The sequence below is a fragment of the Clostridium sp. DJ247 genome, assembly GCF_014231265.1.
Window position 1 is genome coordinate 1 of record NZ_JABAIW010000028.1, and the last position, 57,671, is coordinate 57,671.

The window sequence follows — 57,671 nt, forward strand, 5'->3', positions numbered from 1 at the left end:
CGAACACGACGGTTAAGCTTCACAGTGCCGATGGTACTGCAGGGGAGGCCCTGTGGGAGAGTAGGTCGCTGCTAGGTAATTAATAAATCGCTAAGCAAATTATTTGCTTAGCGATTTTTATTTTTTGCATATTAGGGCATCACCAACATTTCCGACTTATCTATACTTCGCTTCATAAAAGTGGCTTAAATAGCAAGCTTCCCCGTTGTTAACATATAAACAACGGGGAAGCTTGGTTTTGGATAAAATTTTGGTATTGAAAAATATAAAAATTAGAACTGAAAAAGAATATGACTTCTTCAGTTCTAAAAACCACCGTTTATGGAACTTTAATGGAAAATAAAAACAAGAGTATTAAACTCTTGTTGATGGATATATAAGTTAATATAAACCTTAGTTTATACTCATTTTATGCGTTTAATTGATATAGCAGCAGTTGCAGACATTAATAAAGATATTGATACTATTATGGCAGAAAAAGCTAGAAAATTTCCAGCAAAAAAATTAATTCCATACCATTGACCTAAAAGTAAAATTACAAAAGGAATTGCCCAATTAGCTGAAGCTCCTGTAACATTAATATATCCAGTTAATATAGCTAGAAATAACGTTATAATCCAAAATATAGAACAATACTTAATAACTTTACGATTTCTACTTTTTATACTAATTGTTAGAACAAGAATCCAACCAACTATGTATGCAAATGTGACAATTAGATTTTTCACAGTTGCGGGGCTTCCCAAGAAGAACTCTCGAAAATTCAAAAACATACAACCAAGCACAGTTATAATTGATAGAACTATTAACGTTATTGTTTTATTCACCATTTCTAACCCATCCCTTATGATACGTTTCCGTTTATTGAACATATAGCAATTATATCATAAATATATAACATATGTAGCTTTGTCTAATAGCATTTTGTTAATTATTATAATAAGGAAATATCATTATTGGCCTAATTAACCAATATTCCTAGTCTGTAAATAATTCTTTATATATTAAACAATAAATCAATATTTTTCAAGGACAGCTATAATCATATATTTTTAGTAATAACAACCTTAGCAAAGATGCCGGGGGTGAATTATAAATAATTCATCCATTTTATTCCTTAGCGTGGGTTTTTCCGACAAAACCCATGCTACATACTAATATGGAAATGAATAAAGGAGGAGAATTTTGATCTCCTCCTTTATTCATTAAGCTCCTTCACTGAGAAACTTGTACTGCGACATATAAAGATTGTAATAAAGTCCTTTTAAATTCATTAGCTCATCATGAGTTCCTGTTTCAGCTATGTTACCATGGTTAATCACCATTATTTTGCTGCAATCTCTAATGGTTGAAAGTCTGTGAGCTATAACAAAGGAGGTTCTTCCATGAAGCAACTTCTGAATACCTTTTTGAACAAGCTTCTCAGTTTGTGTGTCAATATTTGAGGTAGCTTCATCAAGTATTAGTATTCTTGGATTTGCAAGAAGTGCTCTTGCAAAGGATATAAGCTGTCTTTGACCAACTGACAGTCTGGAGCCTCTTTCCTTTACTTCTGTGTCATAGCCATTTTCAAGGTTCATTATAAAATCATGTGCATTAACAGCTTTTGCAGCGGCTATAACCTCTTCGTCTGCAGCATCAAGCTTACCATATCTTATATTTTCCTTGATGGTTGTGGAGAAAAGGAAAGTATCCTGAAGCATTATACCCATCTGACTTCTTAAGGACTCAAGTTCTACGTTTTTAATATTCTTTCCATCTATTAAAACTTCTCCTCTTTCAGTGTCGTAGAATCGGCTTATGAGATTAACAATAGTAGTTTTTCCGGAACCTGTTGCGCCAACTAATGCTACGGTTTCACCAGGATTAACTTGAAAACTTATATTATCTAAAACCACAGTACCATCTTCATAGCCAAAGGTAACATTTTTAAACTCCACATGTCCTTTAATTTTAGGCATTAACATCGCACTATTTACTTCTATAATATCTGGCTTTACATCCATTATTTCAAATATTCTTTCAGCAGCTGAGAAATTCATTATTAGAGTGTTGTAAAAGTTACTTATTTCAAGGATAGGTCTCCAGAACATACCTATATACATGGTGAAGGCTATAATAGTACCCATAGTTACATTATTAGCACCTATTAGTTTAGCACTATACCAGTAAAGTACTACCATACCAAACCCCCAAGAAGTATCCACTAAAGGCCAAAATAAATCGCTAAGCCTTAAAGCACGCATAAAGGCATCCATCATGTCTTTAACTAGACCAGAAAACGTAATAGAGGTTTTATTTTCATTAGCAAAGGACTGAACTACCTTTATACCTGAAAAATCCTCGTGAGTGTAGGCATTAAAAGTGGAACGCTTCCTTCTAAAATTCTGCCATCTTTTTCCGGCTAGTGCCTGTACAACAAACATACTAACAGTCAGTACAGGAAGCAGTATCATAGAAGCCAGGGCTAGTTTTACATTTAAATAAAACATCATAACTCCAACACAAATAATAGTTAAAAGCTGAGGTATAAAGTTGGTTACACTGTTATTGAATAAATCCTGAAGAGAGTTAACATCTCCTATAACTCTAGCTAATATCTTACCTACAGGTCTATTATCAAAGAAGGAAAAGGACAGCTTTTGAATATGAGTATAAAGCTCATGTCTTATATTTAAAAGTATGTTATTCGTAACAGAAGCCATTTTTGTTGTTCTTAAATTCGAAGCAACCATAGCTAAAAAATTTAACACAATCATAAATGCTCCAATTATTAAAAGACCTTTCAAGTCATGGTTTTTAACATTTTTATCTATAGCCACTTTTAAAAGATAAGGATTCATAAGGTTAACAACCATTACAAATATTAAAAGCAGAAGTACAATAAATACTTTTAGTTTATAGGATTTTAGATATCTAAGTAATCTTCTAATTACTTCAGTATTAGATAGCATTTTTAAATCCTCGTCCTGTTTAACCGTATTTCTAGCCATTGAATGCCACCTCCTCACTTGAATTTAAGTTATGAAAATCTTTAAATTGTTCGGAGTATATTTCGTAATATCTTCCTTTTTTCTGTAAAAGCTCCTGGTGAGTTCCGCTTTCTACAATATTACCATTTTCAACATAAAGTATTATATCAGCATTTTTAACTGCTGAGATTCTGTGTGCTATTATAAAGGTTGTAGCTTTTTTATGCTTTTCATTTAAATTTTTAAGAAGTTTATATTCAGTTTCCATATCTAGTGCAGAGGTAGCGTCGTCGAGTATTAAAATGCTTGACTCCCTTATAAGTGCTCTGGCAATAGAAAGTCTCTGCTTTTGGCCACCTGAAAGACCAATGCCTCTTTCACCAATTACTGTTTCGTATTTTTCATCCAGTTCTTCAATAAATCTATCTGCACAAGCTAATTTGCAAGCTTCCTTTATTTGGTCTAAAGTAGAGTCTTCTTTACCAAAGCGTATATTCTCTTCAATACTAGCTGAGAATAGAAAAGTATCCTGAGGAACCACAGACATTTTACTTCTTAAATCCTTAAGTTTTATGTCTTTAACATTATGACCGTCTACATACACTACTCCACTTGTTACATCATAGTATCGTCCAATAAGATTTATAATAGAAGATTTACCTGAACCTGTAGTCCCCATTACGGCAACGGTACTTCCGGCCTTTACCTTTATATTTATATTGTTTAATACATATTTATCCTTATATTTAAAGGATACATTCTTAAATTCTATATCTCCTTTTATTTCAGGAAGTCTAAGGGAGATTTCATTATCTTTAATTTCAGGTTCAATATTCATGATATTCATTATCTTTTCAGCAGAGGCTTTGGCCTGTGCTATTATATTTGTAAGCCAGCCAAGCATTCTCATAGGCCAGATTAGCATCCATATATATCCGCTAAAAGCCACTAGGGTACCTATAGACATAGTATCCTGCATTACAAATACTCCACCTAATACCACTAAGAATACCATAGAGATATTAGTTAAAAATTCAATAGGAGGAAAATAGGTGGCCATGATTTTATTTTGTTCCATACTAAGGTTAAAGTTTTCCTGATTTAGTTTTAAAAATTTTAGTATTTCATATTTTTCTCTTGCAAAGGCCTTAACTAACCTAACTCCAGCAATATTTTCTTGAGCAGCGGTGTTTAGTAATACACCTTGATCGCTTAGCTTACCGTAGGATTCTCCTATTTTCTTTTCAAACTTAAGAGCTAGATAGGCTATAGGAGGCATAACTACAAGACATACAAGGGTAAGCTTCCAATCTAAAAAGAATAATATTACAGAAGCAGTTATGAAATAAATCATATTTTCAATAAATAATCTTACTCCAAAAGATATACTTCTCCAAACATTATCCACATCTTCACCTATTCTTGACATAAGTTCTCCAGTATTCATGTTGTCAAAATAACTAAAGGGCAGGCTTTGAATATGGTCGAATAAATCCTTTTTTATATCTATACTAATTTTTACTGATAGTACGTCAAAGAGATACTCTTTTGCATAACCCAGTAGAGCTCTACCAACTGTAATTCCAATAAAGCCCCAAAGTATAGGCCATAGTAATTCCTGCTCTCCGCCTATAAACACTTTATCGGTTATTGCTTTTTGTAGGTATGGATTGAACATATCAAGTAGTATAGCAAGGGTCATTGCTATAGAAGGAATTGTAACCAACCATTTATGGTTCCAGACGTATTTAAAAATTTTTTTCATTATATGGTCCCCCTTTCCCAGGAATTGATTTTTTACAATGAAAAAATCATGGGTATACCATGATTCAAAAATCATAAACTAATGATGAAAAATTTCCCTTATTATTTATATGCAAAAGGTCGCGGTTTTTAACTCAATTTAAGAGTACAGTCTTTTATAACTGTTGTCAATAAGTTTTATTTTATTAGATAAGGAAGAAAATTACCTTATTTAAGTTATACATAGTGATTTGTACATACTGTTTTCTAAATAGTCAAAAAATTATTTGACAATAAATGAATGATCGTTTATTATATATATAACAGGGGTGAATAAATGAGAAAAAGAGATGATGAAAAACAGAAAAATATAAAAGAAGCGGTAATTAAATTGATATTAGAACAAGGTTTTCATGGTGCATCTATTTCCAAGATAGCTAAGGAAGCAGGGGTTTCTCCAGCTACAGTCTATATATATTATGAAAATAAAGAGATTATGTTACATGAAATTTATCGTGAATACTCTGAAGAAATCTTTAATCATTTACTCAGCAAGGTTCGTCAAAAGATGAATGGAAAAGAGCTTATAGAAATATTTGTTCGAAGTTATTATACCTACATACAAGAGCATGAAGAAATATTTAGATTTGTAGATCAGTTTTCTAGTTGTCCAGCTTTAGCCAATGGCTGTGGAGAGAATGAAGGTATTAAGGATTTAAATAGGTTGTTAGATGAAATGAAAAAAAATAATATTATCAAAGATTTTAACAACCATAACCTAATTGCTATAATTTTTTCTCCAATAAAATCTATAGCTGTTAACCATTGTATAAGAGAAGAAGAAAAATCAAAATTGCTTAAAGAAATAATTAGGATTATGCAGGATGCATTACTTTTATAATTATTCGTAAGGTGAAACTTGAATAAGCTGGGGTATTAGTGGACGTTGGCTATAGGATAAAAGCGAGACTCCCTTTTGTGAAACAGAGCATCACAAAAGGATCTCGCTGTAACTTGAAATATAATTAAATGAACATTCATTTAAAATATCGATAAAGGAAGGATAAATATTATGATAAATATTGAAAATAAAAATAAAGAAGGAATGGTAGTTCCTGTTTCAGAAGTTGTTTTATTTCCTAATATGGAATATACTCTTAAGTTTAATCGCTTTAGCGAAGAAGAGCTAAATTATTTAGCACAGGAAGATAAGGTGAATATTGCTTTACCTTTAAAGAAAAACTTTAATCAAGAAGAATTAAAGGAAGAAGATTTTCATAAAATAGGAGTGCTATTTCAGGTAAATCATATAGAAAAAATAAAAACAGGGTACCAAATTAAAATCAAAGCACTAGATCGCATTGAAGTTAAAGAACTTACAATTAAAAATAACTTTATTCATGGTAAATATGAAATAGCTTCAGATATTATTGATTTAGATGAAAATAATATAGAAAAAATTCTTGGATACATGAAAAGAATTACCCATGAGATCAGTGAAAATTTCACAGGATCACAACCTTTTATAAAGTCAGTTGATGAAATAAAGGACCTAAATAAACTAATGGGATATCTTTCTCAATTTTTGCCGATTTCTAGTGATAAAAAGTATGAATTAATTAGTATTCAATCCTTGAAGGAAAGAAGCTCAAAGTTTTTAGACTACCTTTTAAAACAAAATGAATCTCTTAAGTTCCAAGTTGAGCTGGTAGAAAAGTTTTCAGAAAAAGCTAATAAAAGTTATAGAGAATCTGTATTAAGAGAACAATTAAAAGTTATTCAACAGGAATTGAATGAAGGTAAAGACAATGGTTCAACAAAGGGGAAAGACTATCTTAAAAAAATTGAAGAGGCTCACATGCCAGAGGATATTAAAAATATTGCTTTAGAGGAATTAAATAAATTAGAAAGCCAAAATCCTAGCAGTTCTGACTATAATATTATACGAAACTATCTGGATTTATTAGTACAACTTCCTTGGAAAAAGGCAGAGGTAAAAGATATTGATTTAGCAGAAGCAAGACGTATTTTAGAGAATGAACACTATGGTCTTGAAAAGGTGAAGGAGAGAATATTACAACACTTAGCTGTTATGAAACTTAAAAAAGATAAAAAAGGTTCTATTTTATTACTTGTTGGTCCTCCAGGAACAGGGAAAACAAGCCTCGGAAAAAGTATTGCAGAAGCTCTTCAGAGAAAATATATTCGTTTGAGTTTGGGTGGTATCAAGGATGAAGCAGAAATTAGAGGGCACCGCAGAACTTATGTAGGAGCTATGCCAGGTAGAATCATCCAAAGCATCAAGAAGGCAGGAGAAAAAAATCCAGTTATGATTTTAGATGAAGTGGATAAAATGATGAGTGGCTATAATGGTGATCCAGCTAGTGCCTTATTAGAAGTTCTTGATCCAGAACAAAACCATAGCTTCGCAGATCATTATTTAGATGTTCCTTATGATTTATCAGAAGTATTCTTTATTGCTACAGCTAATTCTCTTCATAGTATACCTGGTCCTCTTTTAGATAGAATGGAAGTTATTCAAATATCTAGTTATACAGCTAATGAAAAATTTCATATTGGAAAAAATCATTTAATACCTTCTATTCTTGAAGAACATGGACTTACAGCGGAACAGTTAGAGATAGAAGATGAAGCGTTAAAGAAAATAATTAGTGAATATACTTTAGAAGCTGGTGTTAGAGGACTTAAAAAGAAATTAGCTGCGGTTGCAAGGGTAACAACAGAGAAAATTGTATCTAATAAAGTAGACATACCTTTTAGAGTTACAGTTGATCAATTAGAGGATTTACTTGGTAGACAAGTTTCAAGACACAATAAGGCTCAAAAGGATAATCCACCAGGAGTTGTAACAGGACTTGCTTGGACAGCTGTTGGAGGAGAAATACTGTTTATTGAAGCTACAGATATGTCAGGAAATGGACAAGTTATTTTAACTGGTAAGCTAGGAGAGGTAATGAAAGAATCAGCTAGAATTTCATTAAGTCTATTAAAGTCAAGATTGCCAGTGAACAGCTTTAACTTTAAAGAAAAAGACCTGCATATTCACGTGCCTTCTGGCGCAGTTCCAAAGGACGGTCCATCCGCTGGTATTGCCTTATTTACTGCACTTGCTTCACTTGCAACAGGCATGAAGGTGGATTCGAAACTTGCGATGACTGGAGAAATAACTTTAAGAGGAGCTGTATTAGCCATTGGTGGATTGAAAGAAAAGTTATTAGCTGCTGAAAGAGCTGGAATAAAAAAAGTATTAATTCCAAAAGACAATGTAATAGATCTTAAAGATGTACCTGAAGAAGTAAAAAATCAATTAAACATTATACCGGTTGAAACAATTGAGGATGTTCTTAAAGAAACTTTAGGAATATCTCTACCTAGACTAGAGCAGGTAGTAAATCCAAAGATATTAATTGAAGAATCCTTTAATTCAAATCAAATATAAGACAAAGGTGGCAGGGGAATGTTTCCCTTACCACCTTTATTTATTTAAAAGGAATTGGATTGGGACAATATAAAGCAGGTTATATACGCATTTATATTGTTTTCCTTAAACAGCATAAAATGAAAGGTTACTTGATGGAACAGAAAGCAATGCATAATTGAATAGCATAAGAAAGAGCCGGTTGTGGTGGTAATAAGTCACCTTCACCGGCTTTAGTATTTTAAAAGAAAATATATGTTAAACGTATAACAAATCTATTTTATTTAGAGTAAATTTCATTTATTAACATTAGGTAGTAAATATACATGTTAAGTATAAATAACGAAAAATTAACAAATTTTTGATTAAAATACCTATAAAGTATTATATTATGTATTTTGAGAAGAAAGTATATAGATCTTATTCAAAATTAGTCAAAATATTCATTTTAAAATATATAGTTTACAAAAAAAGTATTTATTAGATTGTATTACACACTTATGCAAATACACATAATTATATTGTTTTTCTATATATTCAATTTTAGTATCATCAATATTATCTTATGACATTATTAAAACTGCGTATATAGATTGACATATATATATATTGGTAGTGTCAAAAAAATACAAAAAATATTCTGATTAATCATCATCTTAAAGAATTATAAATCGAATCTTAAATTGCTGTAAAGGTTGAAATGAACAGCCTTTCAGCCAATTTTAGATTCGATTTTAGAGGTCATTAGGAGGATGAAAGTATAAATCTAACACTAATTTAAGTGGTGTTATGGGGGGAGGTACATATTTACATAAATAAATATTTATAATACTAATGTTAGAATGATTTTTATAGTATTATTTTTGACAATACCTACAAATTTAAGGGGGATGGTATGTTGAAAAATATTAAAAAATCAAAAAAATTCATGTCATTAGCTTTAGCATCAGCAATGACTTTAAGTTTAATTGGTCCTGTATCAGTTAAAGCTGAAACAAACTCAACAACAGGACAAGCTATATCAGTTGAAGCTGGAACAGATTCAACAACAGGACAAGCTATTAATTTAACTGGAGACACTAACGCCGTAGTTTCAAATTCTGATGAATATAAAACTATAGACATAGTTTCTTTTAATGATTTTCACGGTAATTTAGCAGAAGATCCTGGTTCAACAGGTAAAAATCCAGGTATGGCAAAATTAGTTGCAGCTATAAATGAGCACAAAGAAGCAAATCCTAATACGGTAGTAGTTTCTGCTGGAGATAACTATCAAGGAAGTGCAATGTCAAACTTAACTTATGGAGCACCTGTTTCAGCAATGATGAAACAGCTTGGTGTTGTGGCATCATCCGTAGGAAACCACGAATTTGACTGGGGTGTGGACAGAATTAATCAGTGGACAAAGGATGGTAATTTTGATTACTTAGCTTCAAACATATATGATAAGACTACAGGAGAACCTGTAACCTGGGCAAAGCCTTATAAAATGGTTACAGTAGATGGTTTAAAAATAGGCTTTGTAGGACTTACTACTCCGGAAACTGCTTATAAAACTAAACCAGATAACGTAGCTACATTGGAATTTAGAGATCCTGCTGCTTCAGCCGAGGTTTGGGCAGATAAGCTTAAATCAGGTAAGCTTCCAGAAGGAAAAGCAGACGTAGTTATAGCTCTTACGCATATGGGTACTGCACAGGATAGTAATGGAAATATAACTGGAGAAGTAGTTGATTCAGGATTGTGTAATGTTGATAGTATAGATGCAGTAATATCTGCACACACTCATAATACAGTTTCCGGAACTGTAAACAATAAACCGGTTGTACAAGCGTGGTATGCAGGTAGAGCTTTAGGATATCTTTCTATTACTGTAGATAAGACTACAGGAATAGTTCAAAGTATAGTTCCAAATGTTGATAATATATCTAAGAGAAAATCCCAATTAGTTCCTGATAGTATCGCTGAAGAGACTTATAATGATTTTAACACTGAGGTTAAACCGATACTTGATGATGTTAAAGGCTTTACAGATACAGATTTAACTCATGACAGATTTTCAGAAGGCACATCATTACTTGGACAATGGACTACAGATGTTATGAGAAAAGCAGTGGGAGTTCAAATTGGAATAACAAACGGTGGAGGATTAAGAGTTCCTATACCAGCTGGATCTATTACTATGGGAACTCTTTATACAGTTATGCCTTTTGATAATACACTTGTAAAAATGGATCTTAAAGGTTCCGACCTTAAGAGAGTAATTGAAAATGGTATAGCAAACGGTAGTGTTGGCTGGGTTCAGGTTTCAGGTGTTAAAGTTTATTATGACAAGTCAGCACCTAAGGGAAATAGAATTACAGCTATGTTCCTTGAAGATGGTACGCCTATTGATATGAATAAGAGTTACTCAGTAGTAACAAATGACTTTATGTATACGGGTGGAGATAAATATGATTTTACTGGAGCAACAAATGTGCTTGATACTGGAATTCCAATAAGAGATAGTCTGGCAAGTGCTCTTGAAGCAATGGATGGAAAACATTTATCAGTAAAGGATGCAATGCCTCTTGTAAATGGACCAGCTCCTGTAACAACACTTCCAAAAACAGGTTCAGTTGTGAGTACAAGTGTTCTTATAGAAATTGGAGCAGCAGCTATAATGTTAGGCTTTATACTGTTTATTGCTGGTAGAAAGAAAAAAGAAGAACAGGATGCCGCTTAAGCTTCTAAAATAATATTTATAAATGTTAAGTAAAGCTCGTGAATATTCTTCACGAGCTTTTTAAAGAAAACATATGTTTTAAGGAATACATAAAAAGAGGTGAAGCCATGAAAAAATATACTTTTTTGTCGTGCATTACAGTAATAATTATATTGTTCTTGTCCTTTGGAAAAGTTTTTGCAAATACACAAATAGAAGGTTCAAAATCAGTGCCTGATATAACTGTAAAAGCTCGGGTTTTAAAAATAACCTATGATGATACTAATGAGCCTTTAAAGAAAGATAAAAGCAATATTTCTCACAGGCAGGAGTTTAGACTTGTAATTGAAGAAGGAAAACATAAGGGAGAAAAGTATACGTTAAAAAATATTGTTGAAGCTGTAGATGTTTATAATATAAAGGTTAAAGAAAATCAATACATACTTGTGAATATAACGGAAGATAATAACGGCAAGATAACTGGTATGCACCTTTTTGATCTATACAGGGAAGGGACGATTTATAAACTTTTAGCTATATTTTTTATTGCTATCATTTTAATTGGGGGCTTAAAAGGGCTTAAATCTGTGTTAACTTTAGTACTTACGGGAATAATAGTTATAAAGGTGCTTTTACCTTTAATTTTAAAAGGATATAATCCTATTCTTATAACTATTATATGTTCTATTGTAATTGTGTGTATTTCTATGATAGGACTCAATGGAATAAATAAGAAAACTTTTTCTTCAATTATAGGAACTATTTTAGGTGTGTTTTCAGCAGGTGTAATTGCTTTAATAGCAGGAAATTACGCTAATGTAACAGGTCTTGCGAATGATGATGCACAAATGTTAGCATACCTTCCGCAAAGTGTACATTTAGATTTTAAAGGGATACTGTTTGCGGGTATTATAATAGGTGCACTTGGAGCAGTTATGGACGTAAGTATTTCTATTGCTTCATCTATGAAGGAAATTATGGAAATAAAGCCAAATATAACTATAAATGAATATATTAAATCTGGTATGAATATAGGAAAAGACATTATGGGAACAATGGCAAATACTCTTATTTTAGCTTATGCTGGTGGTACAATACAGCTTATGCTCTTATTTATGGCAGCTAATACTTCTTTAAAGCAAATACTTAATTTAGACGTAATTGTCTCTGAAATAATAAAAGCTTTGGCAGGAAGTATAGGTCTAGTTTTTACAATACCATTAACCGTAATGGTATGTGCATTTCTAAACTTACGAAAAGAATGGACAGAGAATAATCTAAAGGTAGGTAAATAATATGAAGACCCTTTTATTTTCTATGTGGACAAATAAAAGGGTCATTAATTTTTAATTCTAATGAGATGATTTTAGTAAAAATAGTTTACTTTTATAATAAACGCTGAATGCAATTACCTTATAAATTTCGTAATATAAAGTAAAGAAGTATATTTTGATACATAAACAAATAAAAGGGTGTATTAATCTTTGATTCTATTGTTTTTTAGTAATGTTTTGTTGTTGAGTCTGACCTATATTTTGTCCTGCAGTTTGCCCTATATTTTGCTGTTGATTACCTTGAGTAAAACTTGTTAGCACTTCAGGTAATTTATTAATTACTTGGTCTATATTGCTTTTTTCATTTACAGGAAGCATAGAAACTGAATCTTTATTTATAACAACAACAGCATCAGTGGTTATTCTGGCACCTAGTCCTATATTACCTGAGGAATTTGTATCACCATTTCCGCTTTTATTTTTCATAGGATTTGCTCCACTACCGTAACCTAATGTAACTGAAACTATAGGTATAAAAGTTTTATCTTCAAAAGACACGGGTTTTCCCATAGTGCTTTCTGTTTTAGTAAAATCTTGCAACTCTGAAAATAGTGTATTGATATTTTGTGAAAAAGATGCATTCTGATCCATTAAGGTATCCTCCTTTATCTATTCCCATATAGGGTTTCTTTGGAAAAACTTCTTACATAATATTGTATATATTTTATAAGCATTGAAGCTAGGTTAACATTAACTTGTGCATTAATATTAAAGTAAGTGTCATCAATATCAAAATGCGGATCATTATATACTGAGTCTAAGTCCATATACTCTGAAACTAAATTTATTACTCCGCAGATGATACCCGTAAGTGATGGATCCCTAAATCCATAGGAGGTCTGTAGGTTAACATAAGTAGGTTTTAACTGTCTTATAAAATTAATTTTATTACTATTATTACCTTGAAGCTTAATGTTTCTTCTTAATATATGCTTATGAAAAACATATACTGTTAGAATTATTTTTTCATTTTCATTTTCTATGATTGCCTTAAAAAAAGGAGACAACCATGAAAACATCAAGTTAAAATTGAGAAGTTTTTTCGAGTTTAATTTAAACATAACTTTAAGGGGAAAAATAATGAACAATATTATTATAGATAATATTATCGATAATAAAATTAATAACAGATACATAGCATCCATCTCCAATTTGCTTACATAAAGCATATAGATTTTTGTTGGTATCTACACAATATAGTCTGCTTATAATTGAATAAAATATATGCTAAAGATAATGTACATAAACTTACTAAATTCTAATTATGCAAATTTTTTGAAATTTATATATACTTCAGTGTATTTATTGAAAATAACACAGCAGTATCAAATATTCCTATGTTCAATTCAGTAAATCAAGGTTCATTATTAAACTTATATCGCTAAAAGTTTAATAATTTAACCTGACTTTCTCTATAAATACCCTGAGAGGCTATGTGAAAATTAAGATATTTAAATAAAACCTAGTAGAAATTTTTGGGAGTAAACTTCAACTTTTTTTATTAGGTTTTATTTGAATATAATAAATATCCTCAGTAATAAAGAAAGCTTTAGGTTTTATAAGGGCTTTTACTTTGAAAAATAAGCTACAAGAATAATTGAAAGTTAGTTAACAATTTATATATTATGTTAATTAAATTTTAAAGTAAACTATATAGTAAAAAATTAAAATAATAAAAAGAAAAATAATTAACATGCTAAAAATTGTTATAGTATAAGTAATGTTATATAATATTCATACAAGTTCATAATGTTAGACATAATTATCATAATATGCATAAATAGAATTTTATATATGATAGGTGGCTGAAGGTTATATGAAGAGATTAAAAATAACCACATTAATATTAATAGTAATAATTTTAGTTATTTCATTAGCAGTGTATATAAAGGGAGCTGCATCAAAACCTGGTAATTCTAAAAAAATTGAAGTTAGTGTAAATGCTGTAAATACAAAATTACCTGAGGATGACAGTCTTACTTTTGCGGTTTTAGGAGATGTTCATGGAAATGCTGACAAACTACAAAATGCTATTAATGATTTACATGAAATAAACGGCAATATGGATGCCATGATATTAAATGGTGATAATGTAGATCAAGGTTTAAAAAGTCAGTATGATGCAATAAAAAATACCTTGAATAAAAACAGTGAGCTATTGCCTAAAACTGTAATTAAAAACATTGGCAATCATGATTATTTTGATTATGCAAGAGGTACAAATAAGCCTGAAGATGTTCAAAACTTTATAAATATGTACCTAGATTTTTCAGGGGAAAAGTCAGTGTATCATGATACTTGGATTAAAGGCTATCACTTTATATCCTTAGGATCAGAATCTGGAAACACAAAGGAATTAGGTTCGGTAAATGCTTTTTTATCTGAAAAACAATTAGATTGGTTAAAGGAGAGGTTGGCTGAAAAGCATGAAAAGGATAAACCTATTTTTGTATTCTTACATCAACATTTAAGCACAAGTATAAAAGGTTGGATTGGAGTAGAGCAAAGAAGGGAACTTAATAAAATCCTATCTTCATATCCTGAGGTTATTTTGTTTACATCTCATACTCATGTTTTATTAAGTGTAGATAATGTAAAACTAAACCAGCCTTATACTACAGCTCACACTGGAGCAGTAAGTTATGCTATATTACCTGAGGGATATAGCATAAAGAGGCTTTATGATGAAAGTCAAGGTTTGTATGTGGAAGTACACAGAAACAAAACCTTTATTAAGGGTAGAGATTTTATTAAAAAATCATGGATATTTTCAAAAGAGATTTCTAATAAAAGCCAATAACTTTCTAATAAAACTACTGTCTTTAGTCATAAAAGACAGTAGTTTTTGTATGGGAAAAATTAAAACATGCATACTGTAATAAAGCCTGTAGTACATAAATTTTATCCTACAGGCTTTAGATTATTTAATAGGTAAGCTTAAATTTTTCATTTCTTTAACAACATTTATTAAATCATTAGTATCAATATATTTTAATTCAACAGTATCTCCTTCCTTTGTAAACACAGCATAAGGCATTATATCAGTATTTATAGAAAATATCTTATTGCTGCCTTCTATTAATAGCTTTTGAACGCCTCCATCAGATGTTTGGATATTTATAACTCTAATAACTTTTCCACTTACATTTTTTAAGAAGTTTTTATTTGTAGGAGTAATATTTCCTTGGTCACCGGTGGCAAGTAGAATTCTATATTTTTCAAAAGCTTCTTGTTTAGTTTGAGCATGAGCAATTTTGCTTGTTTCAGCATTTACTAGAGCTATTTCTCTAAAAACACCGGTACTATCTATCACGGGAATAATCCAAGTATTAGTACCATAAATTGAACATAGTATAGGTTGATCGCCTTTCCATTGGTCCTTTTGAAAAGTTTTTTCTACCACTAAAAGAGCAGCTTTTCCGTTTATTCCCTTAATAGAAGGATAATATAAAAATTCACCTGTTCTACCACTCATCATACTAAAGCCTACCATGGTAGTTGATTTTTCATCTAAATTAGTATGATCTGTTGCATAGTAAAAATCATTATTATTTGTAAATACTCCAGCAACTTCTTTACTTCCATTCCATTGAGTTGGTATATGAACACCCTGTTTTGTAAAGATATAATTCATTAATCCTAAGGAGTATTTTCCATACCATGTATTATAATCTAGAGCTATGTCCTCAGGTACAACTTGGTCAACGAATTTTGGAACATTTTCTTTAGAATACTTTTGCATTGCACCAGTGGCAGCATCAAAAAGTATTACTCCGTCTACGACTCTTGCGTTTCTGAAATTAGAATAATGTCCATAGCTTACTGCATAATAAGCTTTTCCATTGTCGTCTGGTTCTAAGCTTGTACCCATAATAAGTATATTAGGATACTTACTTCTTACCATTCTTTGAAGATTGTTTCCAAACCAAGCAGAAGGAGTATATTTAGCTTCTGTCTTAACAAGTTCTGCAGGTTTATCATATTCAGCTGAAATCTTAATATAATAGTTTACTGTACCAGCTTTCTTATAAGAAAAGAACCCATTAAATTCTATGGGAGCAATCCAACAAAGTTCCGAGCCTACCTTTTGAATATTATACTCACCAATTTCGTATAATGAATAATTTTCAACTTTCCCTAGAACTTTATCACCTTTATATTTAGCTGTTGAGTAAGGTATAACTGGTATATGCTCAATATTAGTATCTTCTATTTTGTTATCAACAGTTTTTGCATTAGCTAGTTTAGCTAAGTCTTTTTTTATTGATAATGGATAGATAAAGGTCATAACTAACCAAAACACTGCGGCAATAAAAACAACAAGAAAAAGTCCATCTGAATTTTTAAACTCAGACTTTGTGTTTCTATAGGTAAATATTGAACTAAGTATGTTACATACTACAAAAGGTGGTATAACCCATACAAAAAAGGCTTGCCAAGTCTTATCTATTAAAAATGTATAGTTTAGTATAACAGTGTAAATAATACCTATAATAAAGAAAAAGATTTGAGAATATAGTAATTTTTTCTCTTTAGTCCTAAAATAGCTAATTACAATCATAGGATTTAGGAAAAATAAAGCAATTAGCCAAAATATTGATGTCATAAGTTTTCCCCCTTTAATATATTTAGAACGAATTAATATTATAAATAAGATTATATAATATGGTATTAAATATCACAAACCTTGCTGTAATTCAAAGTAAGCTTAAAACTTAGGTATTACATAAATTTCTACAAATTTTTGATGATTATCTAATGTATGCATTTAATTTTAAGGTAACTTGAGTATCATACATAGGAGTTGATTTTATGTATAAAATTAAAACAATAAAATAAAAATACATGCAATTTTTATTATTAATTTTATTATTATTAATATTAATAAATCACAATAAGTTAATAGTAATTAACTAAATATGAAAATATAGTAATATTATGAAAAACACTAGCAAAGTAACAATAATCTTGCATAATTTAATAGGGGAAATAATACAATCTTAGTATATAAGTTTAAATGTAAAGGATTTAATCAATAACTATTATTTATAGGTTGATTTATAATAATGGAAATACATAATTTGTATATTAAAAAAAGTGAAGAAAGATATTTTAAATTAATAGTAAAAAATAAAAAGTAAAGGAAGAGGGTATTGCTATGAGAAAAATGATTGATAATAAGTTTGATTTTAAATACGATAGCTATGATGAATTAGTAAACGATATTCCTAACTTACACAAGGAAGGGTATGTAATAGAACATGGAGAACAACGTTGGGATGGAACTTGGTGTATTCAGGCCAAAAGTGTTAACGAATATATTGTTAAAAACGCATTAATTAATAAATTCTTTGCTATTTATGATAAGTTTGGATGTATTAAATACGAAGGCATTAATAATTCAAAGAAAATTGTGGATAATAATAAGAAAATAAATATTAAAGATTTAAGCAAAAATGAACGTATTAAATATTTATATGAATTGGAACACATGGTAGATGAGAGAGAGATGGAAACCATAAAAAGGTTAGATAGAAATGAATTAATTAATCTCATAGACTTAGCATTAGAAGCGGACTTAAAAGATAAATCATGGTTGAAAACGTTATCTCAATATTTTAAAGAAAAATTTTAGTATTTTAATAATAATTATTTTTAAGTCAAAGTCGTGCTTTAAATAGTCCTCTTATCTTTATTGTCTCTAGCTAAAATAAATTATATTATTTATTTAATTTTACACTAGAATTAGCTGATTGTACGCTTTGCCCTTTGAAAACTGCGTAAAGCAGATGGATAAGGGCAAATAACTTGCCCATAGAATCAAAATTTTCATTGATATTAGTTTATTCTAGTTACCTTTACATATAGTGATGATTTATTTTTACTAATAAATAGTACATACAATTAAATAACTTTAGTTATGCAAAATAAAAATCTAAATTGGTAATGCTGCCAAAAAATAAATATGGCATACTTTTACTTATCGTGTTATATAAAAGTTACCACGGAAGTATATATTATCCTAAATAGGTAATTTGCGTTTTAAAATTGCATAACTAAAGAAGGTTATTATATAGTTTTTATATAAAATAAGTTTAAATTTGAAATAGTATATTATTTTATAGATTAGAGAAAATCTAATTATGGAGTAATATGCTATTTTTTTGTTGTGTATTAACAATGTTAATAACCTATTTACAATATGAGTGTATTTAAATTGTGTAAAATAACATAAGTTGTTTTGCTTGTTTATGAGATATACTTATTTTTTATAATTAATTATGTAGAATACCTTTAGAAAAAAAGACGAATTTTTGCGTATAATAGTTGTTTGAATACAAATTTGTTTTAAAATTAAGTTATAATAGTAAAATAATAAAATATATTCATATAAATGAAATAATTGACAAATAATATACTAAATGTTATTATTTTAATATAATGTATATATATACTTTAATAGGAAGGACAAACCTTTTAAGTTAATTCTAGGTAAACTAAGTTTAGAAAAAGAAAAGGTTCAGAATGATAATAATAAAGAATAAACCTATTAAAGGAATATGCTTAGTAATTAAGAAAAACAAATAATTTATATGAAAAGGGGAAAATTAATATGAAAAAAGTACAAATTATTGAAAAAAGTTGTCACCGCGAAGGTCTAAAGGTTGAAAGAATGAGGGATTTCTTTAGGGCTAATAACTATGAACTTGTAAATGATGATACTGGACTCGATCCTACAAACAAATATGCCTTTCCTCTTGAAAATCTTGTAATCCATCCAGATGCAGATATTATTGTTCTTACAACTTGTGGATTTTCAAAGGCTATTGAAGACGGAGACTTTGAAGCACTGAAAATTATAAATGAAAACAAGAAACCATCAGCTCAAGTAATCGTAGGAGGATGTGTTAATGAAATTGCTAAGGAAAGACTTGCTAAGGAATTTCATGGACCTACATTTAATGCTAAATCATATCATAAATTAAATGATTTTATTGAGCATTCTGTAGACTTTAATGATATTCCAAAGGTTAACAGATTAAAAAATACAGATAATTTTTTTATAAAAATTCAAGATGGCTGTAATCATAGATGTAGTTATTGTGCTATATGGAAGGCGGCTGGAAAGAGTGTAAGTAAGCCAATTGATGCAGTAATTACTGAATTTAAGAACGGTTTAAAGAATGGATATAAGCATTTTTATTTTCTTGGAGAATGTTTAGGTTCCTATGGTTTGGATTTCGGTTCAAGTTTAGGAGAATTATTAAGACAATTTAGAACTATAGATGGGGATTATGATATTCTTATTGAGGATGTACATCCAGTATATTTTCTAAAATGTTTTGAAGATATAAAAGAACTTTGTAAAATGGGTAAAATTCGATCATTTCATACTCCTATCCAATCAGGAAGTAATAGAATCTTAAAGCTTATGAATAGACAATGCGATATGGAAAAGATTAAAAAATACCTTCTTGAATTAAGAGAAGCCTGTCCTGAAATGACCCTTTCTTCAGCAGTTATTGTTGGATTTCCTACTGAAACAAAAGAAGAGCTTGAAGAAACTATTAATTATTGTAAAGAAGCAACCTTCGATACTGTTGCATGTCATATGTTTTCTGCACGTCCTGGTGCCGTGGCTGCTGAGATGGATGGACAAATCTCAGAAGAAGAAAAAGCTGAAAGGTACCATATTTTCAAATCTAATTTCACTGGAAAAACAAGGGTTGATCCTAACCAGAGAAAATATGTTGGTGAATAATACTATTCAAAAAAATATATAAATATTATATTTTTTATTCGTTACATTGATTCTTAGAAAGCTATAATTAAAAATCAGAAGGGTAGTAAAGTATGGAAGATAAAAAAAATATATTTGGATTGCTTGGATTTATAATAAAACGCTTAGGTAAAATAGATGATACAAAAGCTGTTTGGAGTTTTCTTAAAAGTTCTACAATTTCATTGTCTTTTAAGGAAAAGATGGACATTATAAAAAAGATATATAGAATTTCTTATAAAGTTGATTGTCCGCATACTAATGAAGAGATTTTATCCTATATTAAAACAATAATCTTACTTCCAGAAGAAGTTAAAGGGTGCGTTATAGAGGCTGGCTGCTACAAAGGTGGCAGTACTTCAAAATTTAGTCTTGCTGCAAAGATTGCGGGAAAAGAATTTGTTGTTTTTGATTCATTTCAAGGAATTCCGGAACACTTTGAACCACATACAACTAATATTTACGGTAAGCCAGTTACTTTTTCAAAGGGTGAATATTGTGGAACTCTTGATGAAGTAAAAGCAAATATTGCAAAATATGGACATCCTGAAGTGTGTAAATTTGTGAAAGGTTGGTTTCAAGATACGTTACCTCATTTTAAAGAACCTATTGCTGCAATGTATATTGATGTTGATTTGGCAGCTTCGGTTAAATCATGTCTTAAATATCTTTATCCGTTACTTGCAGAAGGAGGAGTTCTATATTGTCAGGATGGGCACCTTCCTTTGGTAATTGAAGTTTTTGATGACGATTCTTTTTGGATCAATGAAGTTGGTTATCCTAAGCCATATATTGAAGGATTAGGGCACAAGAAACTGATAAAAATAGTAAAAAATACAAGTGCTCAGACAGCTATATAATTAAAAATCTATAAAGCCTAAAAGTTTTTGTAAATGCAATATTAAAATAGATAACAAAAAATTTAAATGGAGTTGGTGATATGAAGGTATTATTAATAACAGGTTCGGCAGGTTCTGTTCAAGGCTGGGGTGATTTGCAAACAACCCAAGAAATCTGTAATGCCATTAGGGAATCTGGAAAAGAAGCAGAAATACTATATGTAGACACTGTAGATGAGCTAATAAAAGGTTTAGACACATTATCTTATGATATTGTGTGGAGTTCTCTATATCATATATCAAAGAATAAGGATTATGTTGGGCTTCCATCAGACGAATTGTGGGTAGCAGATATACTTGATCAGCGAGGAATACCATATATAGGACCTAGTGCACAAACTATGAAGCAACTAATAGATAAGTCTGCAACAATAAACTTACTTAGAGAAGCAAATATTCCTATTCCTGAACAACATGTAATTCATATAGGTGAGAAGTTGTTTAAAAAGACATATCCATGGTTTGTAAAACCGCGTTTTGAATCCGAAAGCAATGGCATAAGTGAAAGAAGTGTTGCTCATTCCTATGAAGAATTGGAAAGTAGATTGCAATATATCCATAGTAATTTTCGGCAGTCGGCTCTTGTTGAAGAATATCTTCCTGGAAGGGAACTTACTGTAGCTGTTATTGGTAATGGAAATGGAAGAAAGATACTTCCTGTTTTAAATGTGATAGACAAAAGTGCTTATAAAAAATATCCTCTTGTTACTATTGAGTTAAAAATAAAAAATCTCATTTCTTTTGAGATACCAAAGGATAATTTTAATGAAGCTGTTGAATTGGCTAAGAAAGCTGCTGATGTTCTAAAATGTTATGATCATGTCCGTATTGATATGAGGGAAGATATAAATGGAAAACTTAAGGTCATTGAAGTTAATGGCATTCCAGGATTGAATCCCATAAAAAGTAGAAGTCTCCATATACATGCACTTTATAATGAACATTATTTAAAAGCAGATAATTTTAGGGTGCTTATAGAAACTATTGTGGATTCTGCCATTGGTAGACATAAGCTTGCAGTGAGAGTATAAACTGAATGGATGTATTTAATAAAAGTGTAATGGAAAAAGATAATGAATTGAATTTACAAGCAGGCACTGGTTATAATGATTTTATAGACACTAGCAAAGCAGAGGTTGTTATAGGTGGTTATCCACTAACATGGTGGATTAAGAATTATGGATTACCTCTACATATGAATTATGAGCCAATAATTAGAAAAAATATAGTAGCATTCAAAAATGTATTTTCTTCTTATTATCCTGAAGGGAAAATAAGATATGCAGCTAAAGCATATTGTCATCCTTCGGTTTTTAAGATAATTAAAGAAGAGGAGATTGGGGTGGATGTCTGTTCATATAATGAATTAAGAGCAGCTCTTGAATCAGGAATATTAACAAAGGAAATTAACCTTAATGGAAATTCTAAAGAAGATTTTCTCATTGAACAGGCTATAGATTTAGATATATTATTAACTGCTGATAGTATAGAGGAATTAGAGCTTATTTCTAAAATGGCTCTTAATATGGGGAAAAAAGCTTCTGTGTTAATACGGGTAAGTAGCTTTGATACCGATAGTGCAACTGATGAGTGCATATTAACATCAGGAGTATGGACAAAATTTGGAGTTAGTTCTGAGGTTGTAAAGAATTTAATTATGAATTTGGATATATATCCTGGTTTAACATTATGTGGATTCCATATGCATATTGGATCTCAAATAGCAAATAAGGAAATTTTCTTGTATGCCTTGGGTATACTTATTGAATTAGGGCATATGTTAAAAAACAATGGATATGAGTGTAAATTCCTTAATATTGGAGGTGGCTTTCCTTTATCCTATATGAGCGAAGTTAAGTGGAATGATATGTTAAATAGGGTAAAGGGAGGAATAGTAACCGCTAAAAACGGAGATTTTAGCAAGCTCTATGTGTGGAATAACGAGTCTACTGGATATACTACTGATTATAATGATATTGCTAATTTTAATGAATGGAAGGGAGAAATGTTTTATTCTCCTTATCCTAAAGAAAAAATGCTAGAAGCAATATTAAGAGGAATAGTTGTAGTTAATGGTAAGAAGATTAATACCGTAAAAGCATTGGAGGAATTGGGACGTCCCGAATTTCTCATAGAACCGGGCAGAAGCATTGTTGGAGATGCAGGAATAACCCTTGCCCGTGTAAATAATGTGAAAAAGATTGCCTTTGGACATAATCTACTTGTTTTGGAAATGGGGGTTGTGAATTATGCAGGATCTGTAATACATAAGCTTCTTAATCGCTGGGCCATTATTAATGATTATAATCAAGTAGAAGATAATCCCTTTGAAGCTTTTGTATGTGGGAATCTTTGCTATAATGGAGATATAATTGCAAAATATAAAATTCAACTTCAAAGGACTCCTAAAAGAGGAGATGTAATTGCAATTTATGATACTGGAGGAACAGAATCTCATTTTTTTGCATCAAATGCAAATTCATATCCTTGTCCAAGCCGCATACTAGTTGATGAAAATGGAATTATAACTGTAACAAAAAGGCGACAAACCTATGAGGATATTTTTAGCATATAGAAGGGAAGTTTAATATGAAGAGTTTACAATTCAAAAAAATTGATGCCTTCACAATGGAAGGTTCTTCAGGCAATCCAGCAGGTTGTATTTATCTTGAGAACAAAATAGAAGAAGAGGAAATGCAGAAAATAGCCCGAGAACTGAAGGGGGCAGTGAATGAGGTTGTATATTGTTTACCAATTACAAGTAATAATAAAACAATTTATTTATTACTTTATTATTCATCGGAATGTGAGGTGGAATTTTGTGGGCATGGTACAATTGCTTGTATGTATGACTTAATATTTAATACACCTGAACTTTTCAATGAGAAAGAAATAACCATACGTACCAATAAAGGTGATTTACAGGTATTTAATAATATTTCTTCAATGGATGCTGTATTTATTACAGCACCTTTGCCAGAATATAAAGGTACAACTTTGACAGCTAAAGAAATTAGCGAAAATTTAAATATTTCTGATACTTGTATTGATAGCAAGTATCCTATTGATCTTATTAATGCCGGTCTGAATACACTTATTGTTCCCATAAATTCGTTACAAAATGTAATATCTACATATCCTGATATAGATACATTAAAGAATTTTTGTATTGCAAATGGTATAGATATTATTACTATCTTTACTATGGATGTGTCTCATAATGCCAATAAACTTCGTACCAGAGTATTTGCTCCAAAGTATGGATATTTGGAAGACCCTGCAACAGGTTCTGGTAATTCCTCCATTGGATATTATCTTCTCAAAAATAAGTTATGGGAAGGTGATCCTATGTCAATAGAACAGGGGCCTTCTAGTGAAATTCCCAATATCGTAAAATTGGATACTATTATTAATGATGGAGTTAAACGAATACTCTTTGGAGGAAAAGCAACAGTAAGAATTGAGAGAGAATACTTATTACATTAAAGCACTTTTTTTATTAGAAAAAATGATGTTGAAGAGGAATGAATTTCTGTTTCTTAAAGAAAAAATTTCATCTATTTGTTATGCTATATAATGGAAAAAGTTCATCAACAGGTTAAAGATTTTTTAATTGTTGATGAACATTTTTACTTTGATAATAATTAATTGTAAAAAATTATAACTTATAAAAAAATAAATTCTTTATCATAGATTGGATATATTAATGAGGAGGAAAAGTTATGAATGAAAGAGCACAGATTAATAGTGCATTTAACACTATTGTGGATGCATACAGGCATTTTGCAGAAGTAAAATATAACAAAGTTGCTTATACCTATAAGGATTATAACAATAAAAATAACATTAAAGAAAGCAGCATTACATTTGGTGAGCTTGATAAAAGAGCTCGTTCCCTTGCAGCTTATCTGTTAGGTAGAAGGGCAGAAGGGAAAAGAGTTATTATATTGTTTACTTTTGGCCTTGAGTATATTGAAGCATACTTTGGATGTCTTTATGCAGGCGCAATTCCTGTTCCGGCTTATTCACCAGATGCTTCAAGTTTTTTTTCTCAAAGACTTCATTGGATGATTACGGATTCACAAGCTTCATTTGTTCTTACTACATCAGTGATTAAAGAAAGTATAGAATGTGAATTCATTGAATTAATTACTGATTATAATCTTTCCTGGATTACTTTAGATACCATTATTGATGATTTTTCCGATAAATGGAATATGCCCTTGATAAGGAAGGATTCTATGGCATTTTTACAATATACTTCAGGCTCAACTTCAACACCAAAGGGTGTTATTGTAACCCATAGCAATCTTCTTCATAATATTAGTTTAATTGGAAGCTGTTTTAAACCACTTCTTGAGAAAAAAACTGAAAATCTTAATGCAGTAATATGGCTTCCACCATTTCACGATATGGGACTTATTGGTGGAATTCTTGCGTTACCATATCATGGGGTTACTGTTCATCTTATGTCTCCATTTGCTTTTATGCAGCAACCTTACCGATGGTTAGAAGCAATAAGTAATTTTAGATCACAAATCAGTGCTGCACCTAATTTTGCATTTGATTATTGTATAAAGAATATTTCCGAAGAACAAAAGCAAAGACTTAATTTATCAAGCTGGAAGATTGTATTTAATGGTGCTGAAGTTATTAAACCAATAATTATGGAAGAATTTACAAAAGTATTTGAACCATTTGGCTTTAGAAAAGAGACGTTTTATCCTTGTTACGGTTTGGCAGAATCATCTCTTATTGTATCTGGCGGGTTAATGGAGGCAAAGCCAATTATAAAAGCCTTTGATAAATCTGCACTTGAAGAAAATATTGTGGTTGAATGTGACTATAATGAAAAAAATGCTAAAGCTCTTGTTGGATGTGGAACAAAACTTTCTGATGGAGAAATAATTATTGTAAATCCTCATACTACCTCATTATGTAAAAGTAACGAATTAGGTGAAATTTGGCTAAAAAGCCCTAGTATTTCAAAGGGATATTGGAATAACAGTAAGCTTACAGATGAGACTTTTAAGGCCACTATTACAGATACTCAGGACGGACCTTTCTTACGAACAGGAGATTTAGGTTTTATTTATGAAGAGGAACTTTTTATTACAGGAAGATTAAAGGATTTAATTATTATTAACGGAAGAGATATTAATCCTAATGATATTGAACACACTGTTGAAGTTATTCATCCTTTATTTTGCATGAACAATAATGCTGCTTTTTCAATAGAAATAGATGAAAAAGAAGTACTTACATTAGTACAGGAAGTTAGAAGTGAATTTAAAGGAATAGAGGAGGAAGAGGTGAAAAGTGAAGTAGCTAAAGTTATTAAGGAAATTTATGATATAGATATTTATGATATTATATTCATAAAAAGAGGTTCAATAAGAAAAACATCAAGTGGTAAAATTCAACGCAGGGCATGTAAAGAAGATTATCTTAAGAAGGTACTTGAAATTATATAGAGCTTATCAATAAACTAAGGGGGAAATTATGATTAAGAAAAAAATATATATAGCGGTGCCCATTGCTTGTATTTTGGCATTGCTTTTAATTATTTTTGGAAGAGTGTTTACATTAAAGTCAACTGAAGCTTATTCTCAAACTAATGTTAAAAATTATTCTATTGACAATAAAACAGTATTGGAGCATTTGTCAAAATCAATACAATATAAAACTATTTCCTATCAAGATAACAGTAAGGTAGATAAATTAGAATTTACTAAGTTCCATAAATTTCTTGAAGATTCATTTCCAAATATCCATAAAAATTTGCAAAGAGAAAAGGTTAATGAACTAAGTCTCCTATATAAATGGCAAGGAACTGAGAATAATTCAGATGCAATACTCTTAATGGCCCATATGGATGTGGTGCCAGCAAATGAACTCTCAGAAAAAAGTTGGAAATATCCACCTTTTTCTGGGAAGATTATTGATGGTTATGTATGGGGACGGGGTGCTCTTGATATGAAAAGTCAACTCATGGGGGAATTTGAAGCAATAGATGCGTTAATAAGAAAGGGATACAAACCTAAAAAAACAATATATATAGCATTTGGGCATGATGAGGAAGTAAGTGGAATAAATGGGAATTACAAGATTGCATCATACTTAGAGTCAAAAGGAGTTAAGTTATCTGCGGTTCTTGATGAGGGAGGCTTTGTTGTAAAAAATATGATCTCAGGAATAAATGATCCAGTTGCTTTGGTTGGAGTTGCAGAAAAGGGATATTTAACATTAGAACTTTCAGCAACAGATAATGGAGGGCATTCAGCTCTGCCTCCAAAGCATTCAGCTATAGGAAAATTAGCTAGTGCTATCAATGCACTTGAGGCAAATCAATTTGAAGCAAAAATAAGTGAAGTAACCCAAGAGTTTCTAAAGGCCATAGCACCTGAAATGCCATTTGCTCAGAAGTTGGCATTTGCAAATATGTGGTTATTTAAACCTTTAATACTAAATACATTAAATAAATCAGATAATTCTAATGCTTTAATAAGAACTACTATTGTATCTACAATGATTGATGGAGGAGTAAAGGAAAATACTCTTCCACAGCATGCTAAAGCTTTAGTTAATTTTAGAATTTTACAGGGAGAAAGTGTTGACAGTGTTATAGCTAAAGTGAAGAAAGTTATTAACAATGATCAAATTAGTATAAAAGCTATCAATAGTTCATGGAATCCTTCAATAGTATCAGCTAGTGACTCAGAAGAATTTAAAGACATCAGTGTAGCTGCTAAAGCTACTTTTTCTAATGTAGTAGTTGCACCATATCTTGTAGCAGGTAGTACAGATTCTAGATACTATCAAAATCTAACTAATAAAATATATAGATTTAGTCCTGTAGAAGTTAGTCAAGATGATTTAAAAACAATACATGGTGTAAATGAAAAAATTAATAATGAAAGTTATATTAAACTTATTAATTTTTATTGTAGATTCATAGAAGAATTACAAAAATAAGATATTAAGATAATTGTGCAATTTCTTTAATTGCTATAGCACTTATGTTTTCCATAGCTTTGATAGGAAACTTTACAGAGATTACTTAAACTCTTTACATTGTTTTTAATAACAAAAGTATGATAAATTTATAATAGAGAAATAATATAATATTATGAATTTTGATTTATATAAATTTTAAAGTAAATCAGCTATTTAATTTTCGTAAAAATCCTAAAAGCATGGATATTTTACTCGATTAAATAGCGATTTACTAAATAAAATTATATAGGAGTCTAAGCAGTGAAGAAGGGCGCAATAGAAAAAAACTTTAGAAAATTAATGATGAATTTTACAACTACTTAAATGATGTAAACTATGGAATGTCTAAACCACAATTTAATCATTTAACCACTATTGTAAATGGGTTAATAAATTTACCTGGCAATAAAACCTTATCTGAAATTGCAAAAAGTGTGCTGTCTTCAAAAGACAAAAGTTGTATTTATAAATATTTTAAAAGTAACTTATCTTTTGATAAATATAGAGTCCGCAGTAATTTATCTATAGAAAGATTAAAACAAAATATTGCGCTAGAAGATATTTTATTAGAACTAAAAATTGCTTAAAAGTTTTTCAAAAATACATCCTATAAAATTGGATAAGTGTTTTTATATACTTTGGAAAACATATCCTAGAAAGTATATATTATCCTAAATAGGTAATTTGGGTTTTAAAATTGCATAACTAAAGTTAAAGTAAGCTCATGAATGATGCTACATGGAAACAATTAAATTAGTTTAACAATTTATGATTGCTACTTCTCTAATTACTTTTTGGTGTGAATATGGCAGACACATTATCTATTAAAATTTCCTTATCTTTAACATTTTCATGCACATATTCAGCTTTTGCTGTAGATTTATTTTCATTATTTCCAACTTCCACTTCTCCTTTCCATAGAACTCTGTTGTCCCAGTAGATATTCCCCTCTACAATATAAACGTATTTTCCCGGTTTAACAGCTTTTGCCTTATCATCCTTGCAGTCCCATGTAATATTTATGGTTCCTGGTTTTTGTGTTGCACTGCTCACTGCATCTACCTGACTTTTTGTAGCATTTCTCCAGTTGGATTTTTTAATCCATTCAGAAAGAGCCTCTGATCTTTGAGCATATCCTCCACTTGCTGTAAATTTACTAGCATAGAGAGAGCGAACGTAATTACCCTCTGTATCTTCTATCCACACAGCTACTTGATTGCTTGCTAATTTAGGTATGTGACTTAGATTGTACTGGATTTTTACAGATCCTAAACCTTGTTCGGATGAATTTTTACTATATGTGGAAGTTTCACGGGTTTTAAAATTATTATTGGGCAAATCGGCATTATAAGAAAGATTATTAGTTTTTTTTATGGTACATCCACTTAAGAATACTAACATTCCTATAAATAAAACAACACTTTTAAACTTCATTTTTTTCATGCTAACACTTCCTCTTATAATTAGTTTAGTAGTCGATTTAAAGATCCTGAAGTTACCGCTTTTCAAAGGGTTGCAAGATGCTCTTACTACATAGATAAAGCTCCATATGGCCTATATGAATTTTATTTTTTTGAAGAAAAGGTATGTTTATGCAAATAATACAGAAAACCTTATATTTTATTATAAATTTACTATCTTGATAAGTCAATTTTGATCTGGGAATTATTGGTAGGTGTTAGAGTGTTTGTTATTTGTGGTTTTGCTTCATTGTTAACCACACTATTTTTAACTAATAAAGTACATTTTGTGGTTTTTTTTATAATTCTATTAATTATGGTTATAGCACCTATTGTCATGAGTTATGTGTATTATAAGCAAACTTTCAAGGAGTAGTTATAGCGCTATAAAATCAAAATAGTTTAGGGTAGTGGTGGCAGTAGCTTTTCTTCGGGAGACGGGGGAGGCTATGCCGGCGGCAGAGGTGCAGGAGGATTTTAGTCGAATAGTATTTCATATTGATGCCTTATCGGAGTGAAAAACATCCCGCTAAGGCTTTTGTTATCTATAACTTTAAAGAGTTACATTGAAAAAACTTAAATCTCAATTCCTTACTTTGAACATATTCTGATACTAATTCAATAATTCCTTCAACGACGTTAACTATATTTTCTTTAGATAAAGTTAACAGCAAGTTGTTGTTAGTTTTGTAATTATAGTGGGAGAAAAAATAATACTATTTAAAAAACGTGCTTTTGATAAATCCTTGATTCACATATTATAGATAAGTATAATACATTTATAACAACTCATAATAGAAAATATGAATTCTGAAATATGGTATATGGTGTTTCTAAAAAAATTATTTTTTATTTGAAGTGATGCTTATTTTACAGTAGTGACAAATAAAAACTATTATTGATAACAGGAAGGATGAATTAGTATGTATAGGGTAGATTTAAACTGTGATTTGGGAGAAAGTTTTGGTAGTTATAAAATAGGTGTAGACGAAAAAATACTACCATTTATTACTTCCGCTAATATTGCATGTGGATTTCATGCAGGAGATCCAGGGGTTATGCATAAAACCGTAAGGCTTGCTCTTGAAAATGGAGTTTCAATAGGAGCACATCCGGGCCTTCCTGATTTAGTGGGATTCGGAAGAAGGAATATGAGTATTTCTCCAGAGGAAGCTTATGATATGGTAGTTTATCAAATTGGTGCTTTAAATGGGTTTGTAAAAGCTGAAGGTGGAAGAATGCAGCATGTTAAACCCCACGGATCATTGTATAATATGGCGGCAAAAGATCAGATATTAGCTGAGGCAATAGCTAAGGCTATTTATAAAATAGATTCACAACTAATATTATTTGGTCTCTCAGGAAGTGAACTTATAAAAGCCGGGGAAAAGATAGGACTTCGTACTGCTAGCGAAGTTTTTGCAGATAGAACTTATCAGCAGGATGGCTCACTAACCCCTAGGGCTAACAATGATGCTATTATCACAAATAGTGACCATGCTATTAAGCAAGTAATAAAAATGGTTAGAGAAGGAACCGTATTATGTCTGCAAGGTTTTCATATTCCAATAAAGGCAGATACAATTTGCATACATGGTGATGGTTTACATGCGTTAACCTTTGCCGAAGAAATTAATAAGCAGCTGGAAGCTATTAAAATTGATATTAAAAATTTTATGAATAACTAGCAAGGTACATTTCATTATCATTATACATAAGGTTATTATAGAGGTACAGGAGTGAAAAAAGGTGAGTGAAACTATTATTAATAATGAATTTAACCTTCAGATGTTTCCACTTGGTGAATCGGCAATTGTGGTGGAATTTGGGAAGAAGATTCATCCAGAGATACACAAAAAGGTAAAAGTATTAACGGATTATCTTCATGCAAATCCATTTCCGGGAATGATTGAAGCTGTATCGGCATTTTCAAGTGTTACAGTGTTTTATGATGTTATAAAAGTTAAAGGTTTGCAAGCTAATTATATAGAAAAACATGAACTCTCTTATAAAATAGTTGTATCCCTGCTTCAGCAAGTTTTATCAAAGTTGGATCAGTCCCTTTATAATGAAAGGAGAGCTGTAGAAATCCCTGTATGTTATGGTGGGGAGTTGGGACCGGATTTAGAATATGTGGCGGAATATAACAAGCTTACTGTGGATGAGGTAGTGAAAATTCACTCAAGTAGGGAATACCTTGTTTATATGATAGGTTTTGCTCCTGGTTTCCCATATTTAGGTGGAATGTCTGAACAAATCTCCACTCCTAGGCGTCAGTGTCCACGTATGTTGATTCCAAAAGGAGCAGTAGGAATTGCAGGAATGCAAACAGGTGTTTATCCCATCAGCACTCCAGGAGGGTGGCAGTTGATTGGTAGTACTCCATTAGAATTGTTCCGTGCCAATGAATACCCTCCAAGTCTTCTTCAAGCAGGTGATATTGTAAGGTTTCGCCCAATTTCACATGAAGAATATAAGGAGGAGTATCTGTGAGTATAAAGGTTCTTAATCCTGGACTTCTTACAACTATTCAAGATTTAGGGCGATATGGATATCAAAAGCATGGAATTATAGTTAGTGGTGCCATGGATGCTTATTCTCTTCGGCTTGCTAATTTTTTAGTGGGAAATGAAGATGGTGAAGCTGCAATTGAGATTACGTTAATAGGCCCTTCACTAGAAATAGGGGAAGGTACACTTTTTGCTATCACTGGTGGGGATTTGTCACCTACAATCAATGGAGTGCCCGTTCCAATGTGGAGACCTGTTTATCTGCATAAAAAAGGTGTTCTGCAATTTGGAGCTTCTAAGTCAGGTTGTCGTTCATATTTAGCTGTAGCAGGCGGATATAATGTTCCAGAAATTATGGGCAGTAAAAGTACCTATCTTCGGGCAGGAATTGGTGGTTTTAAAGGACGGGCATTGCAAAAAAACGATGTACTTCAGTTTAGATTACCTAAAGGAAAGAGCATTCAGATTACACAGCAGTTGACAAGGAAAAGTTCATCTAATGTATTTGTTTCGACAGATTGGTATTTAAAGGGAGAACTTATGCCACAGGACTTAGGGCACATTTGCGTTGGAGTTATACGTGACAGACAATTCCAGCAATTCACTTTAGATAGCAAAAATCAATTTTTTAATCTTCCATTCAAGATTACATCGCAATCAGATAGAATGGGATACCGTTTGTCAGGGCCAAATTTAAAATTACAGGAATCTTTAGAAATGATTTCAGAAGGGGTATCTTTTGGAACAATTCAGGTACCACCAGATGGAAATCCTATTATTTTACTTGCCGACAGGCAAACCATAGGTGGATATCCTAAGATTGCACAGGTAGCAGCGGTAGATATTTCTAAAGTGGTTCAGAGTAAGCCGGGAGATAAAATTTTGTTTCAAGAAATTTCTTTGGAAGAAGCAGAAAAACTCTATATAGAAAGAGAAAAATATATTGGAAGCCTTAGAGCTGCGGTTAACTTAAAATTTTATTAGTTGGAGTATTAGGGGAATTTGAAATTGTTTTAATGAAATTATGCTAAAAAGTTGTACGAAAAATTATGAATTTGAAAAGAATTAGCTGACATTATATGATTTTTTATAAAAATTTCAAAAAAGTTTTTTGTAGGTTTCAGTATTACAGTATAGATTTTTGTAGATTAAGGTGTAGTATATAAGAAATTTCTTTATTAACTTTAAGTATGTAATTTTGATATCTAAATTACATATTCTAGACAATATATTTTTATAATGTACAAGGAGATAACAGCATGGAAAAAAACAATGAAAAACAAAAACAACAAACCACCCAACAAAATAACTCCAAAAACAATAATCAAATAAATACTGCAGATTTACTTGTTAAATGTCTTGAAAGTGAAAAAGTAGATTTTATGTTTGGTATACCAGGAGAAGAAAATATTACATTTATGAATGCATTAAAGGATTCAAGTATAAAGTTTATAACTACTCGTCATGAACAAGGAGCTGCTTTTATGGCTGATGTTTATGGAAGATTAACAGGAAAACCAGGAGTATGTCTTTCAACTTTAGGACCTGGAGCTACCAACTTAATGACTGGAGTTGCGGATGCTAATCTGGATGGAGCTCCTCTTGTAGCTATTACTGGACAAGTAGGTACAGACAGAATGCACATAGAGTCCCATCAGTATCTTGATTTGGTTGCAATGTTTGCACCAGTAACAAAATGGAATAAGCAGGTAGTAAGACCAGATACGGCCCCTGAAATTGTGAGAAAAGCTTTTAAAATGGCTGTATGTGAAAAACCTGGAGCAGTTCATATAGATTTACCTGAAAATATTGCAGCTATGCCTGTTGAAGGTTTACCATTAAAGCACGTAGAATTAGAAGAGAGCTTTGCTTCTTACAGTAGTATAGAGAAGGCAGCAGTAGCAATTTCTAGAGCTACAAAGCCTATAATTTTAGCAGGAAATGGTGCTATCCGTGCAGAAGCTAGTGCTGCTTTAGTTAATATGGCAGAAAGATTAAATATACCTGTAGCCAATACTTTTATGGGAAAAGGTATAATGCCATACACTCATCCGTTATCATTATGGAGTATAGGACTTACTCAAAGAGATTATATTAATACAATTATAGAAAAAGCAGATTTAGTTATTGCTGTTGGTTATGATTTAATTGAATATGCTCCAAAAAAATGGAATCCAAAAGGAGATATAAAAATAATACACATAGGGGTAGAAAAAGCAGAAATAAATAAATGCTATGTTCCTAGTGTTGAAGTTGTTGGTAATATATCAGATTCTCTATATGAAGTAACAAGGCGTTCATCAAAACATGAAGAAGAAAGCTATGCATTAGAAATTAAAAGAAAATTAGTAGATGAGCATGAATCCTATGCTGATGATACTAGCTTCCCTATGAAACCTCAAAAAATTCTTTATGATTTAAGACAAGTTATGGGACCGGATGATATAGTAGTTTCAGACGTGGGAGCACATAAAATGTGGATAGCACGTCACTACAATTGTTTAAAACCAAATACTTGTATAATATCTAATGGATTTGCATCTATGGGTATTGCTATTCCAGGGGCTGTAGCTGCAAAATTAGTTAATCCAGATAAAAAAGTAGTAGCGGTAACAGGAGATGGAGGCTTTATGATGAATAGTCAGGAGCTTGAAACTGCTGTTAGAATAGGAACACCTTTTGTAACTTTAATATTCAATGATTCAGCTTATGGACTTATAAAATGGAAGCAGGAGGAACGTTATGGAAATTCAGCCTTTATAGGTTTTACAAACCCAGACTTTGTAAAATATGCTGAAGCTATGGGGCTTAAGGGATATAGAGTAAATAAAGCTGAAGAGTTAATGCCTATACTTAAAGAAGCTTTAGAGCAGAATGTTCCTGCTGTAATAGATTGTGCTGTTGATTATAATGAAAACTTAAAACTTACAAATACCTTAAAAAATTTAAATATATAAATAGAATTCCTACTCTTTACTCTCATTTTAAACAGCATTCAATCTTATTAATACTTTAATTAGGAAAAGAGTATTATGTGATGTAATTTTTGATGAATACAAAGCATATAAATAAAATATAACATTCAACAGCATATAGAAGTTTTTCCAAATATACGTTATATTTAAGTTAGGTTATAAATTTAAATTAAGGCGCAGAGATTTAGAGAGCCGCTTTAAAAAAGTAGTATACAGCTTTTTTAAAGTCGGCTTTTTTGCATGAAATTCATTTTAGACAAGCTCTTAAGTGATAAACATGTAACCGGTTGCAATAATATATAAAAATTAAAGGAGGCTTTTAAATTATGACAACAAAATTACTTGCAGAGTTCTTTGGTACCATGATACTAATTTTACTAGGAGATGGTGTTGTTGCAAACTGTCTATTAAGTAAAAGCAAAGGTCAAAATGGTGGATGGATGGTAATAACTTCTGGTTGGGCTTTTGCAGTTGGAGTTCCTGCATTTATTTTTGGAGGAATAAGTGGAGCACATTTTAATCCAGCTTTAACTATAGCACTTGCAGCCATTGGAAAGTTCGCCTGGGCTCAGGTTCCGGGATATATAATAGCTCAAATGTTAGGTGGATTTGTAGGAGCAGTACTTGTATGGCTTCTTTACCTACCACATTGGAAAGAAACTGAGGATAAAGGTGCAAAATTAGGTATATTCTGTACTGGACCAGCTATAAGAAGCTATGGTTCAAATTTTCTTACAGAAGTTATTGCCACAGCAACTTTAGTATTTGTCATAGTTGGACTAGGTAGTGTAAAAGCTGCAGATGGAATGGGAACAATATTTGTAACAGCACTTATATGGGGATTAGGTCTTTCACTTGGTGGTCCTACAGGATATGCTTTAAATCCTGCAAGGGACTTAGGACCAAGAATTGCACATGCAGTATTACCCATAGCAGGTAAAGGTGATTCCGACTTTCAATATTCCTGGATACCAGTTTTTGGGCCTATAGTTGGTGCTATGGTTGGAGCAGTCCTATTTGTAACTGTGTTTTAACAATAAATACAACCGAAATATAAAAGTTGTTTAAAATAAAAGGAAATAATGGTAGAATTAACCTGTTAATATAAAAATAAAATTAAAGGAGTTCTTGGAAATGATAAGACTAAAAGAAACTTTGTTAGAAAATCCTATAATAGCAGCAATAAGAAATAATGAAGATTTAAAAAACTCTTTAGATACCAGAGCCTCTGTAGTATTTGTATTATATGGTGATATTTTAAATATAAAGGATATATGTTCAAGGTTAAGAGAAAAGAATAAAATAGTATTTGTTCACGTAGACTTAATTGAAGGACTTAGGGGGGACTCAGCAGGAATAAAATATATAAAAGAAAATGCAGATCCTCATGGTATAATAAGCACTAAAGCTTCAAATATAAGATATGCAAATCAATTAGGGTTGCATACAATACAGAGACTTTTTGTAATAGATTCTCTTTCTTTAAGGACAGGCATAAAGAGTATCCACGAAACTAAGCCTAATGCTGTTGAGGTTATGCCAGGCATAGCAAGCAAAATAATAGATTCACTACAAAAAGAAATAAGCCCATATATAATAGCAGGAGGACTTATAAATACTAAAAAGGATATAATGGATTCATTAGGAGCAGGAGCTTTAGCTATATCTACTACATCAAAGGAATTATGGGATCTATAAAGTGAATCTTAGTTGAACCAATCCAGCACAGGGCAGCCCTTAACTTCTCGTTTATTAAAATCGTAGGTCTTAGGTCTGGTAATTAAATAACCAAAATTTTATTTTGAATTTTGGTTTTAAAATTGTTATTGAAAACGTATAAATACTTAAAGGCAGAGATTAGGAGAGCCGCATAAAAAATAGTCAAGTCATTGACTCTATTTTAGTGCGGCTTTTTTATGAAATTAATAATAAAAAATTTATGAAAGTAGGAGAGGTGATTTTAAAATGGCAAAGTATATAATGGCTTTAGATCAAGGTACTACAAGTTCAAGATGTATATTATTCAATGAAAAGGGACTACCTGTAAGTGTTTCTCAAAAAGAATTTAGGCAGATATATCCAGAAGCAGGATGGGTTGAACATGATCCTATGGAAATATGGGCTACACAATTTGGAGTAGCTGCAGAAGCTTTATTTAAGGCTAATCTAAAAGCTGAGGATATAGCAGCTATTGGAATTACCAATCAGAGAGAAACTACTTTAGTTTGGGATAGAAGAACAGGTCTTCCAATATATAATGCAATAGTATGGCAGTGCAGAAGAACCTCTGAATATTGTGATGAATTAAAAGAAAAGGGTATAGATAAAATTGTAAAAGAAAAAACAGGATTAATTCTAGATGCATATTTTTCAGCTACAAAAATAAAATGGATACTTGATAACGTTCCAGGAGCTAGAAAAGAAGCAGATAAAGGAAATCTTGTTTTTGGAAATGTAGATACTTGGATTATATGGAATCTTACAAAGGGAAGGGTTCATGTAACCGATTACACAAATGCATCTAGAACAATGCTTTTCAATATACATGAGTTAAAATGGGATAAAGAATTATTAGATATACTTAATATACCAGAAAGTATGCTGCCTGAAGTAAAGCCATCAAGTTGTGTATATGGTGAAACAGATGAAGCTTTATTTGGAATACCTATTCCAATAGCAGGAGATGCTGGAGATCAACAAGCTGCATTATTCGGACAAACTTGCTTCCAGCCAGGAGCAGCTAAAAATACTTATGGTACAGGATGTTTCTTGCTTATGAATACAGGGGAAAAGGCAGTGGAATCTAAAAATGGATTACTTACTACTATAGCCGTTGGAATAGATGGAAAAGTTGAGTATGCTTTAGAAGGTAGTATATTTATAGGAGGAGCTTCAATTCAGTGGCTAAGAGATGAACTTAGAATGATAAAGTCTGCAGCAGAATCAGAAAGCTATTGTACAGCTGTGGAAGATACTAATGGAGTGTATGTAGTTCCAGCCTTTGTTGGTATAGGAGCTCCATATTGGGATCAATATGCAAGGGGAACAATAGTAGGTCTTACAAGAGGGGCTAAAAAAGAACATTTTATAAGGGCTACAGTTGAATCTTTAGCATATCAAACTTATGATGTATTAAAGGCTATGGAAGAGGATTCAGAAATAGAGCTTAAAGTATTAAAGGTTGACGGAGGAGCCTGTGCTAATAATTTCTTGATGCAATTTCAAGCGGACATACTAAATGTTCAAGTTGATAGACCAGAGGTAACAGAAACTACAGCATTGGGTGCTGCGTATCTAGCAGGTCTTGCAGTGGGGTATTGGAAGGATAGAGAAAATGTAGCTAAAAACTGGGCTTTATCGAAAAGCTTTAGCAAAGGCATGGATGAACAAAAGAGAGAAAAACTTTTAGTTGGATGGCATGAAGCAGTAAACAGATCTTTAGGTTGGGCAAAATAATTTTATTCCACACTTGAAAATATTATTTAAATATGGTAAAATAAAGATATAAATTGAAAATTTAATTAATTATGGCGGAGTTTTAGAGAGCCAATTTAAGATAAGCGTAAAAGTTTATCTTAAATTGGCCCTTTTTATTATGTCTCAGATTCTAAGGAGGTATGTAATAATGTATGATATTACTATTATAGGAGCAGGTGTAATAGGATGTTCTATTGCTAGAGAGTTATCTAAATATAAATTAAAAGTGTGTGTTCTAGAAAAAGAAATAGATGTTGCTAGCGGGACTACAAAGGCTAACAGTGCTATTGTCCATGCTGGTGAAGATCCAAGACCTGGGAGTTTAAAAGCAAAATTAAATGTTAGAGGTAACTCAATGTTTGACAAGCTGTCTGAAGAGTTAGATTTTCCATTTAAAAGAAATGGATCTTTTGTTCTATGCTTTAGTAAGGAGGATATTCAGGCACTAGAAGACTATAAGGCAAGGGGAGAAGAAAATGGAGTTCCAGGTATGGAAATCTTAACTAGAGAAGAAGCTTTAAAAATGGAACCGCACCTCTCAGATGAAGTGGAAGCAGTTTTATATCTGCCATCTGGTGGTATTGTCTGTCCATATGAAATGACTATAGCTTTAGCGGAAAATGCTTATTCTAATGGGGTAGAATTTAAATTTGAAACAAAAGTAAAAAATATAAAAAAGAAAAATGAGTTTTATTTTATAAGTACAAATAATGGAAGTATAGAAACAAAATTAGTTATAAATGCTGCAGGGGTATTTGCAGATGACTTAAATAATATGATTAGTGATGAAAAAATAAATATAATTCCAAGAAGAGGACAGTATTGTTTATTTGATAAATCTGTAGGTAATATGGTTACAAGAACCCTTTTTCAATTACCTACTAAATTAGGAAAAGGAGTTTTAGTAACTCCTACTGTAGATGGCAATTTATTAATTGGTCCTAATGCTGAAGATATTGAGGATAAAAATGATTTTACAACCACTGCAGAAGGACTTGATTTTGTTGCTAATAAAGCAAAAAGAAGTATAAAAGAAGTTCCTATGAGGCAATTAATAACATCCTTTTGTGGACTTAGAGCTCATGGAGATAAGGAGGATTTTATAATAGGTGAAGTGAAAGATGCTGAAAATTTTATAAATGCAGCGGGTATAGAATCACCAGGACTTTCAAGTGCTCCTGCTATAGCAGAAATGATTGAAGAAATAGTTGTAGAAAAATTATGTCCAGAAAAGAAAATGGACTTTAATCCTATTAGAAAAGGTATACCTAAGTTCAGAGAAATGAGTAATGATGAGAGAAAGAAAATTATTTCAAAGGATCATAAATACGGAAAAATAATATGTAGATGTGAAATGGTAACAGAAGGGGAAATAGTAAATTCTATAAATAGGCCCCTTGGAGCAAAAACTTTGGATGGTGTTAAGAGAAGAACAAGAGCTGGTATGGGAAGATGTCAAGCGGGTTTCTGTTCTCCAAAAATAGTAGAGATTCTATCAAGAGAATTGAAGGTGTTACCTACAGAAATCACTAAATTCGGTAATGGTTCTAATATCTTGGTAGGTAAGGATAAAGAAGATATTTAAATAATAATTTAAAGAATTATATTGGAGGGTTAGATAATGCAAGAATATGATATAGTGATAATTGGTGGAGGACCAGCGGGTCTTGCTGCGGCTATTTCAGCTAAGGAACAAGGAGTAGAGAATATATTAATTCTTGAAAGAGACAATCAGCTAGGTGGAATACTAAATCAATGTATACACAATGGATTTGGACTTCACACTTTTAAAGAAGAGTTAACAGGACCAGAATATGCTGAAAGATTTATTGATATAGTAGAAGAAATGAAAATACCATATAAATTAAATACTATGGTAATTGATATAAATAAAGACAAATTAATTACGGCAGTTAATGAGGATGATAGAATAATTGAAATAAAGGCAAAAGCTATTGTACTTGCTATGGGATGCAGAGAAAGACCAAGAGGAGCTATAAATATACCAGGAAGCAGATGTGCAGGTGTATATACGGCAGGTGCGGCTCAAAAGTTCGTAAATGTTGAAGGGTACATGCCAGGAAAAAGTGTTGTAATTTTAGGTTCAGGAGATATAGGTCTTATAATGGCACGAAGAATGACCTTAGAAGGAGCTGAAGTTAAGGCAGTAGTTGAACTTATGTCATATTCTGGCGGCCTTAAAAGAAATATAGTACAATGTCTTGATGATTTTGATATACCTTTAAAATTAAGCCATACTATAACGAATATAAAAGGTAAAGATAGGCTTGAAGGTGTTACTATTGCAGCTGTAGATGAAAATAGAAAACCAATAAAGGGAACCGAGGAATATATACCTTGTGATACTTTACTTCTATCAGTAGGACTTCTTCCAGAAAATGAACTGTCAAGAAATGCTGAAGTTAAACTTTCTAATATAACTGGTGGACCAGAGGTAGATGAAAGTCTTAAAACAAATATAGATGGTATATTTGCTTGTGGAAACGTACTTCATGTACATGATTTAGTGGACAATGTTACTACTGAAAGCTATAATGCAGGAAGAAATGCTGCTAACTATGTAAAAGGCAAGAGATTTGATGGTGACAAGATAGAAGTTACTGCACTAGAGGGAGTGAGATATACAGTTCCTAAATATATAAATCCTGAAAACTTGGAAGATGTAATAGCTGTAAGATTTAGAGTTGGAGATGTATTTAAAGATAGTTATGTGTCCGTTTATTTTGATAATTATAGAGAAATGCATATAAAGAAACGAATTCTTACTCCAGGAGAAATGGAAACTGTAAAGCTTAAAAAGGAACTATTTTTCAAGTATCCTAATTGTGAGAATATAACTATCAAGATAGAAAGGGAGTAATTATATGAATACAAGGGAATTAGTATGTATAGGATGTCCTATGGGATGTGCGTTGCAAGTAAAAATAGAAAATGATGAAGTTATAGATGTTACAGGACAAACCTGTAAAAGAGGAGAGGAATACGGAAAAAAAGAATGTACTAATCCTACAAGAATAGTAACTTCAACTGTTGTTGTGGAAGGTGGAGAAATAGATGCACTTCCAGTAAAAACTGAAAGTGATATACCTAAGGGTAAGATATTTGAATGTGTAAAGGCTCTAAAGGGAGTTATAGTAAAGGCTCCAGTAAAGATCGGTGATATTATAGTTGAAAATGTTTTAGGTACAGGGGTTAACATTATAGCTGCTAAAAAAATTGATAAAGTCTGTTAGAAAAAGGAGGTGTCCTGAAAACTAGTTAGAGACAACCTAAAAATAAGCATAACAAAACAAGCCTACCTTTGGGCGGGTTTGTTTTGATTTAAGCTTTTGTAATAATTGAGAATAGAGGTCTATAAAATTTTTAGTACTATTATTAAAGAATCTTAATCAAGTATGTAAACCTTAACCTGTGTTCTTCCCCAATTCCGTGCTTCAGAATCTGATTGAAAAAACACATCTATTATGTTTCCTTTAATAGCTCCACCTGTATCTGCTGCAATAGCATATCCATAGCCTTCCACATAAACTTTGGATCCTAACGGTATAACTCTAGGGTCTACAGCTATAGTACTATACCCACTGGAATCTCTTCTTGTTGCAGTACCTGATGCTGTAATGCCATCCCCTGAATATGCAGTTGCTTCCATGTTCAGTACTTGTGAGTATGAACTGGAAATGGATTTACCACGAGATAAGGTACCATCATTAAAGCCTGTACTATCATTAAAAGTTAACTGTCCAGAAGTATTTGCAGTTTCATTAGCTAGTAAGTCTTTTCCTGTTACTTTGCTAAGAAGCTTCCTTTGTTCACTTACGTTTTTATTTAACTTTGATAGATTACTTTCATTACTTTTCTTTAAGGCTTCTAATTTATTCTTCTCACAAATTAATGCTTCCTTTTGATTTGCTATAGTTTGTCTCTCCTCTTTTAATTTAATAATAATTTGGTTATCAAATTCTAATACTTTTGTAACCATATCTAATCTTGATATAAAATTACTTAAACTGTTTGATGTTAGAATTACATTAAGATAGCTATGACCACCGTTTATGTATATAGCTCTTACCCTTTCTTTAAACAAATCTTCCTGTGCTTTTGTGGTATTTTCTATAGCATCTAATTTAACCTGTGTATTTTTAATATCTTCCGCAATCTTATTCATGTCCTTTTTATTACTATCAATTTTATTTATTACCTCATCAATTTGTTTATCCAATTCTTGAACTTTTGCCTGTAATTCTTTCTCTTCACCTTGAGTTTGCTTAAATGAATCTGATGTGATAGTGCTTGATGCAGCAAAAACGTTGCTATGTATTATTACAGTCAACGCTAGCATCATAATAACAGGTAACGTTTTTTTATTCAATTTGTTTTCCCTCCTAAGCTAGTTATCAACTCATTTTTATATTTTAAATTCACTAATGTTCTTAATTATATCATTAAAATGTATTAATTTCAAATTTATGGAAATAAAACAGTTGAGTATTAGGTTAATTTTAGTTTTTAATTACACGAAATTTATATATACTGGAATTATGTGGTAGAAAAGCAGTTTTCTATCAGCACAATTTTGTAGATACAAGTGTACAATTAATAAAGTAAAATATTAGAAGTGATGAAATATGATAAGTAAAGATGAATTTTTAAACAGAAGCAGCAGTGCTCTTGAAGAGATTTATGATATGATCAATGATTCAAAAACAATAAATATAAAGGATTTAGAACCAAATAATACAGCCTTAATTATTGTAGATATGATTAATGGTTTTGTAAGGGAAGGGATGCTAAAAAGTTCAAGGGTTGAAGGGATTATTCCAGATATAATAAATATATCAAAAGCCTGTGATGAATTAGGTATGGCAAAGATTGCGTTTGCTGACAGCCATACTGAGGCTTCACCTGAGTTTCATTCGTATCCTGTTCATTGTATCAGAGGAACTTCAGAAGAACAAATAGTGGATGAAATTAAAAAAGTAGGAGGATATAAACTTATTTCTAAAAACTCTGCTAATGGATTTTTAGAAGAAGAATTTCAGCTATGGCTTGCTGTAGGTATCTATAGCTATAAAAACAGGGTTATCTGTTGAGGTTATAGAAGGAATTTAGGATATTAACAAGCTGTAAACAAAGTTTTTTGTTTACAGCCTGCTTCATTTTGGTTTCTAGCATATAAAATCAAAATAGAAATTTAAGTGTACTAATTAATATAATTTCTATAAAATAAAGGGGAACTTGGATCTAAAAAATCTCCAACTAATTTGCTTAGTACATAGGTACCGAATGAGAAGAATAGCATAGTTACTATAAGAATAAAACTTATAAAATCGTATTTTAGTGGAATATCTTTCTTTAGAGCAATGTCATTTAATACTAATACTTCAATGCCAAGAGAAACAAGTATTAAAGGCCAAAATTCTAAGATCTTTTTTTCTAAAGGTATATTAAATACTGTAATTAAAAAATAAACTATTCCTAAAACTATTAAAAGTATTCCAAGGGTTAAAGTTCCGACTCTTCTTGATTGCATAGTTTATCACCAGCCTTTGCAGCATATTTTTTTCTTCTAAGTAATAAACAGCCTATTGTAATAAGTATAAAGGATATAATACAGGACTTAGTATATCTAATTATTTCATAATCAATATAATTAGAAGCTAATGGAATTAATATATTGTTAACTATTGAAAGAATGCCCATTAGTATCAAAACATAAGCTATATATTTGTCTACCAAGTTATTTTTCATTAAATCATCAAAAGATCTAACATTTGAAAATATAGGTAGGTTATCGTCTTTAAGTAGGTTTTCCTCTAAACTCTTTAACCTTACATCAAAGATACTGTAAAACCATACTATTGGAAGAAAAATTAACAAAAAGTCCAATTGAAAAGATGCTGCTATAAAAATTATAGAAAAAAATAGTAGCATAAGTTGGATTCCTTGTTTAATAAGACCTAAATACATATGACCTGCTCCAGGTACAAGTGAAAAGAATAAGGCTAATTTTCTAGAATGTTTCAATGGTTATCACTCCTTAATTTTATTTAATTAATGCTTATATAAAGTGAAATTTCACTTTGTTGAATAATTTGGAAGTACCTTATATAAACAAGTTTACTACTAAAATCTTAAAATAAAAACACCTAAATTCTTAAGTTTTTCTTAAGTTCTTTACATTGAGTTATAGGGGGCTCTTAGGTGGAAACTTAACTTATACGACCGAATATGTTGCCAAACTTCAGCACGTTAAAAACTTTTTATCAGTCTAAAGTTTTTAAATGTGCCTTCAGTTTTGGCAACATATTCCTACGTATAAGTTAAGTTTCGAGCTTGAAACCCTATATTGAGGGATAAAAATTGCTGCATTGAAGTTTAGATTTATTTTGTTATAATTGAATAGAAATAATATTTGTACTGAAAGGAAGAAGTATGTTAAAAGAAACTATCCTTGTGGTTGATGATGATAATGAAATTAGAAATCTTATAGGAATATACTTGGAAAATGAAGGGTTTAAGGTTATTAAATGCTGTAATGGATTAGAAGCTTTAGAAACTTTAGAAAGTGAAGAAATTCACCTTATAGTTTTAGATATAATGATGCCTAAAATGGATGGTATTGAAGCCTGTATGAAAATAAGAGGAAGTAAAAATATGCCTATTATAATGCTTTCAGCTAAAAGTGAAGATATGGACAAGATATTAGGACTTACTACAGGAGCAGATGATTATATAACTAAACCTTTTAATCCATTAGAACTTATAGCTAGAGTAAAATCTCAAATTAGAAGATATACAAAATTAAATAATATTAATACAGCAAGAACTGAAAATATAATTGAAATTGAAGATTTAACTATAAATGTAGATACTCATGAAGTGAGAGTTGGAGATAGATTAGTAAACTTGACACCTAGAGAATTTAACATATTAGAACTCCTCAGTAAGAATAAAGGAGTAGTATTTAGTACTGAAAAGATATACGAAAGTGTATGGCAGGAACAATTTTATGAATCAGATAACACTGTTATGGTTCATATACGAAAAATACGAGAGAAAATTGAAGAGAACTCTAGAAAACCTAAGTATATAAAGACTGTTTGGGGAGTTGGTTATAAAGTTTGAAAAATAAAAGACAACTTTTTATAAAAAAATTTTATGATTTTTCAAAGGATAAAGTGAGTAGAAGCATAAGGCTTGAGCTTATGGTTGCTTTTGTAATATGTGTTTTGGCTGCTTTTATTGTGGGAACCTGGTATGATGGAAACTATAAAGAAAAGCATATGATTGCGGAAGTAGATTACAGTAGTGGAATTCAGCGTATATCTAGTGAAGGTGATTACGTAAGAAGTAAAATTGAAAGTAAATCCCTTAGTATAAACAATGAAAAATTAATAAATGAAATTATAGTTTCAGCAGAAAATTATAATTCCAAGAATACTACAGTAAAATTATATATAACAGATAAAGATGGTAGAGTACTATATAAATCTAAAAATTCTAAAGAAAATTCCCTTAATATGCATGACTTAATAAGGAGGTCAGCAGAATTTAGAAGAGAGTATAATAATTCTATTAAAATTGATACAGATAATGGTATTGTGAAAAAAAGAATAGTTTTAGATAAAGTAAAAGAATATGTAGAAATAGATTCTATAAGTTTTTCAGAGGATAAAGCTTATTTAGTAATAACAGGGATACCAGAGATAAAAACTACTTACATAAGGCCAAATGGTTCCCCCATATCTGTAATTCAGGGTATAGTGGTTTTTATAGCATTATTTTATTTTTTAACTAGTAAGAAAATGAGATATATAGAAAAAGTATCAGAAGGGCTGTTTCAGATAGCCAAAAATAATTTGGATTATAGAATAGAAATACAAGGGAAAGATGAGCTAGCTAAACTTTCAGATAACATAAATTTTATGGCAAAAGAGCTTAAAGAAAGAATAGAAAGAGAAAGGTCTGCAGAGAAAACAAAAAATGAACTTGTAACTAATGTATCACATGATTTAAGAACTCCTCTTACATCAATAAAAGGTTATTTAGCACTTGTAAAAGATGGAAGATACAAGAACGAAACAGAACTGGAGGACTTTGTTAACATAGCCTACAATAAGTCCGAAAAATTGGAGGTTTTAATAAAAGATCTTTTTGAATACACTAAACTCAATAATAATGGCATGAGCCTTAATATACAAAGTATTTCTTTAAATGAATTATTAGAACAGTTGATAGAAGAATTATACATCATATGTGAAGAAAATAATATAATAATAAAGAAAAAAATGCCAGAGAAAAAAATTTATGCTGAAGTGGACGGAGATAAAATAGTAAGAGTATTTGAAAATCTTTTAATGAATGCCATAAGATATAGTCCTAAACCGGGAGAAATAAAGCTAAAGTTATGGAGTGAGGAAAAGGCTATAGTAGCTTCCATAGAAAATGAGTGTAAAGATATAAAGAAAGAAGACTTGGACAAAATATTCCATCGATTTTATAGGGTGGATAAGTCCCGTTCAGAAGGTACTGGAGGAAGTGGTTTGGGACTTGCTATATCGAAAAGCATAGTGGAATTACACGGAGGGAAGATATGGTCTGAAATACATGGAGAAAATATAATTTTTTTTGTTAAGTTATAGGTTATTATTCAGAAGTTTCGCATCTAAGTTTAAGTAAAAATTTAGATGGCGTAAGGTGTACTTGTAGGGATTTTAAGGAAAATTCTATAAATAGAAATCTATTTATGTGTGATTATTTAACTGCTACTGCGTACAAGTTTTAAGCTTATTACATAAGAAGATGGTCAAGGAAAAAGAACCAGCTAATAAGTTGCTTGAGAAAAAAATTGCTATAGGTGTTGAATTCATAGAATCAAGTCTGCAGTTATCACAAAATGCAAGCTTGATTCTTCAAAATTTGTAAGACAAACTCAAGTTGCTTCAAGTTTCCTAAGGCTTTAATAAAACCTTTATGCAGTTATCAAGCTTCTTATCAAATAATTCATAGGCTTTTCTACCCTCTGCAAGGGACAGTTTATGAGTTATTATATCCGTAGCATCAAACTTATTATTTTTTATTAAATCTAAAATACGATCTACGTATGAATGTGCAGGACACTGACCCATTTTTAATGTAATGTTTCTGGCGAAAAAGTCTCCAAAAGGAAAGTTATTATATCTGGCTCCATAAACACCTACAACGGATACTGTTCCACCTTTTCTTACAGCCTGAGATGAAATCTCAATAGCTGACTTTGAACCGCCCTGAAGTTTTAGTATAGTTTCAATTTTTTCAGTAGTAGACATTTCACCATCCATACCAACACAATCGATTACTACATCTGCACCACCATGGGTTATTTCTTTAATATATTCTCCAGTGTTATCATAATCACTAAGGTTTAACACTTCTACATTATTGAACTTCTTTGCATGCTGAAGCCTGTAGTTAATATTATCCACTGCTATAATTCTACTTGCACCCATATAGGCAGCCCATTTTTGTGTAAGCAAGCCAACAGGTCCACAGCCTAAAACTACTACAGTATCACCACTTTTTACACCCCCATTTTCTACTCCCCAATAGGAGGTTGGAAGTATATCTGTTAGGAAAAGAACCTGTTCATCTGTAAGTTCTTCAGGGATTATTCTAGGGCCTACATTGGCATAGGGTACTCTTAGATACTCTGCCTGCCCACCATCATATCCACCCATAAGCTCACTGTAACCAAAGATTCCACCTACTTCACCATGTTCATTTGAATTATCACATTGACTCCATAAATCATGATTACAATACCAACAGTGCCCACAAGCTATTGGAAAAGGCACAATTACTCTATCACCTTTTTTAACCTTTGTTACATCCTTACCAGCCTCTTCAACAATACCCATAGCTTCATGTCCGATAATAAATCCCTTAGGCATTTTAGGGATTCTCCCGCGTATAAGATGTAAATCTGAACCGCAAATGGCGGTAGATGTTATTTTTACTACAATGTCATCGTTTTTAACAATCTTAGGATCTTCTACATTTTGAACTTCAACATTTCTAATACCTTGATATGTTATAGCTTTCATTCTAATACTTCCTTTCAATAAATTATATAGATATTTTCTCAATATCAGTGTAATAATATGTACTATGTTATAGGGTTACATCGTGGAAACTTAACTTATACTACCGAATATGTTGCCAAACTTCAGCACGTTAAAAACTTTTAATCAGTCTAAAGTTCGTGTTTTAAGCAGAGAGCCAAAATCTGTGATTTTGTGCGAATCGCTTACTCATCTGACGTAAGGAAGATGAGTTTCATATAAAATCTAAGAAACTTTGATAAACTAGTACCTCAGTCCGGACCAACTTATCAATTCCCATTGATAAGTCGCTGGTTGAAAGCCATTCAGGCTTTCAACCATATCAAAGCTCCTAAGATTTTCTAAAAACACTTCACTAAGACTGATAAAAAAGTTTTCAAATGTGCTTCAGTTTTGTCAACATATTCCTACGTATAAGTTAAGTTTCAAGCTAGGAACCCTATATTTGGTGAAATATTAAAATTTTACCTAATAACTTTAAGACAAAATTAAAGTTAGATATTAATAAATATAATAGATTTATATTCATATGCAGTATATAATTAATATGTACTTGGGAAAAATTAAACAATGGATAAGAAAATAAATTAAAGGTGGTACTATATGAGAAACTTAAAAATAGCAATTGAGTATGACGGAACTAGATACAAGGGATGGCAAAAACAAAAAGATGGTGTTCCAACTATACAAGATAAAATAGAAAATGTGTTATCTAAAATGACAGGAGAAGGTATTCAAGTAATAGGTTGTGGAAGAACTGATTCAGGGGTACATGCTGAAAATTATATAGCAAACTTCCATACTAATTCTAGCCTTACTATAGATATTATGTTAAATTATTTATATGAATTTTTACCTGAAGATATAGTAGTAAAATCTATGAAAGATACAACGGAAAGATTTCATGCAAGGTACAATGTGAAGTCAAAAACTTATGTATATAGAGTAAATAATAATAAGTTTAGAAACGTATTTAATAGAAAATATGTTTATCACACTGATGAGAAACTTGATTTAAATGAAATGAGAAATGCAGCAGAGGTTTTAATTGGAACTCATGATTTTCAGAGTTTTACTAGCTTAAAGCCTAATACTAAATCTACTGTTAGAACTATCAATTTTATACATATAACAGAAAATCATGGTATGATAGAAGTAGAAGTAAATGGAAACGGATTCTTATTGAATATGGTAAGAATTATTGCAGGAACTCTTTTAGAGGTAGGTAAGGGGAATCTTAAACCAATAGATGTAGAAAAAATATTAAATGAAAAGAAAAGATCAGAAGCGGGGCCCATAGCTCAAGCAAAAGGCTTGTGCTTAAAAGATGTTCAATACTAAGAGTCAACATAAAAAAATACCAATAACCATAATTGATGGATATTGGTATTTTTTTTATTTTAAATATTTATTCTATAGTAATTAAATTTTAAACTATCTTAACTTTTAACTTCTAAGAATTTTATGTATTAGTGTTTAGACTTATTTTCATTTGCTGAATTATTTTCTTTATCATGTTCTTTACTAGCTTTCATTTCTTGACCTTTGTTTTCTTTTGCTGTGTCAGCTTTGCTGTTATTTATAACAGTGGTATGGTTATTAACAGTATTTTCAGTAGTAACATCAGCAGTACTAGTAGAAGTAGTAGTATTATTAGTACCTGTATTTGTACTTGCAGTATTAGTATCTGTATTTGCAGCTGTATTAGTTGTAGTAGTTTCATTATTTGATTCTGGAGCAGTTCCAGTTGTTGTATTGGTATCTTCTGAAGTAGTAGTATTTGCTGCATCCTTAGCTTGTTCTTTTTTGTCTTTCTTAGCTTGTTTCTTTAGTTGACCTACTCCACCTTTCATAGCTTGCTTCTTTGCTTCAACTACTTGACTAAATTTTTCATTCTCAGTGTTTAGAGCCTGCTGAGCTTGCTTTAAAGTATCTTCAGCAGTTTTTATTGCTTGCTCATCACCAGCTTTTTTAGCTTGTTCTAGACTTTTTTCAGCTTCTTTTACTGCCTTTTTAGTTTGAAGTAATATTTGTCTTTCTTTAATAACTGCTGCTATTGCTTCTTTCTTTCTTGTTTGCATTTCTATAACTTGTGATATAGTTTCTTTTGCATTTCCAGAAACTTTGTTTTCTATATTTTTTAAAACCTCTATTGATTTTAGTTGTTTATCAGCTATTTTAGTTTCTAAATTTTTAAGTTCATCTAATTTTATAGCACTATCGGTAGTACCATTAGATGCTTTATCAATGGCATCTGCCACCTTTTCTTGAGCTTCAGTAATTTTATCATTATATTCATTTATTATTTCAGTTGAAAGCCCTGTTTTACCTTTCTCAGTCATTACTTCGCTTTCTCCAAGTCTTTCTTCTGCCACATCTGCTAGAGCTTCTGCCTTCTTATCATCACCGGAAGCCATACTAATCTTCAAGTTATCTAAAGCCTTATCTATAGGGTATACTATAGTGTTATCAGGTGTTATACCCGCTTGATCTGCAAGTGTAGCAGTAGTAGTATCGGCAAATACATTTCCTCCTAAACTTAATGATACAGCTAAAGCTGTGACAAATAATCCTATCTTTTTCATGTTTATTCCTCCTAAAGTTGGTTATCATATTTTTTCATAAATATTTACGGAGGATATTTTATTTTTAGAGGGGTAAGTAATTTTATAAAATTTTCATATACTTAAAATAAGAAACTGTGAAGAATACACCTGTTAACTCTTTGTATAGACTGCCACTGTTGAATTGATATATATTAATTGTTCAAGTATAATATTTACAACATAACTTTTTTATACTTTTTACACAAGGAGTTGATTTATTAATGAAGAAAGGGAGCTATTTACGAAATAAATTGATCTTAATCCTCTTCACATTAATTTTAATTTGTTCATTTTCAATTTATATTTTTACTTTTAATTCTCATGAACAAAAAGTGCGAAATACTAAGCTGGAGTTAAGAGGTAAAATTAAAGATACGGATTTCAAACACAAGCAGGATGATCTAGAAAACATGTTTAAATATATGTATGAAGGTGCAAGAACTATATCACTACTTCCCAGTGTAAGACAAATACAAGGAGGTAATAGGAATTCTGAAGATGAAGATGTGGTTAAACAAGGAAGGTTTTCAGAAGATGCTCAAATTACTGTACAGCAGATTTATAACAATATGGCAGATAACGTTTCGGTTTCAGAAATATATGCAGTTTTAAATGGTTTGGATTATAAAAAAGGACAAGTTCCATTTTTTATGTATGATTCTTTGATTTTACAAAACAATAGTGATAGTAGTTCTGACGAGAAACCTCAAACGGCGGATACGCCTGAAGAAACAGAGCAGTTCGAGTACGAATACTATCCAAAGCAAATAGAAGCTTTGAAAAACAGCTATCCTAGTTTTTCTTATAACAGCTTAGATGATATCCCAGCCGTAATATCACCAGTCCTGAGAACCTGTGATAATTCTCAATATACTTCTATTAGTAAAGGTAATGTACATGATGCTGATGGTATCCTGTATTCCATTCCCTTTTATGGAATAGATAATAAAATTAAAGGTATTATATCTGTAATTTTTAGGACAAATGCATTGGAAGCTAAGCTTTTAAATGTTCCATTTCTAATAATAACTGACGATGATAAAAAGGAAGCTGAAAAACTTAACTTTACAATGCCAAAAGAAAAGAGTAATTTTTTATTATATAATGAAAAATATAATATATACATATATGATAGAAGGAATATAGGTTTATCAGATAAGATATTAAAGGGATTAAAAAATAATGACGAAAATATAATTTTTGATACACTTAAAGTTAAGTCAGATGGAGAGTGGAAACTAGCATACTTAATTGAAGATAATGTGTATGCTAGTGCATTGCTTTCTGAAAATAAATTATACAATATAAAAGTAACAATGATACTCTTAATTACACTTGCAGCTATTGCTATGACAATTTTTATTATTCTAAAACAGGATGAGAAACAAAGATTAAGGGAAGAGAATGAGCAGGAAAAGAAAGCAGTAATTTCAAGCTTTTCAGAAGCAATACAAGAAGTATCTCATGGAAATCTTAATGTGAAGATTCAAGCTGATTCAAAAGGTGAGATTGGTGTACTTGCCCATTATTTTGACAAGCTTACAGAAAACCTAGGATCTATAATAGCAGATGTAAAAACTAATTCTAATATTCTTACAGATCAAAGTCAGCAGCTTGATTTTTCAATAAATGATATTTCAAGTAAATCTGAGGAGTTAACAAATAATGCATATACTATATCCTCAGAAGTTGGAAAATTGTCAGAGACTGTAAGCCAAATATATGATAATTCAAGAAATGCTGCAGCAGAAGCAGGTATTACTAAAAGTTATGCAACTGAAGGCAGTAAATCAATTAATAACACTATACAAAGTATGCGAAATATAAAAAGTATAATTGAAAACAGCGTTGAATCTGTACGGGAACTTGACGAAAAGTCAAAAGCCATTGGGTCTATTATCACAGTTATAAATACTATCGCAAAACAAACAAATTTGCTTGCATTAAATGCAGCAATAGAAGCATCCAGAGCAGGTGAAGAAGGAAAAGGCTTTGAAGTTGTTGCTTCAGAAATCAGAAGACTGGCTCAGATGACAGCAGAGGCTACTGCAAATATAGAAAGTCTGATTAATGATGCACAGAAAAAATCAAACTTTACTTTAAAACAAATGGAAAAAACTAACCATGAAGTTGAGCAGGGGGTTAAATTAGCAGATGAAGCTGAATTGAAATTAGCACAGATTATAGTGAAAATAGAAGAGTTGGTAGATAAAATAGACATTATAAAAGATTTTACCAAGAAACAGACTGGTGTTGCCGTGGAAATTGCACACCATGAAGAACAAATCGCAACAATTACTGCTGAAACAAGCAAAAATATTGAAAGTTGCGTAGAAGCCATAGGAGAATTAAGTGCTATGGCAAAAAAATTAAAGAAAATAACTAGTATATTTAATTAAAAAAATGAGCTGCCCCAAATGATAGGGGACAGCTTACTTTTTTATAAGTGAAATAAGTACTAAATTTTCTTTAGATACCTTCAAAATTACATTTTCTAAGTATGGAATCTACCTTATTAATTAGTTCTTCATCAGCTATATCAGCAGGGGATATACCTTTTAAATCAGCCATAGAAATAGATGTATTATATGGAACTGATTCAAGAATCTCAATGTTTTTTAAAGAATCTTTTATAAAGGTCAATTCTTCCTGGCTGCGAATTTTATTTGCTATGCCATAGATTTTATTAACACCAATGTCCTTAGCCATTTCCTCAATTTTCTTAGCAGTTTCAAGACTTCTTTGACCAGGTTCAACTACTACAATAAAAGCATCAATACCATTAGCAGTTCCTCTTGAAAGATGTTCTAATCCCGCTTCCATATCAATAACTACAGTTTCTTTCATCTTAAGGACCAAGTGGTTAACTAATCTTTTTAGTAACTTATTTTCAGCACAGTAGCAGCCTTCTCCACCTTTTTTTACAGTTCCAATAGCTAAAAAGTTAACTCCTTTATAATTTATAGAAAATCTTTCTGGTATATCACCTACAAAAGGATTTAAAGTATATAAGCCTTGTCCTTTGCCTTTGCCAGAGCCCATTTTATCTTCGATTAATGTTTCCATTTCAGATATAGGTTTAATACTGTGAGTAGTTATATCTATTCCAAGAGCTGAGGCAAAGTTAGCATCTGCATCTGCATCTATTGCAAGCACTTTGTAACCCCACTGTACTAATCTTCTTGATATTAAAGCGGATATAGTGGTCTTTCCAACTCCACCTTTTCCTGTGATTGCAATCTTCATAACGACACTCCTTACTATAGCTAATTTTTGTTCATTTTTCTTTTACAATTACTGCAGTATTTAAATAATTTTAAATTTTCATCAGAGATATTTTCTATTTTTTTCTTTATAAAATCCAGTTTTATTACTTTAATAGCTTCACCACATTTTATGCATTTGTCAATTTTATCGAAGTTATCTACACTGTAGCACATTAGATCACCTCATCCACATTAGAACTTAGGTTTAGACCTGATCTTTTTTCTTCAATAATTTTAAGTAGTTTATTTGCTGCTTCCTCCGGATTCTCTTCAACAATGAAGTAACCATCAAGTATATTTTTTAATTCTGAAGTTAACACATTAGTTACTAGAGCACTTCCTGTCACGGGAGGTGTTAAACCAACATGAAGTGGCATGCCTAAGGTTGTTACCCATGAACCAATAGAAATAGCTTTTTCACTCATTAATTCTGGCGCAGAGGCTACTAAAGGTAATTGATTTAAATCTACACCTAGTCTATTTGCTATTGCTACAGCTAGCTCTACTCCTCTGCTGTTATCTACACAAGAACCCATGTGAAGAACAGGTGGTAGGGGAGCATTAAGTCCAGCTTCATTACCTAAAAGTGTTAATACTGCTTTTAGGGATTCTCCTGCATAAAGTTCTGTTGCCTTGGAGTTCATCATGGAATTTTTAGCAAAAGCTCCGGCTCCACAACCAGTTGCTAAAATTAATACATTATTTTTAAGAAGTTTTTTAGCCATGACTATAAAATTATTATCTTGAGTGATTTTAACATTATTGCATCCAGCAAAAAGTACAATTCCGCGAATATTACCATTAACTATATTATCAATTATAGGACTTAAAGGATCGTTGCTATCTATTTTACTTAATAGACTAACTATGGATTCAGTACTAAAACCAGCAATTATCTGATTTTTTTCTTCTGGTATTAAAACTTTTCCGTTATCACGTCTCTTAAAAGCATCTATTGCTTTTTTAATAATTAATCTTGCATTTTCAGCACCATTCTCATTACTTAATTCAATATGGGTTGCACCTGTTATTTTGGCATCAGGCATGGTGGTAATTAGTTCAGTATGATAACAGGATGATATCTTACCTAAGGATGGCATAATACACTGAACATCAACAATCATTGCTTCAAGTGCCCCTGTAAGTATAGCTAATTCCTGGGATAAATAGTTTGTAGCTAATGGAATACCATGTCTTAATAACACTTCATTTCCAGTACAACATACACCTATTATATTTATACCTTCCTTTGCACCAGCCTTAATGGCTTCTTCCAGCATCACATCAGCCATATCTACAATTATCTCGCTTAGTAAAGGATTGTGCCCATGAACAGCGATGTTTACCGCATCTTTTTTAATAACTCCAAGATTAGCTTCACTTATTACCGGCTCTGGAGTTCCAAACAATACGTCAGATAGGTTAGTTGAAATCTGCATACCAGTATAATCACCTAACGCACATCTAAGACCCGCTAATAAAATATTTACAGGGTCAGCATCTGTACCCATATGAGTTCTAGACATAATATCAGTTACAGAGGATTCAATATTATTTAATGTAATACCAAGGTTTTTTAGTTTTTCAAATCTCGGTGCTGTTATAGTATTTTCAAGCCAATTACAAGCATCATCTTCTATTCTGCTGTAGTCCATTAAGCTGCTGTAGGCTACTTCCTTTGCAATAGTTTGTAGGTCTTTTCCTTCAGTTTCAATATTCAGTTTTTTAGCTATAGCTTTTAATTTAGCGGAATCTTTTATTTCATAGCTTTTAGTTTCTCCCTTTGCTACATGCATAATAGTTTTAGCAATTTCTTTTCCATGGAGAGAGTGAGCCGCAGTTCCTGAGGCTATCATTCTAACTAAGTTTCTTGCAACAATTGTATCTGCATTAGCACCGCAGATTCCTACTTGAGGTTCTTCTCCAAAAGGATTTATTCTACAAGGTCCCTTAAGACAAATTCTACAGCAGATACCTTTTTCACCAAATCCACATTGAGGCTTCATATTTTCGTAACGCTTCCAAACTAAATCTATTTTCTCATTTTCTGCTTTATTAATTAAACAATGATTTGAGCTATTATAACATTCATTCATAATTTTATACTCCTTTAATAATAACAAAGTTGCTTAGTAGATTTTCAAATCAAGTTATGAATAGTTTTGAAAATTTATAATTTCTTAAAACAATTAAACAAGCTTTAAGGCTTTTGTAGGACAGGCAGCATAGCAGGAAGGCTCTTCATCATTCATCTGCCTGTCCGCACACAAATCACATTTGTTTGCAAATTTTTTTGTTTTTAATCCATCATTATAGGTGCCCATGGTAATAACACCATAAGGGCAAGCTTGCTTACATATACCACATCCAATGCATTTGTCATTATTTAGCATTACCACATGATTTTCTCTTGATATAGCTTTAGTAGGGCATAGCTTTTCACAGAAAGCATCTTTGCAATGTCTACAATATGCTGGAATTTTCAAGGATTCACCTTGGGATATTATAATATTAGATTCAATACTTATATTTCCAATAATATTTTCCTTTTCATATTTTTCTGCTTTTCTAGAAGCACAGGCCAATTCACAATTTTTGCATCCTACACAATAAGTTGGATCAGCTTTTAAGAAACAAACCTTCTTTGATTTATTCATATTTATCACCACCCTTGAAATTAAAAATATTAAAAAAATTTAGTTATTAGTTTTATAGCAATTTTTATGCCAAAAAAATAAAATTCGCTAACTAAATGAATAAGCGAATTTTGAATCTTATTATGTTTTACAGTGTAAAATTATTTTACACTGTAAAAAATTTTTTACATTTATCCGATGACTACCCGCTCTAATACTCCCATCCTTATAGGAAACTCCTCTTCAGAGGAGTACTCACAGAGTAAGCGACCATATCAAAATCACAGATTTTGTATGTCTGCTTAACCGATTCGCACAAAATCACAGATTTTGGCTCTCTGATTAACTGGGAGTAAAGAGCGGCTACGTCCCTGGATCATAAGACAAACCCCATCTGATTCAAGTTTCACTTTATTAGACATAAAGTGAATTTTAGTTGAGCCAGTCAAGTGCGCAGCAACCCTTAACTTTCCGATTGTAGAATCGAGAGTTTTAAGCTGGTATTTAAAAAGATAAACAGAGTTATTAATTTCATGTGAGTATTAGAGCGTGTAGTAATAGAATAAAATATATGTTAGTTAATAGAGGATATTGTATTTTTTCATCTTGTTATATAAAGTTTGACGTGTGATTCCTAGTTTATCAGCTGCTGCAGATTTGTTATAATCACATTTTTTTATCATATTTAAAATTAAGTCTTTCTCATGACTTTTAATTTTAGTTTCTGAATTTATGTTATCAAACTGATTGAAT

The 57,671-nt window shown here is 31.2% G+C and carries 47 protein-coding genes (1 of these 47 running past the window's edge); 30 read left to right on the plus strand and 17 right to left on the minus strand.

Annotated elements, in window-relative coordinates:
• Positions 1-404: 404 nt before the first annotated feature.
• The 3 genes from HGI79_RS12345 to HGI79_RS12355 form a co-directional block, all read right to left on the minus strand.
• Positions 405-830: a hypothetical protein gene (locus tag HGI79_RS12345; RefSeq protein WP_207725774.1), complete on the minus strand. Its 426-nt coding sequence runs from the start codon at positions 828-830 to the stop codon at positions 405-407.
• A 375-nt stretch (positions 831-1,205) separates the two neighbouring features.
• The gene (locus HGI79_RS12350; RefSeq protein WP_185650993.1) at positions 1,206-2,993 is read right to left on the minus strand and encodes an ABC transporter ATP-binding protein; all 1,788 of its coding nucleotides are present in this window, start codon (positions 2,991-2,993) and stop codon (positions 1,206-1,208) included.
• Positions 2,986-4,737, minus strand: coding sequence for an ABC transporter ATP-binding protein (locus tag HGI79_RS12355; protein ID WP_185650994.1), 1,752 nt, complete (start codon positions 4,735-4,737; stop codon positions 2,986-2,988). Before HGI79_RS12355 ends, HGI79_RS12350 begins: the two co-directional genes overlap by 8 nt.
• Before the next feature lie 315 nt (positions 4,738-5,052).
• Here HGI79_RS12355 and HGI79_RS12360 point away from each other — a divergent pair, with 315 nt between their 5' ends.
• From HGI79_RS12360 to HGI79_RS12375, 4 genes are all read left to right on the plus strand, one after another.
• Complete coding sequence (locus tag HGI79_RS12360; RefSeq protein ID WP_185650995.1) at positions 5,053-5,616, plus strand: TetR/AcrR family transcriptional regulator; 564 nt, start codon at positions 5,053-5,055, stop codon at positions 5,614-5,616.
• A gap of 171 nt (positions 5,617-5,787) precedes the next feature.
• Positions 5,788-8,175: an endopeptidase La gene (lon, locus tag HGI79_RS12365; protein ID WP_185650996.1), complete on the plus strand. Its 2,388-nt coding sequence runs from the start codon at positions 5,788-5,790 to the stop codon at positions 8,173-8,175.
• 874 nt (positions 8,176-9,049) lie between these two features.
• Positions 9,050-10,879, plus strand: a complete 1,830-nt coding sequence (locus HGI79_RS12370) for a 5'-nucleotidase C-terminal domain-containing protein (RefSeq protein WP_185650997.1) — start codon at positions 9,050-9,052, stop codon at positions 10,877-10,879.
• A 107-nt stretch (positions 10,880-10,986) separates the two neighbouring features.
• Positions 10,987-12,153 (plus strand): YibE/F family protein, encoded by a 1,167-nt coding sequence (locus HGI79_RS12375; RefSeq protein WP_185650998.1) that lies wholly within the window; start codon positions 10,987-10,989, stop codon positions 12,151-12,153.
• 195 nt (positions 12,154-12,348) lie between these two features.
• Here the strand turns inward: HGI79_RS12375 and HGI79_RS12380 are convergent, their stop codons facing one another.
• Together HGI79_RS12380 and HGI79_RS12385 are read right to left on the minus strand one after the other, a co-directional pair.
• Positions 12,349-12,783, minus strand: coding sequence for a GerW family sporulation protein (locus HGI79_RS12380; RefSeq protein ID WP_185650999.1), 435 nt, complete (start codon positions 12,781-12,783; stop codon positions 12,349-12,351).
• 14 nt (positions 12,784-12,797) lie between these two features.
• On the minus strand, positions 12,798-13,214 hold the full coding sequence (locus HGI79_RS12385; RefSeq protein WP_185651000.1) for a hypothetical protein: 417 nt from the start codon (positions 13,212-13,214) through the stop codon (positions 12,798-12,800).
• Positions 13,215-14,008: 794 nt separating this feature from the next.
• On the opposite strand from HGI79_RS12385, the gene HGI79_RS12390 reads away from it, so the two are divergent.
• Entirely contained in the window at positions 14,009-14,992 is a 984-nt protein-coding gene (locus tag HGI79_RS12390) for a metallophosphoesterase (RefSeq protein ID WP_185651001.1), read from the plus strand.
• Between the two features lie 120 nt (positions 14,993-15,112).
• On the opposite strand, the gene HGI79_RS12395 is transcribed toward HGI79_RS12390, so the two are convergent.
• A complete protein-coding gene (locus HGI79_RS12395; RefSeq protein WP_185651002.1) occupies positions 15,113-16,798 on the minus strand; it encodes a hypothetical protein in 1,686 nt (561 codons plus the stop codon).
• A gap of 552 nt (positions 16,799-17,350) precedes the next feature.
• Here HGI79_RS12395 and HGI79_RS12400 point away from each other — a divergent pair.
• The 9 genes from HGI79_RS12400 to HGI79_RS12440 all read left to right on the plus strand — a co-directional run bounded on the left by HGI79_RS12400 (position 17,351) and on the right by HGI79_RS12440 (position 28,454).
• Positions 17,351-17,827 (plus strand): hypothetical protein, encoded by a 477-nt coding sequence (locus HGI79_RS12400; RefSeq protein WP_185651003.1) that lies wholly within the window; start codon positions 17,351-17,353, stop codon positions 17,825-17,827.
• Between the two features lie 978 nt (positions 17,828-18,805).
• Positions 18,806-19,954: a radical SAM protein gene (locus tag HGI79_RS12405; RefSeq protein WP_185651004.1), complete on the plus strand. Its 1,149-nt coding sequence runs from the start codon at positions 18,806-18,808 to the stop codon at positions 19,952-19,954.
• A 92-nt stretch (positions 19,955-20,046) separates the two neighbouring features.
• Positions 20,047-20,832, plus strand: coding sequence for a TylF/MycF/NovP-related O-methyltransferase (locus HGI79_RS12410; protein WP_185651005.1), 786 nt, complete (start codon positions 20,047-20,049; stop codon positions 20,830-20,832).
• Positions 20,833-20,912: 80 nt separating this feature from the next.
• Complete coding sequence (locus HGI79_RS12415; protein WP_185651006.1) at positions 20,913-21,902, plus strand: ATP-grasp domain-containing protein; 990 nt, start codon at positions 20,913-20,915, stop codon at positions 21,900-21,902.
• A gap of 5 nt (positions 21,903-21,907) precedes the next feature.
• Positions 21,908-23,446 (plus strand): alanine racemase, encoded by a 1,539-nt coding sequence (locus tag HGI79_RS12420; RefSeq protein ID WP_185651007.1) that lies wholly within the window; start codon positions 21,908-21,910, stop codon positions 23,444-23,446.
• Positions 23,447-23,460: 14 nt separating this feature from the next.
• On the plus strand, positions 23,461-24,357 hold the full coding sequence (locus tag HGI79_RS12425) for a PhzF family phenazine biosynthesis protein (protein WP_185651008.1): 897 nt from the start codon (positions 23,461-23,463) through the stop codon (positions 24,355-24,357).
• 236 nt (positions 24,358-24,593) lie between these two features.
• Positions 24,594-26,345, plus strand: coding sequence for a fatty acyl-AMP ligase (locus HGI79_RS12430; protein ID WP_185651009.1), 1,752 nt, complete (start codon positions 24,594-24,596; stop codon positions 26,343-26,345).
• Between the two features lie 28 nt (positions 26,346-26,373).
• Complete coding sequence (locus tag HGI79_RS12435) at positions 26,374-27,846, plus strand: M20 family peptidase (protein ID WP_185651010.1); 1,473 nt, start codon at positions 26,374-26,376, stop codon at positions 27,844-27,846.
• Between the two features lie 362 nt (positions 27,847-28,208).
• Positions 28,209-28,454, plus strand: a complete 246-nt coding sequence (locus HGI79_RS12440; RefSeq protein ID WP_185651011.1) for a hypothetical protein — start codon at positions 28,209-28,211, stop codon at positions 28,452-28,454.
• Positions 28,455-28,650: 196 nt separating this feature from the next.
• Here the strand turns inward: HGI79_RS12440 and HGI79_RS12445 are convergent, their stop codons facing one another.
• Positions 28,651-29,310 carry a DUF2271 domain-containing protein gene (locus HGI79_RS12445; protein ID WP_185651012.1) on the minus strand — a complete coding sequence of 220 codons (660 nt, stop codon included), beginning with the start codon at positions 29,308-29,310 and terminating at the stop codon, positions 28,651-28,653.
• Between the two features lie 940 nt (positions 29,311-30,250).
• On the opposite strand from HGI79_RS12445, the gene pxpA reads away from it, so the two are divergent.
• The 10 genes from pxpA to HGI79_RS12495 all read left to right on the plus strand — a co-directional run bounded on the left by pxpA (position 30,251) and on the right by HGI79_RS12495 (position 41,543).
• On the plus strand, positions 30,251-31,015 hold the full coding sequence (gene pxpA, locus HGI79_RS12450; RefSeq protein WP_185651013.1) for a 5-oxoprolinase subunit PxpA: 765 nt from the start codon (positions 30,251-30,253) through the stop codon (positions 31,013-31,015).
• Positions 31,016-31,115: 100 nt separating this feature from the next.
• The gene (gene pxpB, locus HGI79_RS12455) at positions 31,116-31,820 is read left to right on the plus strand and encodes a 5-oxoprolinase subunit PxpB (RefSeq protein WP_185651041.1); all 705 of its coding nucleotides are present in this window, start codon (positions 31,116-31,118) and stop codon (positions 31,818-31,820) included.
• Complete coding sequence (locus HGI79_RS12460; RefSeq protein ID WP_185651014.1) at positions 31,817-32,821, plus strand: biotin-dependent carboxyltransferase family protein; 1,005 nt, start codon at positions 31,817-31,819, stop codon at positions 32,819-32,821. The genes pxpB and HGI79_RS12460 overlap by 4 nt, the downstream gene beginning before the upstream one ends.
• A 275-nt stretch (positions 32,822-33,096) precedes the next feature.
• Positions 33,097-34,794, plus strand: a complete 1,698-nt coding sequence (locus tag HGI79_RS12465) for an acetolactate synthase large subunit (protein ID WP_185651015.1) — start codon at positions 33,097-33,099, stop codon at positions 34,792-34,794.
• Positions 34,795-35,138: 344 nt separating this feature from the next.
• Positions 35,139-35,846 (plus strand): MIP/aquaporin family protein, encoded by a 708-nt coding sequence (locus HGI79_RS12470; protein ID WP_185651016.1) that lies wholly within the window; start codon positions 35,139-35,141, stop codon positions 35,844-35,846.
• 103 nt (positions 35,847-35,949) lie between these two features.
• Positions 35,950-36,510, plus strand: coding sequence for a glycerol-3-phosphate responsive antiterminator (locus HGI79_RS12475; protein ID WP_395939540.1), 561 nt, complete (start codon positions 35,950-35,952; stop codon positions 36,508-36,510).
• Positions 36,511-36,777: 267 nt separating this feature from the next.
• A complete protein-coding gene (gene glpK / locus HGI79_RS12480; RefSeq protein WP_185651018.1) occupies positions 36,778-38,268 on the plus strand; it encodes a glycerol kinase GlpK in 1,491 nt (496 codons plus the stop codon).
• A 169-nt stretch (positions 38,269-38,437) separates the two neighbouring features.
• On the plus strand, positions 38,438-39,874 hold the full coding sequence (locus HGI79_RS12485; protein WP_185651019.1) for an NAD(P)/FAD-dependent oxidoreductase: 1,437 nt from the start codon (positions 38,438-38,440) through the stop codon (positions 39,872-39,874).
• Positions 39,875-39,910: 36 nt separating this feature from the next.
• Positions 39,911-41,170 (plus strand): NAD(P)/FAD-dependent oxidoreductase, encoded by a 1,260-nt coding sequence (locus HGI79_RS12490; protein WP_185651020.1) that lies wholly within the window; start codon positions 39,911-39,913, stop codon positions 41,168-41,170.
• A gap of 4 nt (positions 41,171-41,174) precedes the next feature.
• Entirely contained in the window at positions 41,175-41,543 is a 369-nt protein-coding gene (locus HGI79_RS12495; RefSeq protein WP_185651021.1) for a DUF1667 domain-containing protein, read from the plus strand.
• Positions 41,544-41,695: 152 nt separating this feature from the next.
• On the opposite strand, the gene HGI79_RS12500 is transcribed toward HGI79_RS12495, so the two are convergent.
• Positions 41,696-42,679: a 3D domain-containing protein gene (locus tag HGI79_RS12500; protein WP_241428207.1), complete on the minus strand. Its 984-nt coding sequence runs from the start codon at positions 42,677-42,679 to the stop codon at positions 41,696-41,698.
• A 256-nt stretch (positions 42,680-42,935) separates the two neighbouring features.
• Here HGI79_RS12500 and HGI79_RS12505 point away from each other — a divergent pair, with 256 nt between their 5' ends.
• Positions 42,936-43,400 (plus strand): cysteine hydrolase family protein, encoded by a 465-nt coding sequence (locus HGI79_RS12505; protein ID WP_185651022.1) that lies wholly within the window; start codon positions 42,936-42,938, stop codon positions 43,398-43,400.
• 110 nt (positions 43,401-43,510) lie between these two features.
• On the opposite strand, the gene HGI79_RS12510 is transcribed toward HGI79_RS12505, so the two are convergent.
• Both HGI79_RS12510 and HGI79_RS12515 read right to left on the minus strand, forming a co-directional pair.
• Positions 43,511-43,840 carry a LiaI-LiaF-like domain-containing protein gene (locus tag HGI79_RS12510; protein ID WP_185651023.1) on the minus strand — a complete coding sequence of 110 codons (330 nt, stop codon included), beginning with the start codon at positions 43,838-43,840 and terminating at the stop codon, positions 43,511-43,513.
• Complete coding sequence (locus HGI79_RS12515; RefSeq protein ID WP_185651024.1) at positions 43,813-44,334, minus strand: hypothetical protein; 522 nt, start codon at positions 44,332-44,334, stop codon at positions 43,813-43,815. Before HGI79_RS12515 ends, HGI79_RS12510 begins: the two co-directional genes overlap by 28 nt.
• Positions 44,335-44,742: 408 nt before the next feature.
• Here HGI79_RS12515 and HGI79_RS12520 point away from each other — a divergent pair, with 408 nt between their 5' ends.
• The 3 genes from HGI79_RS12520 (at position 44,743) to HGI79_RS23270 (ending at position 47,235) form a co-directional block, all read left to right on the plus strand.
• A complete protein-coding gene (locus HGI79_RS12520) occupies positions 44,743-45,435 on the plus strand; it encodes a response regulator transcription factor (protein ID WP_185651025.1) in 693 nt (230 codons plus the stop codon).
• On the plus strand, positions 45,432-46,952 hold the full coding sequence (locus HGI79_RS12525; protein ID WP_241428208.1) for an ATP-binding protein: 1,521 nt from the start codon (positions 45,432-45,434) through the stop codon (positions 46,950-46,952). Before HGI79_RS12520 ends, HGI79_RS12525 begins: the two co-directional genes overlap by 4 nt.
• 160 nt (positions 46,953-47,112) lie before the next feature.
• Positions 47,113-47,235 (plus strand): hypothetical protein, encoded by a 123-nt coding sequence (locus HGI79_RS23270; RefSeq protein ID WP_278046706.1) that lies wholly within the window; start codon positions 47,113-47,115, stop codon positions 47,233-47,235.
• A gap of 26 nt (positions 47,236-47,261) precedes the next feature.
• Here HGI79_RS23270 and HGI79_RS12530 read toward each other — a convergent pair whose 3' ends face one another.
• Positions 47,262-48,392 carry a zinc-dependent alcohol dehydrogenase gene (locus HGI79_RS12530; RefSeq protein ID WP_185651026.1) on the minus strand — a complete coding sequence of 377 codons (1,131 nt, stop codon included), beginning with the start codon at positions 48,390-48,392 and terminating at the stop codon, positions 47,262-47,264.
• Positions 48,393-49,013: 621 nt separating this feature from the next.
• Between HGI79_RS12530 and truA the strand changes: the two genes are divergently transcribed.
• Complete coding sequence (truA, locus tag HGI79_RS12535) at positions 49,014-49,751, plus strand: tRNA pseudouridine(38-40) synthase TruA (protein WP_185651027.1); 738 nt, start codon at positions 49,014-49,016, stop codon at positions 49,749-49,751.
• Positions 49,752-49,879: 128 nt separating this feature from the next.
• Here truA and HGI79_RS12540 read toward each other — a convergent pair whose 3' ends face one another.
• The gene (locus tag HGI79_RS12540; RefSeq protein WP_185651028.1) at positions 49,880-50,995 is read right to left on the minus strand and encodes a DUF5667 domain-containing protein; all 1,116 of its coding nucleotides are present in this window, start codon (positions 50,993-50,995) and stop codon (positions 49,880-49,882) included.
• Between the two features lie 353 nt (positions 50,996-51,348).
• On the opposite strand from HGI79_RS12540, the gene HGI79_RS23500 reads away from it, so the two are divergent.
• Positions 51,349-53,415 (plus strand): methyl-accepting chemotaxis protein, encoded by a 2,067-nt coding sequence (locus tag HGI79_RS23500; protein WP_185651029.1) that lies wholly within the window; start codon positions 51,349-51,351, stop codon positions 53,413-53,415.
• Between the two features lie 70 nt (positions 53,416-53,485).
• Here HGI79_RS23500 and HGI79_RS12550 read toward each other — a convergent pair whose 3' ends face one another.
• The 5 genes from HGI79_RS12550 to HGI79_RS12570 all read right to left on the minus strand — a co-directional run.
• On the minus strand, positions 53,486-54,262 hold the full coding sequence (locus tag HGI79_RS12550; protein WP_185651030.1) for an AAA family ATPase: 777 nt from the start codon (positions 54,260-54,262) through the stop codon (positions 53,486-53,488).
• Positions 54,263-54,282: 20 nt separating this feature from the next.
• On the minus strand, positions 54,283-54,456 hold the full coding sequence (locus tag HGI79_RS12555; RefSeq protein WP_185651031.1) for a hypothetical protein: 174 nt from the start codon (positions 54,454-54,456) through the stop codon (positions 54,283-54,285).
• Complete coding sequence (gene cooS, locus HGI79_RS12560; protein WP_185651032.1) at positions 54,456-56,378, minus strand: anaerobic carbon-monoxide dehydrogenase catalytic subunit; 1,923 nt, start codon at positions 56,376-56,378, stop codon at positions 54,456-54,458. The genes HGI79_RS12555 and cooS overlap by 1 nt, the downstream gene beginning before the upstream one ends.
• Positions 56,379-56,471: 93 nt before the next feature.
• On the minus strand, positions 56,472-56,939 hold the full coding sequence (locus HGI79_RS12565; RefSeq protein WP_185651033.1) for a 4Fe-4S dicluster domain-containing protein: 468 nt from the start codon (positions 56,937-56,939) through the stop codon (positions 56,472-56,474).
• 557 nt (positions 56,940-57,496) lie between these two features.
• A protein-coding gene (locus HGI79_RS12570; protein ID WP_185651034.1) for a sigma 54-interacting transcriptional regulator crosses the window boundary here: on the minus strand, positions 57,497-57,671 show its end. The gene runs 1,772 nt beyond the window's last position; only the last 175 of its 1,947 coding nucleotides appear in the window; the start codon falls outside the window, past its right edge — the gene reads right to left on this strand; its stop codon occupies positions 57,497-57,499.

Coding starts and splice junctions, on each gene's coding strand:
- HGI79_RS12415 (WP_185651006.1), top strand. CDS start 20,913: ATGAAGGTATTATTAATAACAGGTTCGGCAGGTTCTGTTCAAGGCTGG.
- HGI79_RS12540 (WP_185651028.1), bottom strand. CDS start 50,995: ATGAAAAAGATAGGATTATTTGTCACAGCTTTAGCTGTATCATTAAGT.
- cooS (WP_185651032.1), bottom strand. CDS start 56,378: ATGAATGAATGTTATAATAGCTCAAATCATTGTTTAATTAATAAAGCA.
- HGI79_RS12485 (WP_185651019.1), top strand. CDS start 38,438: ATGTATGATATTACTATTATAGGAGCAGGTGTAATAGGATGTTCTATT.
- HGI79_RS23270 (WP_278046706.1), top strand. CDS start 47,113: ATGGTCAAGGAAAAAGAACCAGCTAATAAGTTGCTTGAGAAAAAAATT.
- HGI79_RS12435 (WP_185651010.1), top strand. CDS start 26,374: ATGATTAAGAAAAAAATATATATAGCGGTGCCCATTGCTTGTATTTTG.
- HGI79_RS12405 (WP_185651004.1), top strand. CDS start 18,806: ATGAAAAAAGTACAAATTATTGAAAAAAGTTGTCACCGCGAAGGTCTA.
- HGI79_RS12375 (WP_185650998.1), top strand. CDS start 10,987: ATGAAAAAATATACTTTTTTGTCGTGCATTACAGTAATAATTATATTG.
- HGI79_RS12400 (WP_185651003.1), top strand. CDS start 17,351: ATGAGAAAAATGATTGATAATAAGTTTGATTTTAAATACGATAGCTAT.
- pxpA (WP_185651013.1), top strand. CDS start 30,251: ATGTATAGGGTAGATTTAAACTGTGATTTGGGAGAAAGTTTTGGTAGT.
- HGI79_RS12370 (WP_185650997.1), top strand. CDS start 9,050: ATGTTGAAAAATATTAAAAAATCAAAAAAATTCATGTCATTAGCTTTA.
- HGI79_RS12420 (WP_185651007.1), top strand. CDS start 21,908: ATGGATGTATTTAATAAAAGTGTAATGGAAAAAGATAATGAATTGAAT.
- HGI79_RS12510 (WP_185651023.1), bottom strand. CDS start 43,840: ATGCAATCAAGAAGAGTCGGAACTTTAACCCTTGGAATACTTTTAATA.
- lon (WP_185650996.1), top strand. CDS start 5,788: ATGATAAATATTGAAAATAAAAATAAAGAAGGAATGGTAGTTCCTGTT.
- HGI79_RS12395 (WP_185651002.1), bottom strand. CDS start 16,798: ATGACATCAATATTTTGGCTAATTGCTTTATTTTTCCTAAATCCTATG.
- HGI79_RS12490 (WP_185651020.1), top strand. CDS start 39,911: ATGCAAGAATATGATATAGTGATAATTGGTGGAGGACCAGCGGGTCTT.
- HGI79_RS12430 (WP_185651009.1), top strand. CDS start 24,594: ATGAATGAAAGAGCACAGATTAATAGTGCATTTAACACTATTGTGGAT.
- HGI79_RS12530 (WP_185651026.1), bottom strand. CDS start 48,392: ATGAAAGCTATAACATATCAAGGTATTAGAAATGTTGAAGTTCAAAAT.
- HGI79_RS12565 (WP_185651033.1), bottom strand. CDS start 56,939: ATGAATAAATCAAAGAAGGTTTGTTTCTTAAAAGCTGATCCAACTTAT.
- HGI79_RS12465 (WP_185651015.1), top strand. CDS start 33,097: ATGGAAAAAAACAATGAAAAACAAAAACAACAAACCACCCAACAAAAT.
- HGI79_RS12345 (WP_207725774.1), bottom strand. CDS start 830: ATGGTGAATAAAACAATAACGTTAATAGTTCTATCAATTATAACTGTG.
- HGI79_RS12380 (WP_185650999.1), bottom strand. CDS start 12,783: ATGGATCAGAATGCATCTTTTTCACAAAATATCAATACACTATTTTCA.
- HGI79_RS12495 (WP_185651021.1), top strand. CDS start 41,175: ATGAATACAAGGGAATTAGTATGTATAGGATGTCCTATGGGATGTGCG.
- HGI79_RS12425 (WP_185651008.1), top strand. CDS start 23,461: ATGAAGAGTTTACAATTCAAAAAAATTGATGCCTTCACAATGGAAGGT.
- HGI79_RS12520 (WP_185651025.1), top strand. CDS start 44,743: ATGTTAAAAGAAACTATCCTTGTGGTTGATGATGATAATGAAATTAGA.
- HGI79_RS12555 (WP_185651031.1), bottom strand. CDS start 54,456: ATGTGCTACAGTGTAGATAACTTCGATAAAATTGACAAATGCATAAAA.
- HGI79_RS12410 (WP_185651005.1), top strand. CDS start 20,047: ATGGAAGATAAAAAAAATATATTTGGATTGCTTGGATTTATAATAAAA.
- glpK (WP_185651018.1), top strand. CDS start 36,778: ATGGCAAAGTATATAATGGCTTTAGATCAAGGTACTACAAGTTCAAGA.
- pxpB (WP_185651041.1), top strand. CDS start 31,116: ATGTTTCCACTTGGTGAATCGGCAATTGTGGTGGAATTTGGGAAGAAG.
- HGI79_RS12390 (WP_185651001.1), top strand. CDS start 14,009: ATGAAGAGATTAAAAATAACCACATTAATATTAATAGTAATAATTTTA.
- HGI79_RS12360 (WP_185650995.1), top strand. CDS start 5,053: ATGAGAAAAAGAGATGATGAAAAACAGAAAAATATAAAAGAAGCGGTA.
- HGI79_RS12350 (WP_185650993.1), bottom strand. CDS start 2,993: ATGGCTAGAAATACGGTTAAACAGGACGAGGATTTAAAAATGCTATCT.
- HGI79_RS12355 (WP_185650994.1), bottom strand. CDS start 4,737: ATGAAAAAAATTTTTAAATACGTCTGGAACCATAAATGGTTGGTTACA.
- HGI79_RS12440 (WP_185651011.1), top strand. CDS start 28,209: ATGTCTAAACCACAATTTAATCATTTAACCACTATTGTAAATGGGTTA.
- HGI79_RS12470 (WP_185651016.1), top strand. CDS start 35,139: ATGACAACAAAATTACTTGCAGAGTTCTTTGGTACCATGATACTAATT.
- truA (WP_185651027.1), top strand. CDS start 49,014: ATGAGAAACTTAAAAATAGCAATTGAGTATGACGGAACTAGATACAAG.
- HGI79_RS12445 (WP_185651012.1), bottom strand. CDS start 29,310: ATGAAAAAAATGAAGTTTAAAAGTGTTGTTTTATTTATAGGAATGTTA.
- HGI79_RS12550 (WP_185651030.1), bottom strand. CDS start 54,262: ATGAAGATTGCAATCACAGGAAAAGGTGGAGTTGGAAAGACCACTATA.
- HGI79_RS12505 (WP_185651022.1), top strand. CDS start 42,936: ATGATAAGTAAAGATGAATTTTTAAACAGAAGCAGCAGTGCTCTTGAA.